At 39.2% G+C, this 57,671-nt stretch carries 58 protein-coding genes (2 of these 58 only partly in view); 18 read left to right on the top strand and 40 right to left on the bottom strand.

Annotated features, from left to right (window positions below):
* Position 1: a 1-nt sliver of a (2Fe-2S)-binding protein gene (locus DZB84_RS17280; protein WP_223254491.1), read on the bottom strand. 473 nt of this gene lie to the left of the window's left edge; a 1-nt sliver of its 474-nt coding sequence is all that appears in the window; its start codon straddles the left edge of the window (only 1 of its three bases is visible, at position 1); its stop codon lies off the left edge, out of view.
* Positions 1-836 carry the 5' portion of an FAD binding domain-containing protein gene (locus DZB84_RS17275; protein WP_116353529.1) on the bottom strand. Its footprint begins 13 nt before the window's first position, so 836 of the gene's 849 nt are visible here — the first part of the coding sequence; the start codon lies at positions 834-836; its stop codon lies off the left edge, out of view. Before DZB84_RS17275 ends, DZB84_RS17280 begins: the two co-directional genes overlap by 14 nt.
* On the bottom strand, positions 833-3,154 hold the full coding sequence (locus tag DZB84_RS17270; RefSeq protein WP_116353528.1) for a xanthine dehydrogenase family protein molybdopterin-binding subunit: 2,322 nt from the start codon (positions 3,152-3,154) through the stop codon (positions 833-835). Before DZB84_RS17270 ends, DZB84_RS17275 begins: the two co-directional genes overlap by 4 nt.
* A 173-nt stretch (positions 3,155-3,327) precedes the next feature.
* Complete coding sequence (locus DZB84_RS17265) at positions 3,328-3,813, bottom strand: FUSC family protein (RefSeq protein WP_116353527.1); 486 nt, start codon at positions 3,811-3,813, stop codon at positions 3,328-3,330.
* A gap of 739 nt (positions 3,814-4,552) precedes the next feature.
* Positions 4,553-4,996 (bottom strand): YueI family protein, encoded by a 444-nt coding sequence (locus tag DZB84_RS17260; protein ID WP_116353526.1) that lies wholly within the window; start codon positions 4,994-4,996, stop codon positions 4,553-4,555.
* Positions 4,997-5,201: 205 nt separating this feature from the next.
* A complete protein-coding gene (locus tag DZB84_RS17255) occupies positions 5,202-6,233 on the bottom strand; it encodes an alpha/beta fold hydrolase (protein WP_116353525.1) in 1,032 nt (343 codons plus the stop codon).
* Between the two features lie 144 nt (positions 6,234-6,377).
* Complete coding sequence (locus DZB84_RS17250) at positions 6,378-7,808, bottom strand: DEAD/DEAH box helicase (RefSeq protein WP_142759847.1); 1,431 nt, start codon at positions 7,806-7,808, stop codon at positions 6,378-6,380.
* Positions 7,809-7,995: 187 nt separating this feature from the next.
* On the opposite strand from DZB84_RS17250, the gene DZB84_RS17245 reads away from it, so the two are divergent.
* Complete coding sequence (locus DZB84_RS17245) at positions 7,996-9,189, top strand: MFS transporter (RefSeq protein ID WP_116353524.1); 1,194 nt, start codon at positions 7,996-7,998, stop codon at positions 9,187-9,189.
* Between the two features lie 51 nt (positions 9,190-9,240).
* Here DZB84_RS17245 and DZB84_RS17240 read toward each other — a convergent pair whose 3' ends face one another.
* Complete coding sequence (locus DZB84_RS17240; protein ID WP_116353523.1) at positions 9,241-9,618, bottom strand: hypothetical protein; 378 nt, start codon at positions 9,616-9,618, stop codon at positions 9,241-9,243.
* A 358-nt stretch (positions 9,619-9,976) separates the two neighbouring features.
* Positions 9,977-10,708: a Crp/Fnr family transcriptional regulator gene (locus tag DZB84_RS17235; protein ID WP_116353522.1), complete on the bottom strand. Its 732-nt coding sequence runs from the start codon at positions 10,706-10,708 to the stop codon at positions 9,977-9,979.
* A gap of 306 nt (positions 10,709-11,014) precedes the next feature.
* Between DZB84_RS17235 and DZB84_RS17230 the strand changes: the two genes are divergently transcribed.
* Positions 11,015-11,446, top strand: a complete 432-nt coding sequence (locus tag DZB84_RS17230) for a GAF domain-containing protein (protein ID WP_116353521.1) — start codon at positions 11,015-11,017, stop codon at positions 11,444-11,446.
* Positions 11,447-11,471: 25 nt separating this feature from the next.
* Here the strand turns inward: DZB84_RS17230 and DZB84_RS17225 are convergent, their stop codons facing one another.
* From DZB84_RS17225 to DZB84_RS17190, 8 genes are read right to left on the bottom strand one after another with little or no spacing between them, the layout of a single operon-like run.
* Positions 11,472-12,977 (bottom strand): nitrate/nitrite transporter, encoded by a 1,506-nt coding sequence (locus DZB84_RS17225; protein WP_116353520.1) that lies wholly within the window; start codon positions 12,975-12,977, stop codon positions 11,472-11,474.
* Positions 12,970-13,257, bottom strand: coding sequence for a hypothetical protein (locus DZB84_RS17220; RefSeq protein ID WP_116353519.1), 288 nt, complete (start codon positions 13,255-13,257; stop codon positions 12,970-12,972). The genes DZB84_RS17225 and DZB84_RS17220 overlap by 8 nt, the downstream gene beginning before the upstream one ends.
* The gene (locus tag DZB84_RS17215; RefSeq protein ID WP_116353518.1) at positions 13,244-13,555 is read right to left on the bottom strand and encodes a hypothetical protein; all 312 of its coding nucleotides are present in this window, start codon (positions 13,553-13,555) and stop codon (positions 13,244-13,246) included. The genes DZB84_RS17220 and DZB84_RS17215 overlap by 14 nt, the downstream gene beginning before the upstream one ends.
* A gap of 5 nt (positions 13,556-13,560) precedes the next feature.
* Complete coding sequence (locus DZB84_RS17210) at positions 13,561-13,746, bottom strand: hypothetical protein (RefSeq protein ID WP_116353517.1); 186 nt, start codon at positions 13,744-13,746, stop codon at positions 13,561-13,563.
* On the bottom strand, positions 13,736-14,263 hold the full coding sequence (locus tag DZB84_RS17205; RefSeq protein WP_116353516.1) for a QcrA and Rieske domain-containing protein: 528 nt from the start codon (positions 14,261-14,263) through the stop codon (positions 13,736-13,738). Before DZB84_RS17205 ends, DZB84_RS17210 begins: the two co-directional genes overlap by 11 nt.
* A 25-nt stretch (positions 14,264-14,288) precedes the next feature.
* Complete coding sequence (locus DZB84_RS17200; RefSeq protein ID WP_116353515.1) at positions 14,289-14,846, bottom strand: 4Fe-4S dicluster domain-containing protein; 558 nt, start codon at positions 14,844-14,846, stop codon at positions 14,289-14,291.
* Entirely contained in the window at positions 14,847-17,015 is a 2,169-nt protein-coding gene (locus DZB84_RS17195; protein ID WP_116353514.1) for a molybdopterin oxidoreductase family protein, read from the bottom strand. It lies immediately after the preceding gene.
* A complete protein-coding gene (locus DZB84_RS17190) occupies positions 17,002-18,087 on the bottom strand; it encodes a hypothetical protein (protein ID WP_116353513.1) in 1,086 nt (361 codons plus the stop codon). Before DZB84_RS17190 ends, DZB84_RS17195 begins: the two co-directional genes overlap by 14 nt.
* Before the next feature lie 357 nt (positions 18,088-18,444).
* Between DZB84_RS17190 and DZB84_RS17185 the strand changes: the two genes are divergently transcribed.
* The gene (locus DZB84_RS17185) at positions 18,445-19,098 is read left to right on the top strand and encodes a response regulator (RefSeq protein ID WP_116353512.1); all 654 of its coding nucleotides are present in this window, start codon (positions 18,445-18,447) and stop codon (positions 19,096-19,098) included.
* Positions 19,091-20,197 carry a PAS domain-containing sensor histidine kinase gene (locus DZB84_RS17180; protein WP_116353511.1) on the top strand — a complete coding sequence of 369 codons (1,107 nt, stop codon included), beginning with the start codon at positions 19,091-19,093 and terminating at the stop codon, positions 20,195-20,197. Before DZB84_RS17185 ends, DZB84_RS17180 begins: the two co-directional genes overlap by 8 nt.
* Before the next feature lie 30 nt (positions 20,198-20,227).
* Here DZB84_RS17180 and DZB84_RS17175 read toward each other — a convergent pair whose 3' ends face one another.
* Positions 20,228-21,097 carry a DMT family transporter gene (locus DZB84_RS17175; RefSeq protein ID WP_116353510.1) on the bottom strand — a complete coding sequence of 290 codons (870 nt, stop codon included), beginning with the start codon at positions 21,095-21,097 and terminating at the stop codon, positions 20,228-20,230.
* A gap of 144 nt (positions 21,098-21,241) precedes the next feature.
* Between DZB84_RS17175 and DZB84_RS17170 the strand changes: the two genes are divergently transcribed.
* Complete coding sequence (locus tag DZB84_RS17170) at positions 21,242-22,147, top strand: nuclease-related domain-containing protein (protein WP_116353509.1); 906 nt, start codon at positions 21,242-21,244, stop codon at positions 22,145-22,147.
* Positions 22,148-23,553: 1,406 nt separating this feature from the next.
* Here the strand turns inward: DZB84_RS17170 and fsa are convergent.
* Positions 23,554-24,219: a fructose-6-phosphate aldolase gene (gene fsa / locus DZB84_RS17165; RefSeq protein WP_116353508.1), complete on the bottom strand. Its 666-nt coding sequence runs from the start codon at positions 24,217-24,219 to the stop codon at positions 23,554-23,556.
* A gap of 105 nt (positions 24,220-24,324) precedes the next feature.
* Positions 24,325-26,334, bottom strand: coding sequence for a transketolase (gene tkt, locus DZB84_RS17160; protein WP_116353507.1), 2,010 nt, complete (start codon positions 26,332-26,334; stop codon positions 24,325-24,327).
* Between the two features lie 316 nt (positions 26,335-26,650).
* Here tkt and DZB84_RS17155 point away from each other — a divergent pair, with 316 nt between their 5' ends.
* On the top strand, positions 26,651-27,817 hold the full coding sequence (locus tag DZB84_RS17155; RefSeq protein ID WP_116353506.1) for an ROK family transcriptional regulator: 1,167 nt from the start codon (positions 26,651-26,653) through the stop codon (positions 27,815-27,817).
* 24 nt (positions 27,818-27,841) lie between these two features.
* Here the strand turns inward: DZB84_RS17155 and DZB84_RS17150 are convergent, their stop codons facing one another.
* The 7 genes from DZB84_RS17150 to DZB84_RS17120 all read right to left on the bottom strand — a co-directional run bounded on the left by DZB84_RS17150 (position 27,842) and on the right by DZB84_RS17120 (position 33,369).
* Positions 27,842-28,627, bottom strand: coding sequence for an ABC transporter permease subunit (locus tag DZB84_RS17150; protein ID WP_116353505.1), 786 nt, complete (start codon positions 28,625-28,627; stop codon positions 27,842-27,844).
* Between the two features lie 17 nt (positions 28,628-28,644).
* Positions 28,645-29,442, bottom strand: a complete 798-nt coding sequence (locus tag DZB84_RS17145; RefSeq protein WP_116353504.1) for an ABC transporter permease subunit — start codon at positions 29,440-29,442, stop codon at positions 28,645-28,647.
* A 6-nt stretch (positions 29,443-29,448) separates the two neighbouring features.
* A complete protein-coding gene (locus DZB84_RS17140) occupies positions 29,449-30,333 on the bottom strand; it encodes an ABC transporter ATP-binding protein (RefSeq protein ID WP_116353503.1) in 885 nt (294 codons plus the stop codon).
* Between the two features lie 163 nt (positions 30,334-30,496).
* Positions 30,497-31,033 (bottom strand): HD domain-containing protein, encoded by a 537-nt coding sequence (locus DZB84_RS17135; protein WP_116353502.1) that lies wholly within the window; start codon positions 31,031-31,033, stop codon positions 30,497-30,499.
* Positions 31,034-31,081: 48 nt separating this feature from the next.
* Positions 31,082-31,804, bottom strand: coding sequence for an amino acid ABC transporter ATP-binding protein (locus DZB84_RS17130; RefSeq protein ID WP_116353501.1), 723 nt, complete (start codon positions 31,802-31,804; stop codon positions 31,082-31,084).
* Complete coding sequence (locus DZB84_RS17125; RefSeq protein WP_116353500.1) at positions 31,801-32,457, bottom strand: amino acid ABC transporter permease; 657 nt, start codon at positions 32,455-32,457, stop codon at positions 31,801-31,803. Before DZB84_RS17125 ends, DZB84_RS17130 begins: the two co-directional genes overlap by 4 nt.
* Positions 32,458-32,535: 78 nt before the next feature.
* Positions 32,536-33,369 carry a basic amino acid ABC transporter substrate-binding protein gene (locus DZB84_RS17120; protein WP_116353499.1) on the bottom strand — a complete coding sequence of 278 codons (834 nt, stop codon included), beginning with the start codon at positions 33,367-33,369 and terminating at the stop codon, positions 32,536-32,538.
* Positions 33,370-33,612: 243 nt separating this feature from the next.
* On the opposite strand from DZB84_RS17120, the gene DZB84_RS17115 reads away from it, so the two are divergent.
* The 3 genes from DZB84_RS17115 to DZB84_RS17105 all read left to right on the top strand — a co-directional run bounded on the left by DZB84_RS17115 (position 33,613) and on the right by DZB84_RS17105 (position 35,862).
* Positions 33,613-34,530: an ABC transporter permease subunit gene (locus DZB84_RS17115; RefSeq protein WP_116353498.1), complete on the top strand. Its 918-nt coding sequence runs from the start codon at positions 33,613-33,615 to the stop codon at positions 34,528-34,530.
* A gap of 14 nt (positions 34,531-34,544) precedes the next feature.
* Positions 34,545-35,441 carry an ABC transporter permease gene (locus DZB84_RS17110; protein WP_116353497.1) on the top strand — a complete coding sequence of 299 codons (897 nt, stop codon included), beginning with the start codon at positions 34,545-34,547 and terminating at the stop codon, positions 35,439-35,441.
* Between the two features lie 76 nt (positions 35,442-35,517).
* Complete coding sequence (locus DZB84_RS17105) at positions 35,518-35,862, top strand: ASCH domain-containing protein (RefSeq protein WP_116353496.1); 345 nt, start codon at positions 35,518-35,520, stop codon at positions 35,860-35,862.
* A gap of 44 nt (positions 35,863-35,906) precedes the next feature.
* On the opposite strand, the gene DZB84_RS17100 is transcribed toward DZB84_RS17105, so the two are convergent.
* Positions 35,907-36,332, bottom strand: a complete 426-nt coding sequence (locus DZB84_RS17100) for a YbaN family protein (protein ID WP_116353495.1) — start codon at positions 36,330-36,332, stop codon at positions 35,907-35,909.
* A 185-nt stretch (positions 36,333-36,517) separates the two neighbouring features.
* Here DZB84_RS17100 and DZB84_RS17095 point away from each other — a divergent pair, with 185 nt between their 5' ends.
* Positions 36,518-36,973: a DUF2269 family protein gene (locus tag DZB84_RS17095; protein ID WP_116353494.1), complete on the top strand. Its 456-nt coding sequence runs from the start codon at positions 36,518-36,520 to the stop codon at positions 36,971-36,973.
* A 26-nt stretch (positions 36,974-36,999) separates the two neighbouring features.
* Here DZB84_RS17095 and DZB84_RS17090 read toward each other — a convergent pair whose 3' ends face one another.
* From DZB84_RS17090 to DZB84_RS17080, 3 genes are all read right to left on the bottom strand, one after another.
* Positions 37,000-37,278: a hypothetical protein gene (locus DZB84_RS17090; RefSeq protein ID WP_116353493.1), complete on the bottom strand. Its 279-nt coding sequence runs from the start codon at positions 37,276-37,278 to the stop codon at positions 37,000-37,002.
* 592 nt (positions 37,279-37,870) lie between these two features.
* A complete protein-coding gene (gene scpC / locus DZB84_RS17085) occupies positions 37,871-39,382 on the bottom strand; it encodes a succinyl-CoA:acetate CoA-transferase ScpC (protein ID WP_116353492.1) in 1,512 nt (503 codons plus the stop codon).
* A gap of 150 nt (positions 39,383-39,532) precedes the next feature.
* On the bottom strand, positions 39,533-40,177 hold the full coding sequence (locus DZB84_RS17080) for a LytTR family DNA-binding domain-containing protein (RefSeq protein ID WP_116353491.1): 645 nt from the start codon (positions 40,175-40,177) through the stop codon (positions 39,533-39,535).
* Between the two features lie 163 nt (positions 40,178-40,340).
* On the opposite strand from DZB84_RS17080, the gene DZB84_RS17075 reads away from it, so the two are divergent.
* Positions 40,341-40,817, top strand: coding sequence for a DinB family protein (locus DZB84_RS17075; RefSeq protein ID WP_116353490.1), 477 nt, complete (start codon positions 40,341-40,343; stop codon positions 40,815-40,817).
* A 274-nt stretch (positions 40,818-41,091) separates the two neighbouring features.
* On the opposite strand, the gene DZB84_RS17070 is transcribed toward DZB84_RS17075, so the two are convergent.
* On the bottom strand, positions 41,092-42,153 hold the full coding sequence (locus DZB84_RS17070; RefSeq protein WP_223254489.1) for an AbrB family transcriptional regulator: 1,062 nt from the start codon (positions 42,151-42,153) through the stop codon (positions 41,092-41,094).
* A 95-nt stretch (positions 42,154-42,248) separates the two neighbouring features.
* Here DZB84_RS17070 and DZB84_RS17065 point away from each other — a divergent pair, with 95 nt between their 5' ends.
* From DZB84_RS17065 to DZB84_RS17055, 3 genes are all read left to right on the top strand, one after another.
* Positions 42,249-42,668 carry an acyl-CoA thioesterase gene (locus tag DZB84_RS17065; RefSeq protein WP_116353489.1) on the top strand — a complete coding sequence of 140 codons (420 nt, stop codon included), beginning with the start codon at positions 42,249-42,251 and terminating at the stop codon, positions 42,666-42,668.
* 368 nt (positions 42,669-43,036) lie between these two features.
* Positions 43,037-44,185 (top strand): coiled-coil domain-containing protein, encoded by a 1,149-nt coding sequence (locus DZB84_RS17060; protein WP_116353488.1) that lies wholly within the window; start codon positions 43,037-43,039, stop codon positions 44,183-44,185.
* Positions 44,186-44,329: 144 nt separating this feature from the next.
* Positions 44,330-45,487 (top strand): MFS transporter, encoded by a 1,158-nt coding sequence (locus tag DZB84_RS17055; RefSeq protein ID WP_116353487.1) that lies wholly within the window; start codon positions 44,330-44,332, stop codon positions 45,485-45,487.
* 71 nt (positions 45,488-45,558) lie between these two features.
* Here DZB84_RS17055 and DZB84_RS17050 read toward each other — a convergent pair whose 3' ends face one another.
* Positions 45,559-46,488, bottom strand: a complete 930-nt coding sequence (locus DZB84_RS17050; protein WP_116353486.1) for an ATP-grasp domain-containing protein — start codon at positions 46,486-46,488, stop codon at positions 45,559-45,561.
* 196 nt (positions 46,489-46,684) lie between these two features.
* Between DZB84_RS17050 and DZB84_RS17045 the strand changes: the two genes are divergently transcribed.
* The gene (locus tag DZB84_RS17045) at positions 46,685-48,061 is read left to right on the top strand and encodes a Glu/Leu/Phe/Val family dehydrogenase (protein WP_411266274.1); all 1,377 of its coding nucleotides are present in this window, start codon (positions 46,685-46,687) and stop codon (positions 48,059-48,061) included.
* A gap of 144 nt (positions 48,062-48,205) precedes the next feature.
* Here DZB84_RS17045 and DZB84_RS17040 read toward each other — a convergent pair whose 3' ends face one another.
* Positions 48,206-49,909, bottom strand: a complete 1,704-nt coding sequence (locus tag DZB84_RS17040) for a DUF2207 domain-containing protein (RefSeq protein WP_189655287.1) — start codon at positions 49,907-49,909, stop codon at positions 48,206-48,208.
* Between the two features lie 95 nt (positions 49,910-50,004).
* Here DZB84_RS17040 and DZB84_RS17035 point away from each other — a divergent pair, with 95 nt between their 5' ends.
* The gene (locus DZB84_RS17035) at positions 50,005-50,793 is read left to right on the top strand and encodes an HAD family hydrolase (RefSeq protein ID WP_116353483.1); all 789 of its coding nucleotides are present in this window, start codon (positions 50,005-50,007) and stop codon (positions 50,791-50,793) included.
* 28 nt (positions 50,794-50,821) lie between these two features.
* On the opposite strand, the gene DZB84_RS17030 is transcribed toward DZB84_RS17035, so the two are convergent.
* Complete coding sequence (locus tag DZB84_RS17030) at positions 50,822-51,151, bottom strand: hypothetical protein (protein ID WP_116353482.1); 330 nt, start codon at positions 51,149-51,151, stop codon at positions 50,822-50,824.
* A gap of 393 nt (positions 51,152-51,544) precedes the next feature.
* Positions 51,545-52,057 carry a YbaK/EbsC family protein gene (locus tag DZB84_RS17025; RefSeq protein WP_116353481.1) on the bottom strand — a complete coding sequence of 171 codons (513 nt, stop codon included), beginning with the start codon at positions 52,055-52,057 and terminating at the stop codon, positions 51,545-51,547.
* Between the two features lie 285 nt (positions 52,058-52,342).
* Here DZB84_RS17025 and DZB84_RS17020 point away from each other — a divergent pair, with 285 nt between their 5' ends.
* A complete protein-coding gene (locus DZB84_RS17020) occupies positions 52,343-53,329 on the top strand; it encodes a GGDEF domain-containing protein (protein WP_116353480.1) in 987 nt (328 codons plus the stop codon).
* Positions 53,330-53,345: 16 nt separating this feature from the next.
* On the opposite strand, the gene DZB84_RS17015 is transcribed toward DZB84_RS17020, so the two are convergent.
* From DZB84_RS17015 to DZB84_RS17000, 4 genes are all read right to left on the bottom strand, one after another.
* Positions 53,346-54,218 (bottom strand): EAL domain-containing protein, encoded by an 873-nt coding sequence (locus DZB84_RS17015; RefSeq protein WP_116353479.1) that lies wholly within the window; start codon positions 54,216-54,218, stop codon positions 53,346-53,348.
* 131 nt (positions 54,219-54,349) lie between these two features.
* Positions 54,350-55,057, bottom strand: a complete 708-nt coding sequence (locus tag DZB84_RS17010) for a YwmB family TATA-box binding protein (protein WP_116353478.1) — start codon at positions 55,055-55,057, stop codon at positions 54,350-54,352.
* Between the two features lie 93 nt (positions 55,058-55,150).
* Positions 55,151-56,032 carry an ABC transporter permease gene (locus DZB84_RS17005; protein WP_189655286.1) on the bottom strand — a complete coding sequence of 294 codons (882 nt, stop codon included), beginning with the start codon at positions 56,030-56,032 and terminating at the stop codon, positions 55,151-55,153.
* Positions 56,029-56,976 (bottom strand): ABC transporter permease subunit, encoded by a 948-nt coding sequence (locus DZB84_RS17000; RefSeq protein WP_116353476.1) that lies wholly within the window; start codon positions 56,974-56,976, stop codon positions 56,029-56,031. Before DZB84_RS17000 ends, DZB84_RS17005 begins: the two co-directional genes overlap by 4 nt.
* A 155-nt stretch (positions 56,977-57,131) precedes the next feature.
* Between DZB84_RS17000 and DZB84_RS16995 the strand changes: the two genes are divergently transcribed.
* Positions 57,132-57,524, top strand: coding sequence for a cytosolic protein (locus tag DZB84_RS16995; protein ID WP_116353475.1), 393 nt, complete (start codon positions 57,132-57,134; stop codon positions 57,522-57,524).
* Positions 57,525-57,671: the final 147 nt, after the last annotated feature.

The raw sequence follows: 57,671 nt of genomic DNA, 5'->3' as shown, positions 1-57,671 counted from the left end.
TATTCCTCTCCTCCTAATGTTTTTAACACATCATATAGGATATTTTTCAATACAAAAATTCTGTAACGGGATGTGCCTTCTGTATCATTTAAGATAGGTACGTTTAAGCTGTTAATGGCAAGTTCAATTCTTTCTTCATAGGGTAGTTCTTTTTTGTTTAACGCATCTTCTATTTGATAGGAGCGAAAAGGAAAAGGAGAGAGACCACTAATCGCAACTCGAATGCGCTGTTCAAATTGAAGAGCAGCCACAGTCAATAAAGGATAACCTGTATTCCATTGGCGTCTCCTTTTTATAGTGAAAAAAGGAGTTTCTAAAAATTTGCGATTTGTTTTGATTTGCATAAGAAACTCGCCTCGTTTTAAAAGAAGCTGCTCGTTAAAGATTTCTGTAATAGGAACACTTTTTTCCCCTTGGTTACTTGCTATAATTAAGGTGCTATCTGTTAATAAAAACGGCAATACCGCCTCCCGATAAAAAATCTGTCCACATATATTTCCACCAACCGTAATCTTATTTCTCGCTGTACGGTCGGCAATCTCACTAGCTGTTTGACTCAATAATGGAAATAGGTTCTTCTCTTCAATAGTGGTTAACGTGAGAGCTGCACCAAATACAAGGAATTCCCCATTTAACTCGTGAACATTACATTCAAGGATATTTTTAATATCAATAACTGAACCAGTTCTTACTATATTTAATTTCCCTAGTGTAATAATTTCTGTTCCACCCGAATAATACATAGGAGATTTTCCCTCTTTATCTGACTCATTGAAAAAACTTACTGCTTCCTGATATGTTTGGGGTTTGTGGTACTCGAAATCATAGGATATCAAATCTGCGCCCCCTTATATCTCCAAATTAATTCAGGTGTCACTGGAAGTTCATTTAGTTCTACACCCGCTGCAAGAGTAAGACTATTAGCCAGTGCCGCAGGCATTCCTAGTAATCCGTGTTCCCCAACCCCTCTCGCCCCGTAAGGAGCATCTATCTGTGGTGTAGTCACAAAATCTACAAGATAGTCCGGATTCTCTCCGTAATGAATTGGTCTATAGGTCCGAAGCTGTGGGTTTGTGATTCTTCCTAAATGATCAAAAATGAAGGTTTCTCTCCCTGCATACGCTAAACCCATACTCATCGCTCCCATAACTTGACCGACTGCTGCTTTATGATTCAAGACAGTTCCAATGTCCACTACCGTTACGGCTTTTTTGAGTTGGTATGTAAAATCTCTTTTATCGTATTCTACTTCGACTGCATGGGCTGCCACAGTCCATTCTGGACCAGGTTGACCAGCGCCTGTATTTGGATCTAATTTTGTCATTCTTCTAATCACATAATTCCCGCGACCAATAATTTGACCACCAATTGTATTTCCATTTGGAAATTTATATCCGTAAACGACTTCTTTAAAATCCAAACTAACTTTTGGATCATCACGTAAAAACACTTTACCATTGGCTACTTCAAGGTCTTCCGTCGATGTCCTTAATACGCAAGCTGCAATGTCTTTTATTTGTCTAATCACATCTTCAGCCGCTTCTAACACCGCTCTCCCCCCCATAAAAGTGCCTCTACTGGCTACTGTCTTCCAATGCTCAGGGGTCGTTTGTGTGTCGATTTTCATTCTTACATGTATTTTATCAATGCTTAGTTTCAATCTTTCTGCAAGAATTTGAGCCAGAACGGTCTTTGTTCCTGTTCCAATTTCAACTACACCTGACATTAAATTAATACTTCCGTCTGGATTAAAAGTAAGGATAACACCGGAACTTGCATCCGTATCAATGGTAGATGTTTTCCAACTACATGCAATCCCCTTAACGCGAATCTTTCTTTCATTTACTTCTTCTATTTGTCCCTGGTCCCAGTTAATCAGTTCTTTTAAGCGATCAATACATGCTGGTAAATTTCCAACATTACTCCTGTTTAAAACAACCTGGGTCGGAGTTGTGTGTCCAGGTAGAATTGCATTTTTCTTCCGTAACTCAAGTGGATCCATCCCTAATTCTTTGGATAGTTTATCCATTGTTCGTTCAAACGCAAATAGTACCTCCGAATGACCAAACCCTCTAAATGGACTTCCATATGGGTGATTCGTGTATACGCATAATGAATTGCACCATACATTTTCGATATGATAGGGTCCTGTACAATCAACTCCGCCAGCACGGCTTACATCAATCGCTTTATCGGAATAAGCCCCACCATCGAAAAGATAAACCATTTCAGCCGCTTTAATACTTCCTTCCTTAGTACATCCAATCCTTACTTTCGCTTCTAAACCAACATGACATGGTGCAGTCGTTAAATCTTCCTTTCGTGTATATGTAAGTTGTACACGCCTTCCTCCGACTGCTTTCGAAGCAAGATAAGCAAGAATTTCCCATTGAACAGGGGCCTTTCCTCCATAGCCTCCTCCTACAAAAGGGGTTTCGACAACAATTTTTCCAACCTCTATATTAAAATAAATACTCAGTAATTTTTTCACCATAAATGGTGCTTGTGAGGAAGTCGTAATGTAAACATATCCATCAGGTTTGATTTCTGCTGTTGCACTTCTCGTTTCCATCGCTGCATGGCTAGATGGAGAAAACTTATACGTTCCCTCGACAATCACTTCCGATTGGTTCCAGCCAAGATTCATGTTCCCTTTCCGTATTTTTGTCGTATTGGATATATTGGAATTTGGTGTAGGATAAGCTGTTCCGATAATTTCATAATCAGCCAAGTTTGGGTGTATGATTGGAGAATCTTCTTTGAGGGCTTCTGATGGATGATTGATGACAGGTAGTAATTCATATTTTACATCAATCAACTCTGCTGCTTTTTTGGCAATTTTCGGGCGGTCCGCCACTACAAGAGCTACAGGTTCTCCATAGTATCGTACTGTCTCTACCGCAATTGGGGGACGATCCCTTATCTCTTCACCCGTTAGTGGAAAGTCCCTACGCCCAAGGATAATTGCTTTTACACCAGGGATATTTTTGGCTAACGTGTCATCTATTGACACGATTTTCGCATGTCCATATGGACTTGTTTTCATCTTTACATGAAGTGTTTGAACGGATTGTTCATCAGCTGTATACATTGCTCTTCCTGTCACCTTGTCAAAGGCTTCTTTTCGAATAACACTCTTCCCAATAATGTTCATTTTTCTCACCCCCAATTTTATCTTCTTTATAATATATGGGAGTGTCTTGTGAACTTTCCTTTTTTTCAATTTCGTTAAAATACGCCCGCATAGAAAAATAGAGGAGTGAATTGTCCTCTTTTTTTGGGGGTAACTATTTCGTAAGTTGTGGCGGTACTCCAACCTTATTCCGGTCAAGTTTTTCGTGAAAATATCCGGAACCAAACCAATTGAAGGATCCCAGCAACTAATACACCAACAAATGAGTCTCTCAACCTGTCTGTGGCGTAGCTCTTTGATAGATGTTCAAAAACAAAAACGAATAGGATTGTGAGTGATACCTGATGAAGGACCTTTTTGTCCAATTTTAAATAGATCGAGATGTAACACCCTAAAAGGATTAACACTCCCAAAACCCAACCCTCAACAGGTAAATGTTTGGCTATCAAAACCGTAACAAAAATTCCGATTATCGTTCCAATCATACGTTTTATCGAAAGTCCAATGGTTTTACCCATTGTAGATTGAATTGTTAAAATGACGGAAAGTGGAGCTAAATAAGGATGGTGGGAACCTAAAAGTTCGGCTAATTCCCAAGATATTATAGAGCCTATGGATAATTTCCACGCTAGGAAAGATAGATTATTATTAAAAGAATTGTTTTTCTGTAATTCCATCATAAGAAACCTCGTTTATGTTTACTTTTTTCTTGCAAGGCTTGATTGGCGGGAACAGACCATTGAACTTACCGGTATCTTGGGGGTTGCTCTCATAATAAAGCTTAACCTGTGTTTTATGTTTATATGCACGCGATTTGTGTCACTCCTCCATTCTAATAGGACATGAATTCTGTTAAATCATCCAAGCCGATAAATAGACGGAAACATTTCGCTTAATTCGTAACAATTAATAAAAAAAGCTTAAATAAGCGGAGAGATTTTCCGTCTATTGACTCGAAATATGCGAATATAGGGGATTTTGCTATGTATAATCGGAAAATCTCCCCTTAATTACCTCAAATCGAGCTACTTTTTGTATTTAACCGAATAATCTCCGCTTATTTTAATTTTGCTGGTTACTAGATTAAGGACAAGACATCTTATTTAAAAGGAATTGAGTTTCCCAAATAAACCTTTTTTGATGCATTACGCTGAACCATATCACAAGTTAGTTGGAAAAATGGTCATTAGATCCTAAAAAACGCAGAGGATGATAAAACCCCTGCGTTTTCCTTGTATTTATAAAAGTTTTGATTTAGCTTGATATTAATCGTGTGAATTTAATTTTTCACCTTCACAACCGAACTAAATAACACATTCATCCCTTGCTTTTTCTTGTACTTTAATAACTCTCAATTTAAATGATAGTTAGCCATTTCATTTGCTTGTGAATTTCAGTACCGAACCCGTTACCTATTTTTTAAAGCTTTTTTTTAAAAAGTGAAAAGAGTCCTTTTTTCTCGGTGTTTTTCGGTTGTGTCAAATCTGGTTTAACTTTATAACCGATATAGATGTCTTCTTTGTCAATCGCATGGTCAAACGCGAGTACAAGTCCGAGGTCTGAATTATAGTCCTTGTTTGTGACAATGGTGTACTCAATGTTATTTGCACTCGCCAGCTTCACATACTTGGACAAAAAGCGATAACTTACATGGCCATTCAAGTACATATGTACTTTTTTGTTCTTTTTACAAGCCTCTTCAATCTCCTTGTATACTTTATTCTCTCTGACCTGAGGCTGTGTAAGTGCAAATTCAACTCGTTCTCGAATGGTTCCAAGAAACTTTTTACGTTCTTCTGGCTTTATTTCCTTTGCTCCGTGTATGCCCTGTTGAAGATAATCATCCATGTTTGGCTTCGTCATACCCGGTCCTCCCCTTCATCGTTCATCTTAGTTATTCCCCATTATACCAATACCTTGCTCCTTTTATGAGTATTCCTGCCTGCATGTCTATGTTCAACATACAAACCAAAATGTAGAGACTACTGGGAGTGATTCTTTGAAAGTGATATCCAGGGGGTGATACTCCAAAAAATGGAGCATCCGAGGGATACTCCATTACTTAAAATTACTTCATTTCCAAATGTTGCAGTTCTTCAATTAAATATTGTTCATTTAATATTGTATCTTCTGGATGAAAGGCATGGGCTGATTTTTCTAACCAAACTATACGTTTCCCTTTTGGTGCATCAAGCCGATTTACAAACTCCTCTACTAGACTTCCATTTACATGAAAATCATGTCTTCCGTGAATAAAAGTAACTGGAATAGGAAGTTCGGAAACTGATTCCATAAAATTATTCTCAGCTAGCTCCTCAATGAAACGTTGTGAGTAAATAAGTTTAAATCCCTTATAATATGTGTGGTACACATCTTTAAGCGAATACTCATCCGATCTGACCATATCCATTGTAAGCGCTAGAAGACCAGGTGCATTTTCAGTTTGATAAACCAATGTATTAAAAATACGCTGCCACTTTCGAATTAGACTCCATTGGACAAAATTTTCTATGTAAGGGGGCTCACCTACATTTTCTAATTGACCCATTGCTTTCTTATTTCGACGTCTTTTCGCTTCTTCCTTCAGCCATGTCAAAGCGAGTCGATCATTTTCCGTCCAACTAATAATCTGTGAAATACCAATATACGAATAAAACTTTTCAGGATACAAAGATACTAAATTTAAACCAATCGTTGTACCCCAGGAATGTGCAGCTAGGAAAATTTTATCTTGCTTAAATCTATCCCGTAAATAGTCTGTTAGTTCATTCGCATCCGAAATAAATTGTCCTATCGTCATAGAATCTTGTCGAATTTCCTTCTGATAAGATTTACCCGTCCCCCTCTGATCCCAAAATACAACAACAAAGTTTTTCACAAGTTCTTTCGTATTTGTCACAATTGTATAGTCACGCCCCTTGGAGGAAACACCTGGAAGCGGCATAGACGGACCGCCATGAATAAACAATATAACAGGTTTCGACACATCAACCGCTTGAATTAAAATACATTGCTTAATGCCCCCAAGAGTAATTGTCTCAACGGATTGTATCCCACTAGAAGGAATCTCAAAATCAGGCTTTTTCGATAATATCCCCACACCATCCAACCTCTCAAACTATTGAATTTAAATACTATCTATTTCTACAAATACAGGAAATTTCCTTTTTTGCACGTTACTATGTATGGAAAAGAGGGACAGGTTCTGCCCCATCTAAAAAACAAATGGGTGACAGAACCTGTCTTATCTTGCAATATGTACCTTAAGCTGTTTTCCTTTTATGGTTGTACCCCTCATTGCCGCTAGAACAATGGATCCTTTCCCGTTTAGGATGTCTATATATGTTGCGTTTTCCTGAATGGTAATGATCCCAATATCTTCAGCAGTTACCCCAGGGATTTTTGCAATCGTTCCTACAAAGTCCACGGTTCGCAGTTTCTTTTTCTTTCCACCATTAAAGTAAAGCTTAACAATGTCTTTGTTGACTTGCTCTGCTTTATCTTGCTTAAGTCGTGGCTTAGTGTTCATCCTTTCTTCAAAGGCCGATTTTGCATGAGCGACCTCGGCATGACTTGGAGATTCGATTCTCTTAATTTCTTCGCCAATGTATTCTTCGATTTCCTTAACTAAGTTCTTTTCTCTATACGTTGCAAAAGTAATTGCTTTCCCAGTCTTACCCGCGCGACCTGTCCTACCGATTCGGTGAACATAACGTTCTTTATCTTGAGGAACATCAAAACTGATGACTAAAGAAATATTCTCAACATCTATCCCCCGAGCGGCAATATCAGTGGCCACTAAATAGCGAAATTTTCCTTTTTTAAAATCATCCATAACTTCAAAACGCTCTTCTTGGACCATGCTTCCATGTAGTTTATCACAGGAATAATGGGCTTTTTTCAGCTTTCGATATAAATCGTCCACACCCTGCTGCGTCCTGCAAAAGATTATACAGCTATCCGGATTCTCAACAATCGTAACAGCCTTTAATAAGGAAAACTTGTCTCCTTCCTCCGTATTTATTAAAAAATGATTAATAGTTGCTTTAGCTGACTCTTCTACATTGATATATGTTGGTGATTTCATATACCGGACCGAGAGTTTTTCAATATCTTCCGGTAAAGTTGCTGAAAATAACATCGTAACTCGATCTTCTGGTAGTGCTTTAATAATAGCCTCAACCTGCTCGATAAAACCCATATTCAGCATTTCATCCGCTTCATCAATGACGAGAAATTTTAGTTGATCCACAAACAGAGTTCCCTTTTGAAGGTGGTCTAACACCCTACCAGGTGTCCCAACCACAACATGTGTCTTTTGCTTTAGCTCTAGTTTTTGTCGCTCATAGGATTGTTTTCCGAATATGGCGGTAGCCTTTATTCGCTTAAACCGACCAATGTTGATAACATCATCCTTCACCTGTGCAGCAAGCTCTCTCGTCGGAGTTAAGATTAAAGCTTGGGGCTTGTTTTCTTCCCAATGTACTAATTCACAAATTGGAATCGCAAACGCTGCCGTCTTACCGCTTCCCGTTTGTGACTTTCCGACAATGTCCATTTTTTGCAAAGCAACAGGAATAACCTTTGCTTGAATTTCAGTCGGTGTTTTATAATGCAAACCCGAAAGTGCTTTTACGATTTCATCACTTAAATTAAAATTAGCAAAACTCTTCATCAGAACGACCTCGTTTTTTTCTTTTATTATACCCTTTTGTCTCATCATGCTTGTCTATTCGAATTTTGTCGAACTTTTGGTACATATTCTCTTTGACTTCTACTTGAAGTTGTAATAACTTAGTATAGTTATTGAAAAATAGATTGGAAAATTAATTACTTTATCATAAATAAAAAGAGGTGGATCGATGACGGCGGATCAACGAAAAAAAATGATCATTTTGATGATCAATATGTTTATTGCAATCGGGAGTTTTGGAATTATTATTCCCATTTTACCTGCTTATCTTGAATCGATTAATGAGGGTGGAAAAGCAGCTGGCCTCATGATTGCCATATTTGCAGGAGCACAATTTATTTTTTCACCAATCGCTGGAAAGTGGACGGATCAATATGGCCGTAGAAAAATGATTATTTACGGACTAACAGGTTTGACACTTTCCATGTTTATTTTTTATTTCGTGGATTCCATTTGGCTGCTGTATGCATCTCGAATTGTTGGTGGAATTGGTGCAGCCCTTCTCATACCAGCTATTTTCGCCTATGTAGCTGATATTACAACAATGGAACAGCGTGCAAAAGGGAATAGTTATATATCAGCTGCTATGTCACTTGGAATTGTTGTGGGACCTGGAATTGGTGGATTTTTAGCGGACTATGGGATAAAATTTCCGTTTTTAATCTCCGCATTAGTTTCGCTTGTGTCGGTTATTTTCTCCTTTGCGGTTCTAAAGGAAAGCCAACAAAAGGTAGAAGGCTTCATGCCTGTTGATGATGAAACCATGGCCAAAAAACTTGTACGTTCAGTACGTATGCCATTTTTCATTCCATTGATAATCACTCTTGTGATGAGCTTCGGTTTAATGGCATTTGAATCCGTTATTGGTCTGTTTGTCGATAACCAATACAATGCAACCCCACAGGATATCGCGTTAATGGTCACATCCACTGGTCTTGTTAGTGTAATTGTGCAATTATTTGTGGTGGATCGTATGGTCACTCGCTTTGGAGAAGGAAAAATCTTAAACATCTTTATTTCTGTAGCTGCGTTCGGCTTCCTTCTTTCAATTTTCGCGAACAGTTTTGAACTCTTTTTTGGAATCTCGCTTCTCATCTTCCTTGCGACTTCCATCCTACGTCCAGTGCTAAACACATTGATTTCTAAGCTTGCAGGTAACGAACAAGGATTTGCAATGGGGATGAACAATGCATACATGAGCATTGGAAATATATTAGGACCAACACTTGGTGGATTGTTATATGACGTCCAGATCATTTACCCATTTGTTTTAGGTCTATTACTTCTTATGTTCACGTTATTCATTACAATTCTTTGGCAAAAAAACTCAAAGACGAAAACTCGTGTAAAAGCATTGGTATAAAAAAGAGCGTATGGATTCGGAACTTGGTTGCCGAAGCTATACGCTTTTTTATTATCTATAGACATTCGTTCTCAGATTTTCTTTAAATGTGTGTATCAGTGAGAGTATTGATTGTTGAAGGTCATCAAGGTTGGATTCAAGGAATAACACATCATGCTCTCCCGCTTGCTCCGGGTCAAACTCGTCTTTGGAGTTAAGGACAAGCACGACCTTACTATCTGGGAGATGCTTCGATATAAAGGAGCCCACTTGATAAATATTGTAAATATAGGATTGAGGCAAAAAGACCAGGGACTCCTTGTACACTCGTAGCTTTTCGTAAAGCTTTGCCTCATGTGCAAGCCATTCTACCTGAAACTCACTATCTTCCAAACTTGCTTCAAAAATTCCGATCATTTTTTCGTTTTCTACTAATGAAAAAATACTCATGATAACACCTCAATTCTAACATTGATTAAAACCAAAACTCCCACTAATAAAAAAACTAATTGCGATTGTACCTAAAACTCTTCTTCATTTTCTTTTCCTCCCAATTTCGCCACTATTCGTTCTTTATACTGAACCACCATTAGTATATACCGAACAACTTATATTGAAAACACTTGAAATAGTCTGTTCGTTCTATATAATGACTTGTTTTCTCTTTAATTCTCTATTATTCTTTATTTTACTCAAAAATGTTCTTTAAAAAGAATATTTTATTTCGTTCTTAAAATGAAACACAAAAAGGTGACCTCTTGTAGGTCACCTTCTTCAATTGTGGGACAAGGAACCTGTCCCTATGTCCCTAATGCACTCCACCTGAATATTCGCAAATCTCGTATAGTCGATTCATGCGGTAAATGACGATTTTATGGTCATACATTTCAACGATTCCTTCTCGCTTCCAGCCATTTAATAGACGATTCACACTTTCACGAGTAGTGCCGATGAAATCACCTAAATCCTTGTTTGTTAACTCGATAGAGAGCAGAATTCCATCCTTGCATTTGACACCATGTGTTGTGGTTAATTTAATTAATGTCGATGCCAGCGCACCTTGTTTGTCAAGGAATAGGAAATCGTACAATTTGTTTTGCATAATACGCTGTGTCCAGCCAATCCAGCTCATAAATTCCACTGCAAAGTTGCCAAATTGGTATAATAAATTTTTTAAATCACTTATATGGATAATACCAATTTCCGTTTGCTCTTCTACATCAGCACGGTAATTGTAGTATAGTTTTTCAGTGAAACCGCCAAATTCACCAATTAGACTTCCTTTTTCTTTTATCGATAATAAGAAGTCCTTCCCACGTTCTGAGCATGCACGAAGCTTCACTCTTCCAGAAATAATATAGTACATTTTTTCTGCTTCCTCACCTTCCCAAAAAAGGTGAGTGCCTGCTGCTACCTGTCTAATACGCATTATGCTTTTAAATTTATTTAAGTTTTCTTCCGATAGAAATTGATCGATGCTTTCATTAACTGACTCTATGTGAGGAACCTCGTTATTTAATTCCTGTATAATCATTGCCATTTTGAATCCCCCCGCCACGACTTTATACTATAATCATACGGCCAATAGTGATAACAAGGTATCGGGGGAACTCCTGAACTTTCCTTCCAAATTCCCCTATTTATTTTCCAGTGATTTTCCCCTAGCCAAGCACACTCCTTACGAATTTCCCTTAAAACAGGTCTAAATATCATCTTTTAAAGCAATAAAGTTAAGGGAATTCCCTGAGATACAAAGACATGAAAAAGATTTACAATAGATAGGAAGACTAAATCTATTTTTCGTTGATATAAAGAAATCACCATCAGTAATCGAGGAGAGATTCTCATGGAAGCGATACAAGTGGAAATTGAACAAAAACTTCATGATTTGTGTATGAACACCTCAAGTGATTTCTCTGCGATTGCACATGTTGATCAAGGGAATCAGACAATCCGCTGGGAATATGCACATGGTTATACAAATAACCGTTTTAAAAACATGGTGATTCGGCCTGGCAAAGGGTTATCAGGCTCTGTTGTCCGTTTTGGCACAACCATGATTTTGGATATTGAAACTCCTGACCGGCAGCGTACTCGACTTCAATACCCGATCATGCTTGCTGAAAACCTGGTATCAGCAGTTGCTGTTCCTATCCATATGAATAACAAGGTTGGAGGAGTCCTTCTGATCGGCTCACGCACTGAAGTAAAATACACAACAGAACAAGTAGAGTTCGTAAAAAAGGCAGCAAGTGAAATTGCATTAATAAAAAAATGAATCCCGCGATAGGATTCATTTTTTTTTAACCTTCTTTAATTCGTTTTCCGGTCATATCACTAAGCATGCCCGCGTATTGTACGATATCCCCGGAGTCATTTTTAATCGCGCTGATTGTTAACCATTGTAAATAATTCGATCCGTCCTTGCGTTTATTCCAAATCTGGCCTTGCCAGAAGCCTTCTGTTTCAATCTTCTTCCAGAGCTCCTGATAAAATTCCTTTGTCTGTTTGCCAGATTTTAAGATATTTGGCGTCTTCCCAATAATTTCATCTTCAGAAAAACCTGTAATTGTAGTGAAAGCTGGATTTACAGAAATTATTTTCCCGTGTAAATCGGTAACCATAATTCCTTCAGCCGTATGGTCGATGACCTGTTTCGCTAGCTCCATTCTTCCATTATAGTACATCCATACCACAAGAATTAAGCTTGCTAGTGCTACCTCAGATAAGGCCATAAACCCAATTGCGTAATGACCATTCACATGGTAGAGAATTCCTAAGAGAATAGGTGGGAAAAATCCTCCTAGTCCACCGATTGCAGAAACAATCCCATTCACAATCCCCGCTTGCTTTTGGAAATACATCGGCACTAATTTAAAAATAACCCCATTTCCGATTCCCGCACAGAAAGCTATCGTTAAGCATCCGACTGTGTACCAGCCGATGGATGGTGCAAACGATAAAATCATCGCAGATACGGTATAGCATCCGAACACAAACATTAAAAGCTTTAGAGAGTGAAAACGGTCAGCTAGCCAACCACCGATTGGTCGCATGATAGTCGCAAGCACGATAAAACCTGCTGTTCTTAGACCCGCATCGATCTTATCTAAACTGAAATTCTCCACTAAGAAGTTTGGCAAATATACGGTAAAGGCCACGAAAGACCCGAATGTAAGAAAATAGAATAGGCTTAAAAGCCATAGCTTTTCATTTTTATAGACACCCTTGATTTGTTCCATCAATGGGGTTTGAACCTTAACTTCCTTTTTATCTCCTAATAAAAAGTTTGCCAAAATAAAGATTGCTAGAACAATTAAATAAAGCTGAACGGTTAATGACCAACCAATTTTGGTAGCAATTACAGGTGCTGCAAACGTGGAAATTGCAGTTCCAAGGTTCCCCGCACCATAAATTCCATTAACAAATCCGTGTTTTTCCTTTGGATAATATTTTGGTAGTGATGTTACACCTACTGAGAATACCGCTCCCCCGATTCCAAGGAAAAGTCCCCCAACTAAAAGATCTGTTACTGAATTAGCTATACTAATATAGTAAACTGGAAACAATAATAAGACAAAACTAAGTAAAAAAATCTTCCTTGCACCAAATTGGTTTGCATAATATCCAAGTGGAACTCGCAGAATTGATCCAAGGATGACAGGTACTGCTGTGACCAATGCTAATTGATTTGCTGGGATTGCAATATCCTCTTTCATAAATGGTAAAAGGGATGAAATAAGTACCCAGACCATAAAACCAACGATAAGGTTTAATGTTTGTAAGGGAAGTTGAATTTTTTTAACCACTATGACCACTTCCTTTTTTTACGACATAGGTTAATCCCGCTTGCTGATCAAAGGCAGACCATATGTCGTCGCTTATGGCTACCTCTGCTGTTAACGGCACAGCAAAAAACTGAAGTCGATCAAAGTAAATTCGAAGATGGGTTCCATCAGGACATAGCTCTGCTTTGATAATTTCCTTTTTCACAAATGGGGCTTTATCATCCCCGTCTTCATCCAAAATGGAGACTTCCACATTTTCCGAAATAAATGATTCCAAACTTTTGATTTCAGTTAACTCCACAGCTGCTGCACCCTCTCTTTGCAGGATAGATAAACATTTTATAGCCTTGAAGATAAGACCAAAAGCCTTCCTCGGCATGTGTTTCGATGTAATCGACCGCTTCATCCTCTGATTGCCATCTACTCATACCCTTTACCTCAGCAATCACAATTTCAATGCCTTCTTCCGTCTTTTCTTCCAAATACCACTTCAACCGTATACCCTTAAATAGATTTGTTAAGAGTTCATTGATTTCATCCGTAAAATTTCCGGTTGCCTCTCTTATAAAACAAAAATCAAGATAGGTTTCGCTGTTCATGTTTGTCACGCCTTTTTCAACTTTTTATAGACAACCCATGCGACCGGAAACAACACGATGTTTAGGCCGCAAAAGATGAGCGTATTTACATAGTTTTCATAAAAATATTGGTGTACCATTTTTTGTGTAAAAATAATATTCAAAAACAGGATGACAGAAAGGATAAGGACACCTTGATAACTACGCTTCATAACGTTTCACCCTCACTGCATAAACTGCTCCGTTCTCAACCTTTACTTGAATTTCAGGCAATGGACGTCGCGGTGGGCCTGCAGTTGGTGCACCCGTTTCTGCATCAAAAAATCCGTGGTGACAAGGACATACCATTTGCCCTTCCTCCTTCACCCAAAATACTGGGCAACGAAGATGGGTACAGGCATTTTGATATGCTACATATTTGTTGTCTGAAAGCCTAATTAATATTGCATCATCATGGTCACCAGGGAAGGTAAAATTCGTCGAATCCCCTACCGCTAGCTTACTTACATCGATAATTTTTTTATGGGTGTATTCTTTATCCCCAAGTCCCATCAATTCCTTTGCAGCCACTGCTCCCCATGGCAAAGACGAGATTGCAAACACTCCTGCAGCGCCAACTAACGTCTTCATGAAGCCACGGCGGTCAAGGCTTCTCTCATTATTGCGGTTAATATTATGCGTGTAATTATCCTCATTAAAAGGGATTCGATTGTTTTTATCAGACGGCATTCCCATCACTCCTTAGCCGATGTTTCTAAAATAACTTCTCAATGCCCTGTAAAATTCCAGGTAAACTAATCTTTACGTTTGTTTCGCCTTCAAGCGGCATGCTTGTAACCCATTTTCCATTGTCGAGGTTATGTTTCTGTTTTTTCGCTTCAATTTCTTCATCTGTCAGCCATTGAATCGTATTTGATGGACAAACACTGGCACACATTGGTGGAATTCCATCCTTTGAACGATCAATACAAAGGTCACATTTGTACATTAAGTTTTGCTCTTCATCGAATTTTGGAATTCCATATGGACAAGCAATTGTACAGTTTTGACAGCCGATGCATTTTTCAACAAGCGCAGATAGTACCGCACCTGACTCATGAATTTGAATCGCTTGTGCAGGACAGCTTCTTGCACATGCTGGGTTAACACAGTGAAGGCACATAAGAGGCATGGTCTGCCTATTTACAAGTGGGTTGACGTCATACACATAGTTTCTGTTACGTTGTTCATGCCCTCCACATTGTGTACAAGCCGCTAGACAAGAGCGGCACCCGATACAGTTTTCAAGTTCTAAATAAAGCCTCTTTTGCATTTACTGCACCTTCTTTACAACTAGTTTTTCAATCTGGGCAGCACATGCCTTGAACTCTGGCATTCTTGAGATTGGATCAAGCGCTGCAATTGTCAGTAGATTAATAGATTCCTCGTGACCGAAATGATATGGAACAAACACGGTATCTTTTCGGATGGCTTCTGTGATTTTTACTTTATAGATACTTTCACCCCTTCTTGTAAAAAGGCGAACTCGTTCTTCGTGTTGAATTTCGTATTTTGCTGCTGTTTCTGGATGAACCTCAACATATGGCTCCGGACACATATCGTGTAAGAATGGAATCCTTCTGGTTTGATTTCCGGATAGATAGTGGTATACAACACGTCCTGTTGTTAAGCGAAGCGGATATTTCTCATCCGGTTCTTCAGCCGGTGGACGGTATGGTAAAGCACATATCTTAGCCTTTCCATCTGGATGATAGAACTTTTTATCGAGGAACATATGTGGTGTCCCCTTGTCTTCTTCATCACGGCAAGGCCAGAATACCCCATCTTGCTTATCAATTTTATCCCATGTCGCCCCGTAGTAATCGGCATATCCACCCTTACTTGCAAGGCGGAATTCATCTGCAACATCTCTTGCTGTTTTTAAGTGTGAAAAATATTTTCCTCTTCCAAGGCGCTCAGCAAGCTCAACTTGCATTTGCCAGTCAGGCTTTGATTCACCAATTGGTTCTTGAGCTTTATTGATTTTAATGATGCGTCCTTCAAGATTCGTTACAGTTCCCTCATCCTCAGACCATGTCACAGATGGAAGTATAACATCTGCAAATTCTGCTGACTCTGATAGGTAAAAGTCCGCACACACCATGAAGTCTAGTGTTTTAAGAGCTTTTCTCACAAAGTTTAAGTTTGGTGCAGAGACTGCTGGATTTGAGCAAAGAAGATATAATCCACGAATGGTTTTTTGCTCCATTAATTCAAACATTTCATAGGCAGAAACACCTGGTTGTGGCATTTCTTCCGGTGTAATTCCCCACACTTGGCAAACCTCTTTTACGTGTTGTGGGTTTGTTAGTTTGCGGTAACCTGGTAATAGATCCGATTTTTGACCATGCTCACGTCCACCTTGCCCATTTCCTTGACCAGTGAATGTTGCAACACCTGATTTTGGTCGACCGATTTTACCAGTGACTAAGGCCATATTTGTATAGCCCGATACATTATCTACACCTTTATGCTGTTGCTCAATGCCACGAGCAAACATGACGACGGCGTTAGGTGCTTTTCCGTATATTTCTGCAGCACGAATGATTTTTTCAGGAGCCACTCCAGTGAGCTGACTCGTATATTCAGGTGTGAATTCCTTCACAAGTTCTTTCGTCTCATCAAAGCCATTCGTGTGTTTGGCGATAAATTCTTCATCCGTATATCCATTTTCAATGAGTAAATGTAAAATTCCGTTTGCTAACGCTAAGTCTGTTCCTGGTTTTAGATCAAGATGTACATCCGCTCTTCTTGCTAAAGGTGTTTCACGCGGATCAGCAACAATGATGTAGCCTCCTCTTTCCTGGACGTTCCAAACGCGGAACATGGAAGTCGGATGGCACTCTGCTGTGTTACTTCCGGCAATAAATAAACAATCCGTCTCATGAATGTCAGTCCATGGAAGTGTCGATCCACGGTCAACCCCAAAGGAACGAAGGAATCCACCGGCTGCACTCGACATACAGAAGCGTCCGTTGTAGTCAATGTAGCGAGTACCGAGTGCTACACGAGCAAACTTCCCTGTCAAATAACATTTTTCATTCGTCATGGATACGCCACTGAAGACGGATAATGAGTCCTTCCCATATTCCTCTTGCAGCTTCGTGAAATTTTTGACGATTAAATCGTATGCCTCTTCCCAGCTTGCCTCACGAAAGCCTTTCTTTGTCCCTTTTAATGAGGCATCATCACGAATGAGTGGTTTTAGGATGCGATCCTTATGATTAGTTTGCTGGTATGCCGTAACTCCTTTCGGACACATTTTTCCAACGGTTACTGGCCAGTCATAACGTGGTTCCACTCCCACAATTTTATTTGTAGTTGTATTGACTCTCAGGTTCATTCCGCACTGCATGCCGCAATAGCTACAATGTGTTTTAATTAATTTCTCATTTGGATGAATGACGTTCTCAATCTCTTTAAAAAATTTATCCCTTTGCATTCTGATTTGCCTCCTTGACTTTTACCTCGTGGGTCGGGAAGCCGGAAAATTGCGCAATCCGGTATTTTCTACGACATGGAAGGCACATTTCAGCTAAATGATGACCTTCTTTTGTTTTAAAATGAATATCGTTCACATCAAGTACATTGATGACATCTTGTGATTGTTCAACTGAAACAAAGCTCGTTCCACAAACCTTACATTGCTTCGTTTCTTTTTCGGCATAATGCTCACGATAGTTCCTTGCCAACACACTCATTGGGCGGAATGGAATATGAGCAAGTTTTCCAAATGGTAAGTAGATCAAAGTCATAATGACCGACCATTGGTGAATCACGGACATCACTGGCTGCCCTGCGCCATGCAAGAAAATGTTCATGAACGTTAAAAGTAAACCGGTAATACTCACGAACAAAAGCATATAAAGTGGCATCAAGTCATAGATGAATTTTTGTTCCGCTTTTGCTTGAAAGTTTTTCACTCGACGGTAAAGTGCCATGCAAACCCCAGAGATTACCATTACAGCCGTAATATTTAACGCGTTATAGGAAAGGTTTGCGATGATACCATCTGCAGGTACCGTCATGATTTGCATCCCCATTGCGATAATGTTGTAATAACCGTTGTCGTCCATTGTGAAGTACATCCAACCGAAGACTAGTGGAAATGTAACCAAACAAGAAAGGATACAACCCCAACCAATTAAAATGTGCTGAGTCCATCGGTAAATTCCCCTATTCCAGATGAAATTGTATGTACCTAAATGCTCAACTGATGTTTTAGGAGTTGATTTTCGAAATAAAAGTTTTACGCCTTTTTTAATGATGATCTTCGTAGGTGGTCTTTCCCCCCACGCAATGAAGCGATAAAAGAATCCGCCAATAAAAACAATCGTTCCAACCATATAGCCATATAGATTTAAATCAACATGTGTAAACATTCTTGTTCCGATAAATGATAATATGGCCAGCCCTACAATCGATAAAAACATGGACTTGGCAAACTTTGAAGCAAATGCATTATTATAAGCCGGTGACTGCTTCTTTTGAACTTCAGCAGTTCTTGCCTGCATATGAACTCCTCCTCAATTCGAATCAAATGCGCCTTGGCGTATTTGCGCCCAGATCGAGCTTGCTCGAAAAGCTCCATTAAAAAATCTGTGGCATCCGCCGTAGGCTTTAACTTTATTCAGTCATGGTTTGAACATCTTCTGATTTATTTGCTTTTATTACATTTAGCCCACCACTGTAGGAAATCTCTGCTGAATAAAGTTAACTTATACTCATTGTAGAAGAACTGTGATTTAAAACATATCAGGGAACCTCCCTATCTTTGATAGAAAAATCCCTTATTTGTAACAATTTCTTGAACTAAAAAAAGGGTCGCTTACGTGGTATAATAAGAATATTGTGAAATGGGGAGGATTATTGTGGTTAAACTACTGATTGTTGACGACCATGCTGTTGTCCGTTCAGGTCTCATGATGCTGTTGAACGGTAAAAATAATATAGAAGTCATTGGGGAAGCATCTGAAGGGGACGAGGCCATTCAAAAAGCAAAGGAATTAAACCCTGATGTAATACTCATGGACTTAAGCATGCCTCACGGAAAAGACGGATTAACTGCAACACAAGAACTTCATGAGCATATGCCAAATATAGCAATACTGATCTTAACGATGCACGATGATGAGGAATACTTATTTAGAGCGATTCACGCCGGAGCATCTGGTTATATTTTAAAAAATGCGCCACATGAAGATTTGCTCGGGGCAATTGAGTCTGTTTCCTCAGGCAATGCTTACTTAACACCTTCCGCAACAAAGGTCTTAATGAGCGGCTATTTAGATCGAGTCAAAAATGGAGACAACACGGATTCATTTGCTATCTTGTCTGAGCGTGAAAAAGAAGTACTTGAGTGGATTGCAAAGGGATATTCAAATAAAGAAATTGCAGAGCATCTTGTGATTAGTGTAAAAACTGTTGAATCCCACAAAAGTAATTTAATGGAAAAGCTAGGTTTGAAAACGAGACCTGAACTTGTGAAATATGCAATGAAGAAAGGATTGCTACATTTTGAATAAAATTGATCGACTTCAACATCAATCAGAAATTGGTGGTCCCAATGTCATTAGGCTCCTCGCTGACTTAGAGAAGCATATTGAGGATTCAAATTATCGTGAAGACGTTGAAAAATCATTGCGACACCTTGCAGATTTAACATTTGCACTGGACGAATCCTCGATAGTAGCAATTACGGATCGACAAGGAAAAATTCAATACATTAATAATAAGTTTTGTGAAATCTCGAAGTACTCGAAGGCGGAGTTAATAGGACAGGATCACCGAATCATTAATTCCGGTCACCATGACAAGGAATTTTGGAAGGAAATGTGGCGTACGATTGGATCTGGTCATGTCTGGAAGGGTGAAATTAAGAACAAAGCCAAGGACGGCTCCTATTATTGGGTCGATACGACAATTGTTCCCATTTTATCTGAAAATGGACGCCCTAATCAATATTTAGCTGTTCGTCACGAGGTCACTGCTTTAAAAGAAACCCAAGAAGAGTTAAAAAATATGATGACGCGGGTAATCAGTATCCAAGAAGAGGAACGGAAACGGTTTTCTCGAGAACTCCATGATGGAATTGGGCAAAGTATGTTTTCGTTGTTGATTCAGCTCGATCAACTGCTTAGTGAAAAGCCAGATGAACGTCTTGCACATTTACGACAGGATGTTTCTTTTATGATGGAGGATATTCGAAGCCTAGCCTGGGAACTTCGCCCTTCTGTTCTGGACGATTTAGGTGTTGTGCCTGCTTTACGAAAATATGTGGAAAACTATTCTCAGCACTATGGTATCCATGTTGATTTTGAATGCACACTAAAATCGCGTCTTGATATTCATAAGGAAACAACAATTTATCGTGTTGTCCAAGAGGCCTTAACGAATATCGCGAAATACGCAAATGTGTCGGATGCAGGTGTAAAAATTCATGAAAGCGAGACTGACGTTGTTGTCGAAGTAATAGACAACGGCCAGGGCTTTACTACCGATGAAAAAGGAAACGGTGTCGGTTTGTTTAGTATGGAAGAACGCGCGCGTGGCATCGGCGGAAGTATTACGTTGGAGTCTGAGGTTGGAAAAGGTACTAAGCTAGAACTTGTCGTTCCGAAATAACGTTTGAATGGCCTGCCCTAGGGCAGGCTTTTATGTAGACATTTTTCTTTGATAAGTAGATAATATCACACCCCCTACGATAAATAGGGATCCGATAATTTCCGCATCCGTTATTGGTTTTGCTAATAGTAAGAATCCCATTACCATTGCAACAAAAGGTTCCAAATTTGATAATATGGAAGCCTTCGACGCATCCACATAGCGAATATAGTTATTCCAGATCAGATTCGCAATACCATGTACAACAATAGCCGTTACGATTAACAATGCCCAATCAGAAAAATTTGAACTCATTCTAAGTGGAGAGTCTAAAAGAAAAACAAAAGGAATTGACACAAATAGGCCCACTATATTTGAATATAATGTGATGGCAAGTGGAGACATTCTGTTAGATAATCGTCTTGTCATGATAATCATGATCGCAAATGTGACCATGGTTAAAACAATCCATAAAAGTCCTCTATCAACATGAATGGAAGTAAATGTGCCTTTTGTTACAACAAAATAAATACCAGTAATCGCTACAACTGAGCCAATGAACATACGGATTGTTAATTTTTCTTTTAAAAAAATGGCTGCTAAGACGCCTGTTAAAATGGGAGTCGTTGCTAAAATTAATGCAGATGTGGTTGGATCAGCTGTTTGCAATCCTTTAAAAAAGGACCACTGGTTTATAAAAACACCCACTATCCCTAAAGTAACAATAGAAGCAAAGTCCGCTTTATTCATTTTAAGCTGTTTATTGAATGAAGATAATCCTATTAATAAAAGAACAATAAACAATAGTCTTAACATCGTTAGTAGGGTTGGTGAAAAGTGCAAAACTAACATTTTTCCAAATATAAAATTACTTCCCCAAACCACTACACAAAAAGTAAGCCACGAATAGGCTTTTAACATCTTAAACACCTTCCACTGAATACACTACTTAGATAATTTATTGTGCCTCGATATAATTGATTTCAACCAATGGTTGTGATTTTTCTTTGAATTTACTAAATCTTCAAATATAATGAGCTTAACTACTAAAAAAGGATGTGGACTATGATTTATAAACACCGTACTAAGTCCGATGAATTAACTATTTTTGAATTTTTAAACAAGCGAACAGAGTTATCCAGTAAGGACAAGCAGTATTATTTAAATCTAAAAAAGGGGTTCGAAGGAGAACTATTATTCGATTCGATGACAGAAAACCTTCAATGTGACTGCTTAATTTTAAATGATCTGTTACTCGAAGTGAATAATACAACCTTCCAAATTGATACCCTTATATTGATTGATAGCAAAATCCACACTTATGAGGTTAAGTATTTTGAAGGAGACTACTATTATGATTCGACTAAATTATTTAAGAAACCTAAACATGAAGTAATCAATCCCATAATCCAGCTGAATCGAAGTGAATCTTTACTAAGTCAATTGCTTCGCAACCACGGATGTCACCTTCCAATTGAGGCTTCAGTTCTTTTTAACCACCCTACTTTTACCCTTTACCAAGCACCCCTAAATTTACAAGCCATATTACCAACGCAGCTCAATAATTACTTGAGGGCATTAGATACAACCCCCTCAAAAATAAATGAAAAACAGAAAAGGATTGCTGCTCTGTTAGTTTCCTTACATATCACCAAGTCTCCTTTTTCTAAGGTTCCTAGTTATCAATACGAACAGCTTCGCAAAGGAATAACTTGTCAAGTGTGCGATTCATTTTCCATCGTTATTGAAGGGCGAAAATGTAAATGTGAAAAGTGCGGGCACAAAGAGTTGGTTGCTGACGCTGTATTAAGAACCGTTCACGAATTTACGATACTCTTTCCGAACCAAAAGATTACGACTAATGTTGTTTTTGAGTGGTGTGGAGTTGTACCAACAAAAAAGTGGATTCGGCAGATTCTAGCGAGAAATTTTAAAATTGTTGGGGTTCACCAGTGGGCTTATTTTGAATAAAATTAATTTGTGACTAAACTAAATGTTGACTTTGAATTGTTGGTCCTTCATCCAATTGGATGAAGGACTCTCCGCGTGGGGCACCGGCTCCATTCGGGACTTCATCACACCGATGAAGGACTCTACGCATGGGGACCAGTTCCGTTCGGGACTTCATCTCACCCATGAAGGACATTCCGAATGGGCGCAGGATCCGTTCGGGACTTCATCACATCCATGAAGGACTCACGCATGGGCACCAGCTCCGTTCGGGACTTCATCTCACCCATGAAGGACTCTACGCATGGGCACCAGCTCCGTTCGGGACTTCATCACTCCGATGAAGGACTCTACGCATGGGGACCAGTTCCGTTCTGGACTTCATCACACCGATGAAGGACTCTACGCATGGGCACCGGCTCCGTTCGAGACTTCATCACACCAATGAAGGACTCTATGCATGGGCGCGGGCTCCGTTCGGGACTTCATCTCACCCATGAAGGATTCTACGCAGGGGCGCGGGCTCCGTTCGGGACTTCATCTCACCGATGAAGGACTCTACGCATGGGCACCGGCTCCGTTCGGGACTTCATCACACCGATGTAGGATTCTACGCATGGGCGCGGGCTCCGTTCGGGACTTCATCACACCCATGAAGGACTCTACGCATGGGACGGGCTCCGTTCGGGACTTCATCACTCCGATGAAGGACTCTACGCATGGGGACTAGCTCCGTTCGAGACTTCATCACACCGATGAAGGACTCTACGCATGGGCGCGGGCTCCGTTCGAGACTTCATCACACCGATGAAGGACTCTACGCATGGGCGCGGGCTCCGTTCGGGACTTCATCACACCGATGAAGGACATTCCGAATGGGCACCGGCTCCGTTCGGGACTTCATCTCACCCATGAAGGACTCTCAGCACGGGTACCAGCCTCGTTCGAGACTTCATCACACCCATGAAGGACTCTACGCATGGGCACCGGCTCCGTTCGGGACTTCATCACACCGATGAAGGACTCTACGCATGGGGACCAGTTCCGTTCGGGACTTCATCACACCGATGAAGGACTCTACACATGGGGACCAGTTCCGTTCGGGACTTCATCACACCGATGAAGGATTCTCAGCACGGGCACCAGCCTCGTTCGAGACTTCATCACACCCATGAAGGACTCTCCGCATGGGCACCAGCTCCGTTCGGGACTTCATCTCACCCATGAAGGACTCTCCGCATGGGCACAGAATCCGTTCGGGACTTCATCACACCGATGAAGGACTCTCCGCATAGTACAGGCTCCGTTCGGGACTTCATCCATACCGCTGTTCTATTCCAAGCCACCTATCCCCCTCAAACTCCACAAAAAACCCCGATCCGCATCAAACCATAGCGAATCGGGGTTTCCAAACTTAACAAATCCAATTATTTAACAGCTTTTACCCAGTCAGCTGCGAACTTTTCTAAACCTTGGTCTGTAAGTGGGTGCTTAGTAAGTTGCTCAATTACAGAGTATGGAATCGTTGCGATATGAGCACCAGCTAATGCTACGCGAGTAACGTGGTCTGGGTGTCTTACAGATGCAGCGATGATTTGAGCATCTAAGTTGTGAACACGGAAGAGCTCAGCAATTTTTGCTACAAGTTGTACCCCATCTTCAGAAATGTCGTCTAGACGACCTAAGAATGGAGATACATATGTTGCACCAGCGCGAGCTGCTAATAGAGCTTGGTTCATTGTGAAAATTAATGTAACGTTTGTTTTAACGCCTTTTTTAGATAGGTAACGAGTTGCTTCTAATCCAGCAACAGTCATTGGAACTTTGATTGTGATGTTTTTGTCGCCACCGTTGATTTTTAGAAGCTCTTCTGCTTCTGCAATCATGTCTTCAGCAGTTTCAGCGCTTGGAGAAACTTCTGCAGATACGCTTTCTACTTCTGGCACAGCTTGAAGAATTTCAGCGATGCGGTCTTCGAATTTAACGCCTTCTTTTACAACAAGTGATGGGTTCGTAGTAACACCAGATAGTACACCCATTTTATACGCTTTTTTAATATCATCTAGGTTAGCTGTATCGATAAAAAATTTCATTTCTTTTTCCCTCCAGTAACTTTATTGTATCACAGATATTTTAAGCACATTTGACTCACCTATTCGCGAAAGGAGAGTCAAATGCAGTTAGTAAAAACTACTATATTAAAGAACTTCTTTAAAGTTCTTAACAACGTTCTCTACTGTAAAGCCATACTCAGCAAGAACTTTATCTGCAGGTGCAGATGCTCCAAATGTGTTAATAGCAAGAACTTTACCTTCGTCGCCAACGAATTCTTTCCATCCAAGTGGAGAAGCCATTTCGATACCAAGACGAGCCTTCACAGATTTTGGAAGAACACTTTCTTTGTACTCAGCAGACTGCTTTTCGAAGCGATCCCAGCTTGGCATACTTACTACAGATACGAAGATACCCTCTTTTTCTAATTCTTTTTGTGCTGCAATTGCTAATGAAACTTCAGAACCTGTTGCAAGTAATAGACCCGCAACTTCTCCGTTTGCTTCAGAAACAACGTAAGCACCTTTTTTAACACCTTCATATACAGCTTCTTGATCAAGCTCTAAAGTTGGTAAACCTTGACGAGTTAATACAAGTGCTGTAGGTGTGTCAGTACTTTCAATCGCTAAACGCCATGCTGCTGCAGTTTCTTTTGCGTCAGCTGGACGTAAGATTGAAAGACCTGGCATTGCACGTAATGCAGCTAATTGTTCAACTGGCTCATGTGTTGGGCCGTCTTCTCCAACTGCAATTGAATCATGTGTAAATACATAAGTTACAGGTAGCTTCATGAGAGCTGCAAGACGAATAGCTGGACGTAGGTAATCAGAGAATACGAAGAATGTAGCTCCGAATACTTTTACTCCGCCATGAAGTGCCATACCGTTGAGTGCAGCACCCATTGCAAATTCTCTTACTCCGAACCAGATGTTACGAGCAGCAAAGCTGTCGATTGCATAGTTCTTTTCAGAAGTGATTAACGTTTTGTTTGAACCGGCTAAGTCTGCTGAACCACCGATTAATTGTGGAATCGCAGTAGCAGCTGCATTTAATGCTTTACCTGAAGCGTCACGAGTTGCAACTGAAGATCCAGCCTCAAAGTTAGGAAGTGAAGCTTCCCAGTTTTCAGGTAGTTCGCCATTTAATGCCATTTCAAATTGCTTCGCTAATTCAGGGTATTCTTTTTTATATTCTGCAAATACTTCATTCCATACACTTTCTTTTTGTTTGCCAGCTTCTACAAATTGGCTGTAGTGCTCTCTTACTTCTTCTGGAACGAAGAATGGCTCTTCATAAGTCCAGCCGTATGCTGCCTTCGTTAAAGCAACTTCATCTTTACCTAGTGGAGCACCGTGTGATGCAGATTTTCCTCCTTTATTAGGAGAACCGAAACCGATTGTTGTCTTAACTTCAATTAACGTTGGACGGTTTAAATCCGCTTTTGCTTCTTGTAAAGCTTTTTGAATTTCATCCATATCATTTCCGTTTTCAACACGGATTACTTGCCATCCGTATGCTTTAAAACGATCTTCAACACTTTCAGAGAAAGAAAGGTTTAAATCACCATCTAATGAAATGTCGTTAGAATCGTACATTACGACAAGACGTCCTAATTTTAAATGACCAGCAAGTGAAGCTGCTTCTGCAGAAACACCTTCCATAAGGTCACCGTCACCACAAATGGCATATGTAAAGTGGTTAACGATATCATAATTGTCTTTGTTATAAGTTTCAGCAAGATGTCTTTCAGCCATTGCCATACCAACAGCCATTGCAATACCTTGTCCTAGTGGACCTGTAGTTGCTTCAACACCAGGAGTATGTCCAAACTCAGGATGTCCTGGAGTTCTGCTTCCCCATTGACGGAAGTTCTTTAAGTCTTCCATTGTTACATCATAACCAAATAAATGTAATAAACTATATAAAAGCATGGAACCATGTCCAGCTGATAAAACAAAGCGATCGCGGTTGAACCAGTTTGGATTTTCAGGGTTGTGATTCATTTCTTTTGCCCATAGAGTGTAAGCCATCGGTGCAGCGCCCATTGGCATACCTGGATGTCCAGAATTTGCTTTCTCTACACCATCGATGGATAGCGTACGAATCGTGTTAATTGCTAATAAGTCTAGTTCTTTGTTATTTAAAGCTGTCTTCATTTAACCACACTCCTAAACTATTAAAATAATAATTCTATATTGTTATACCCTACCTAAAAAATCCAATCTTTTCAATCTTAAAAATAAGATGTATAATTAATTCGTTCACTAAACAAATTATAACATTAATAATGTACCACCCTTATCTTTATTCGTCAATTATCTAAGTAGAAACAATTAATTCAAATCTAACTTTTGTTTCGTGAAAGCGCCATCAAAATAATTGCACATATTGCTTTCAATTATGTGTAACTTAATGATGAAATCTTCTTTTAGAACGAAATTAGTTGTACTTACTAGCAAATGGGGGATTTGTATGATTACCGGAGATGCAGCATATATAAAAAAAATAAATCGCTCGCTTATTCTAGAAAAAATAGTCGAAGAAGGTATGATCTCAAGGGCTGACATTTCCAAAGCTACAGCACTTACTAGGGCGACAGTCTCTGCACAGGTTGCCGACTTACTTGATGAAGGCTTAATCATCGAAACGCAGCTTGAGCATAATAGTGTTGGAAGAAAGCCCATTATGCTTTCTTTAAATGCGAATGCAGGCTACGCACTTGGAATTGATGTGGATTACGGACAAATCTCCTTTACCATCTCAGACCTGCTCGGAAAGCCTATTTATGAAAAAACTACGGATTGCACTAGTCTTGACTATGACTACATTCTGCAAATTTTAATTGAACAAATTAATTTATTGGATAAAGAGTTCAATGATAACCGTTACGGCATTATCGGTGTCGTCATTGCCATTCATGGACTTGTTGGAAAGGATGAAAAAATTCATTTCGTGCCTCGCTTCCAGTGGCGGTCCGTCGATTTGAAGGCAGACCTTGAAAAAGCGTGTAGCCTCAACATTCAAATTGAAAACAACGCGAATATGTCTGCTTTTGCCGAAAGGGTCTTTCACCATCATGAAACCAATAGCCTCCTGTGTACCACGATTTATTCTGGAATTGGGCTTGGAATGATTGTGGACAATCATTTTTTTAGGGGAAATGATGGCTTCGCTGGTGAAATCGGTCATATGATTATCGTCCCACATGGGAGACCCTGTCCTTGTGGCAATGAAGGCTGTTGGGAACAATATGCCTCAGAATCTGTCTTCCTAGACCACATAAAAGCTGAAAAAGAACTTTCTTCTTTTTCATACGATGATTTGCAAAGACTAGTTGAAGAAGGTGACGAGGACATCAGTGAACGTCTTGAGCAATTTATCTACTACCTTTCGATTGGTTTAAATAACATGATTAATATGTACAACCCGGATACAATTGTTCTTGATGGTGAAATCCTGCGTCTTTTCCCGGACTCCATCAAAAAAATAGAAGAACACCTAAACTCTTCTATTATTCATTATCGCCAATTATCGGTCTCAACCTTTGGAAAGAAAGCCGTACAAATGGGTGCGTGCGCCCTAGCTATTAAGCGCTTTTTAGGCGTACCGATGATCAATCTTACTTATAAAGATGCGTAAAAGGAGCTTAAAAAAGCTCCTTTTTTATACGTTCAAATCTCTCTTTTTATAAAAAATAAACGTAACTACGGTGAGAATGGCGATTAAGCTAAGGGAAATAATCACAAACACCGCTTCAAACCCATCCCCGGTCAACATATCTTTCGCAGCAAAATACTTAAATGGCACGATGTATGTAAGGTTTTCCAGTTTTTCACTTAAATCAATCACAATCGACAAAATAAAGGTCAACAGTAAGATCCCCGTTGCAATCGGTGCTGCACTCCTCGGATTGCGAATAATAGACGCTAGTGCAGAGCCAATCATTAAAAATAAAACCTGTAAAATGAACATTCCACCCATCAACATGAATATGTCCGGAATTTCATTATGCATTTCGAATATAACGATCGTCGCAACAGTTGTAACAACATTCAAAACGACAAGATTAACAAATCCGGCCACAAGTTTCATCGTAATGACCTTTGTTCGAGTAATAGGTTTTACAAAAAGAAATTCAAAGGTTTTGTCTCGCTCCTCTTTTGCAATGATTGACGCACCCATCATTGCCCCGTGGATTGTAGCCATCAATAGCAAATATAAATATAATATTGAAAAATACCCAATCGGCGTCGATACATCTAGCGTCCCAGTCCCCATAAGCGCCTGTAACGCTTTTGGCATCGACTCAATCAGTTCATTCAAGGATTGACCTGACGAAGAAAGGCTCGAGTACTCCGTCTTGCCCATTAAAATAAGCAGGACAATGCCAACGCTCCAAATAATAAGGGACTTACGGTACGCCTTCAATTCCCTTAAGAATACATTCATCGTAAAAACCTCCCCCCTCAAACAGAATGAATATCCTTTTTCGTATAGTGGAAAAAGCTTGCAATGGTCGCCATTAACACGATTCCTAATCCTACTAATAAAAACACTCCCTCATAACTTGAGTGCTTCATTATATAGGAGGAATCAAAATATTTAAAAGGAGACAAATACCGTTTAAATCCTTCTCCACCTGTTGAACTAAGCATCCCAATAATAAAAAATGCAAAAACCGTCGCCAACGAAACCGAGAGAACCGATTTGATCTTAGGAAGGAATACCGACAGGAAAATTCCAATCCCTAAAAAAATAACTTGCAATAAAAACAAGGATAGGGAAATTAGAAAAAATGCTTTTATACTATAGTCATCCGTCGCAACCACATCTACCACAAGCCATGCGGCAACTATATATACAAGGCTTGTAAACAAAATGGATGTGAATGCTGCTATCATTTTTGCTGTTAAAATGGCTTTTCGAGTAATTGGCTTTGTTAGCAAGAAATCAGCTGTCTTCTCTCTTACTTCCTTCGAGACGATTGCCGTACCAAAATTCATTGCTTGGATCGCCCCGCATAGACTGATATACACAAATACATAGGAGTAGAATCCAAGAACCGACCCAAAGGTTTCGACCTGGAGTCCTAATGCTTGTTTCATTGCGTCAGGAAAACCATCTAACACCTTTTGATACTCCTCAATGTCCTTTGCAATCGTCGGAAACATGGACATGAACAATGCCATCACCCCGACTAGTGACAATGTCCAAATGATGGTCGTTTTTCGATAGGCCCTTACTTCATGAAAAAAGACATTCATAACGGTTTAGGCCTCCTTCTCGTAATAATGCATGAAGATCTCTTCGAGGTCTGGCTCCGTAACAGATAAGTTGGTAATCTCGATTCCAGCGATTTTCTCCATCACTGTATTGATATCACCCTTGAACAGGAAGCTTACTTCCTTGTTATTCACTTCTAAATTATTCACACCAAGAATGGAGAAATAACTCTTATCTATTGGATGTGCCGTTTCAACTGTAAATCTCTTAAAATTGTTATCTTTTAATGTACTTATCTTCTCAACCGTTATAATTTTTCCTTCTTTAATAATAGCCACTCGATCGCAAAGACGTTGAACCTCACTCAAAATATGAGAGGAGAAAAGAATCGTCACGCCTTTTTTATTTTCCTCCTCAAGCAAGTCAAAAAAGCGCTGTTGCATCAGAGGGTCGAGTCCACTCGTCGGTTCATCTAGAATAACAAGCTTTGGTTCGTGTAGCAGTCCCTGAACGATTCCGACCTTTTTCTTGTTTCCTAGAGATAAATCATCAATTTTACGATTAAGGTCAAGCTCCATAATTTCAGCCAACTCATTCATTCGCTTCGTACAATCTTTTTTATAAAAGCTGGCAGAATACTTGAGCAAATCCTTCACTTTCATATTGTCATAGTAAAAAACTTCTGATGGTAAATAGCCTATTTCCTTTTTAATTTCAGATGAGAAATTGATTGAATCCTTTCCAAAAATTTTAGCACTCCCACTTGTTGGATAAATGAGTGATAGCATGGTGCGGATCGTTGTCGATTTACCAGCGCCATTCGGTCCGATAAATCCGAAAATCTCCCCTTCTTCAACATGAAAGCTAATATCCTCGATACCGCGAGCTTTTCCATACATCTTTGTTAGGTTCTGAAGTTCGATCACATTCATTACTGACCCTCCCTTAGTTTGGGCTTTCTATTTCCATTATAGAGGAAATTGCACCTTATTAATGTTAAAGTTACACATTTTGGAGGTGCTCGGAAATTAGAATACCGGACAAACACATCTTTTCGGCCCATATAAAAAAGCCCCAAAGATACCCTTTGAGACATTAACTAAACAATGTATCGACTTCTTTTTTTAGTTCTTCTACTAATGGAAAAGTTGAGGCATGTCCAAGGCTTTCGACGATGTTTCGGTAATACCATTCTTGTTTTTCCTTACCGCGACTAAACCTTTGCCAAACTTGATCGCCCTTTTCTTGGTAATCGTGGATAATGGACCGGATATTATGAAGTTTATCCGCACATACGACGGTTCGAGTGTCTTCTGAAGCCGTCCGCAGGAATGAAATAGTATGCTCTTTTCTTGCTTCCCAAGGTAGAGATTTATCGGGCTCTGAACAACCTTCCACAAGTGTTGCAACCTCGTCACCGAAATCGTCTCTTATATCTTCTAAAGTAAGCTCAGTATCCTCTACTGTATCGTGTAGGATTCCAGCCGCTATCAGCTCCTCACGTGCATTTACTTTCATTAAAATCAGACCGACACTAAGCGGATGTGTGATGTATGGAATATTGGTGAGCTTTCGATATTGCCCATCATGTGCCTTACTTGCAACCACAATCGCTTTTTCAATCATGTCCATTTTTTAGCCTCCCAATCAAAGAAATACCTGACACACCATGTGCCAGGGTTAAAGTATTTTACTTAAAAATGCTTTTGTACGAACATGCTGAGGATTTTCGAACAGTTCTTTTGGTTTGTTTTCCTCCACGATATGGCCATCGTCCATAAAGAGGACACGGTCACCAACTTCACGCGCAAAACCCATTTCGTGGGTTACAACGACCATGGTCATTCCCTCTCGCGCCAACTGCTTCATAACCTCCAAAACCTCTCCAACCATTTCCGGATCAAGAGCAGAGGTCGGTTCATCAAAAAGCATAATTTTCGGCTCCATTGCAAGTGCTCTTGCAATCGCCACACGTTGCTTTTGTCCGCCGGACAAGGAATCTGGATAGGCATCTGCTTTTTCAGCAAGACCTACCTTTTTTAAAAGTTCCATCCCTTTATTATATGCTTTTTCATTGGAGACCTTTTTTACCTTCAACGGAGAAAGCATGATGTTTTCCATCACCGTTTTATGAGGGAAAAGATTAAACTGCTGAAACACCATTCCGACGTCTGTTCTTATTTGATTGATGTTTGTTTTTTTATCCGTGATATCGATTCCCTCAATATAGACATGCCCTTCATTGATGGTTTCTAATAAATTTATACAGCGTAAAAAGGTTGATTTTCCAGAGCCTGAGGGTCCAATGACTACGACAACTTCCTGGGGTTCGATTTCGACTGAGATTCCTTTGAGCACCTCATTTTTCCCAAACGATTTCTTTATATTGTTTATTTTTATCATTCAGTTTTCAACCTCTTTTCTAGATAGTTTAATAGAATTGTCAATGAAAGAGTGAGAATTAAATAAATGAAGGCTGCCATCAAGTATGGCTCCCACACGCGGGCATGCTGTCCCATCATCATCCTTCCCCAATGCATGATTTCTGGAGTCGCTACTACTGAAAGAAGGGATGAATCTTTTATGAGAATCACAAATTCATTTCCTAATGGAGGAATCATCCGCTTAAAGGCTTGCGGGATTATGACGTATCTCATAGCTTGCGCATGTGTCATACCTAAAGATCGTGCGGCTTCCATTTGTCCACGGTCAAGGGACTGAATGCCTGCTCTAAAAATTTCTGCTATGTATGCGGACGCATTTAAAGTAAGTGCGATCACACCTGCAACAATTCCGTTTGTTCCTCCTAAAAATAATGGAACAACTCCGAAGTGAACTAAAAAGATTTGAACGAGAAGTGGTGTCCCTCGGAAGAACGTCACATAACAAACAAATGGAAACGCCACCCATTTATTTCGAATCATTTTTCCAAGCCCAATAAATAAGCCTAGGATTGTCCCAAGCAAAATTCCAGCAATTGATAAACCGATGGTCACTAATGTCCCTTGCCCAAAATAGGGAAGGTAGTCAATGAGAATATCAAACTTAAAATCCATGCTGCGTCCCCCTGTATGATTAAATTATAAAGTCAAAAATTGCGTAACACGTTGTGTCGTTACGCAATTTTGTTCTCCTTATTTTGAGGCTTCTTGTTCTGCCTTAAGAGCTTCTAAATCTGGCTCTGTACCAAACCATTCTTTATAAATTTCTGTGTATTTTCCGCTTTCGATAACTGCTTCAATTGCCTTATCAAAATCGGCTTTTAAGTCGTCACTGCCCTTAGGGAACATCATTCCATAAAACTCCGCATCAAACGTATCTTTGTCTCCAACAACCTTTAGGTTTTTGTCTGGGTTTTGCGCGGCATAGTATTCAATAACACCGTTATCGGCTACAACCGCATCCGCACCGCCGCTATCAAGCTCAAGGATGGCTAGGTTATTATTTTCAAAAGCTTTAATATCAGGGTGCTTTTCACCTAATACCTTTTCAACCGCAAAATGACCAGTTGTAGAAGCTTGAACCGCTACCTTTTTCCCCTTTAGATCTTCAGCCGTTTTGATGTCGCTATCTTCTGGAATCATGATTTTGTTTGTTGATAAGAAGAAAGGTATCGTAAATAGATATTCCTTTTCACGGTCTTCAGTAATTGAAATGGATGATATCGCCATGTCATAGGACCCTTTGTTTAATTCAACGAAAATGGGATCCCAACCAGTATGTTTGATATCGAGTTCGTAACCTGCTTCCTCAGCTACAGCTTTTAGAACATCGATTTCAAAACCAACAATTTTGTCCCCCTCCATGAACTCGAATGGAGCATAGGCCGCATCTGTCATGACCTTAAGTGTTTTTTTACCTGCGTCTTCTCCATCTTTTTCTCCGCCTGTCCCACTCGTATCACTCGTTCCACAGGCTGCTAAGAATAGAAAAGCAAGCAGAATTGAAAAAACCGTTACTTTTTTCACGTATGTAACCCCTTTCTATTTTTACAAAATTTAAACAATTCATTTTTTTACTATATTAGCACATTGATAGTCTAAAAGAAACATTGAATTGACAATTCCCCACTATCTACGCCTTACTCCTTATATTTTATGAACCTCAATCAGGACGTTAGAACTAAACCAATCGACAAAAATCGGGTGACATGGGCTTGAATTTCGAATATATTTAGAATAGTAGGTATTTTCGAAAAGAGAGGTGTTATTGTGGGGGTTGTCAAGGAGTTCGGGAAGATTTTTGCGATCTATTTGTGTGTGTTCTTATGTGTATTTTTATTTGTTCTTTTCCCTCGCGAACCTAGCATTGAAATGGATGGTAAGGCGATGACAGTTGTGTATTCCTATCATTTTAATTTGAAGGAATATGCTACAAATGTAGGTACGTTTTTAAAGAATGTATATGAGAATAAGAGTCTTGGAGGCACGAAGTTTGCGACTTTATCAGCCGAGGATGAAATCGCGAAATTTTTCCCAAGAAGCCTCAAGATTATCTTGATTGGATATATTCTTAGCATTGTGTTCGGGGTATTAAAGGGGATACTGGATTACCGGTTTACGAATACGAAAAAAAGCTTTCTAGGAAGTGGCGCCACCTGGTTTTTATCGGGGGTACCTGACTTTTTTATCACCATCTGTTTAAGCTATTTTATTCTATTATATATTCCTGATTTTAGCATCATGGGTACCGAGGCCTGGTGGAAGTTTATTGCACCTAGTATTCTTATCTCCATTGCGCCAATGCTGTATGTTGCGAGAATAACATCTGTTTCCCTGCTTACCCAGGATCGGGAACCATATATTCAGGTAGCCTTCGCTAAAGGCTTTACAAAAAATAGAGTTCTCCTTAACCATATGATGAGATCATGTTTCATCACGGTTTCAAGTCATCTGCAATCGATTATGGTATTTGTTCTATCAAACTTATTGGTTGTCGAATATTTACTAGGTTATCAGGGCGCTGCTTATCGGTTATTTACTGCAATTGGCTACACAAATTTTATCCCACCAGGTGGCGGGGCCGATGAACGTGGTTTAATCATTGGGATTTGTATAAGCTTTCTTATGATGGTGATGGTTGCCCATATTATTAGTCAAGTCATCAAAATGAGATTGGATCCGAAATAAGGGGGTGTCCTAAGTTGAATCGAAATTGGTTTTTAATCACTGGCTTAATTATGTTGGGTATCTTACTTCTTGTTACGTTTGCGGGACCTCATTTGCCATATGTAAAAGAAGGTATTGAAGAAGGAAGAATTCGTTTCTTAGATGGTGGAAAGAACTTGCTTAAAGCACCATTTACCCCTGAACAGCAGCCTCCTTTTGGGTCAGACCATGAAGGAAGAGACTTGTTAAGTGTTTTAATTGTTGGCGCAAAGGACACGTTGAAAATCATAATAGGAATTGTTGTCCTACGCTACCTAATTGCGATCCCGCTTGGGTTACTCGCTACCAGAAAAAACAATCCGATTTCCTGGATTGTTACAACTTGGAATAATGTCTTTTCAAGTATTCCAATCATTTTTTCTGCGTTGCTTTTATTAGCCATACCAGCACTTGTTATGAACGATAACAGGTTATGGTGGTCAGTTTTACTTTTAGCATTAATTGAGGTTGGAAAAGTAAGTCATATCATTCGTGAGGAAACACAACGAATTGTAAGAAAACCTTATATTGAGGCTGGAATTACCGTAGGAATCTCCCCGCTTAGACTTGCTTTAGGGAATATTTTACCGAATACATATCCAGCAATTATGGTTAATTTCTTCATTGATATCGGAAGAACCTGCTTATTAATTGCGCAGCTTGGCATTTTTGGCGTGTTCCTTTCCCAAGTGTTTGTTCAAACGAATTATGGTGTTGGGGAAATGATTAACACAAGTCTAAATTGGCCAACCTTACTCGGGCAAGCTAAAAAAGACATGCTCAGTTCCATTTGGATCCCATTTTGGACATGTATAGCAATCTCCTTTACAATGTTTACATTCACCATTTTAGGGGAAGGCTTAAGAAGGTATTTTGACCGAAAGACAGCCTAATTGACACACTGTTATAATGAAAGGTGAATGGTAAGAAAATCATTCGTTCATAACGTGAATCGAAAGGAGCTAGGAAATGACTACACCTAATAACGAACTACCAGCTAAAACATGTTCGATTGAACGCCTTGTCACAATGGAATCAGACATCAAAAAGGTTCTTGAGGGTAAAAAAACAGCTACACGTAGAAATGGCAGATATGCAGATGTTGGGGAAATTATGACCCTTGAAGGTCAATCATTTAGAATTGACCACGTATACGAGCAATCCCTTGGAGAGCTCACAGATGAGGACGCAAAAAGAGAAGGCTTCAATACGGTTGATGAATATAAAGAATCGATTCTATCATACCATCCGGGGATGCCATGGCTCCCTCAGATGAAAGTGTGGGTCCATGAGTTTAGCAAGCTAGAGGATTAACAAAAAACCCTTGTCATCGCTATGATTGACAAGGGTTTTAACGTTTATTTATGGCTTGTTTTTTCAACAAGTCCCTGTTCATGTATCGCACTTATTTCTGGTGCCACAGTTTTTATTTTTGTGATGAAGTAGTAGTATTTATAAATAACAACCGCGACTAACAGTAGTTTTACAGCAATGCTATCAAGAATTATAAATGGAACTGCAATCATCGCATCTGCGGTTAATAGAATCGTTAACTTCTGTCGTAGCGTCATTTCACGTCGCTTCACAAAGCCTTCTAAATACTTTTTATATAAGCTAGTGCTTTTAAACCAACGATCAAAACGGTCCGATCCCTTTACAAAAAAGAAGGAAGCAAGCAGTAACAGGGGCGTTGTTGGGATGAGTGGCAGCACAATGCCTACTGCTCCAAGACCCAAAAAAAGAAAACCTAAGACAATATATAAAAATTTCTTGATTTTGTTCATCAATATTGCCCCCCTTTCTTTACTTTCTAAAACCTTTTCTATTATATCACGTATTTCTTACTGGAAACCCACTGTCACAAAATAGTAAGATAATGATTGGAGAATTGTGAGGTACATCACTTGTTTTTTTTAGTAAAGTGCTATCATTAGTAGTGAAATATGTTGTGAATGGGGGTTTCCATCGAGTGGATGTCATTTATCAAGTACTTGTTTTCATACATATTTTTTCAGCCATCCTTGGAATGGGACCTGGCTTTATTTTAACAACCGTTGTGAAGTCGGGAGACACAATGACTGAACTTCGACATTCTTACGCAATCAGACATAAACTCCATATTTTTGTCATGATTGGAGGTATTCTCCTGCTTGTGACCGGTCTTTTAATGGGGGCAATCAATCCGTATTTATTTAAAATGGGGTGGTACGTAACAAGTTTACTGCTCTTTCTTGTTGCGTTGGCAATGGGGCCATTTGCTCTTACGCCTAAATCAAAACCAGTAAAAGCGTTATTGGAATCACATCAAGGGGAAGACATTCCTGCAGAATACTATCCTTTGGCAAAGGCTTTATTTAGAGTGGAGCATATTGAGAACACAATCTTTTTGATTGTCATAGCGTTAATGATTTTGAAGCCTTTTTAAAAAATTATTACTAAATCCCCATCCATTCACGGGTGGGGATTTTCTTCGATTGTTTGTTTCTTTTTAAATGGGAATGATACTTCTTGTGTGAGTAGGCTAATGATCATGACGACTCCAACAAGTAAGGATATGAAGATCCAAAAATTGATCCCGAAACCAACAAGCTTATAGGCACCTTCATAGTAGTTTACGTCCGGGCGATTGATATTGGATGATATGATTGCAGCCGTAATGTGTTTTGTGGCATATAAAAAGGCCGACACCGCGATGAAAAAGCAGCCAACAAATGCCTTGATTTGCTTCATTTTACCCCTCTTCCCTATTCACTTTTTGTTAATCGTATCATGATTGCAAGTGGTGGGACATATTACTTTTGACCTAGATTATTGGGGGATGGAGAGCTAGAGATGTTTTGGGTGGCTGGATCCTAGGCTTATCGGACCTCGACTTAAGGGGCTTATCATGACCGAATTCTTTTCATTGTTACTATGAAGAGGAAAAGGTGCGTGGAAGCCGCGACAAATCCTTTTCGGCCGGTTGATGAAAGGGAAATGAAGCATGAAACTCCTGCCCAATCCTCTTCATCGGGTCAATGAACGGGAATCGATGCGGGAAACCTGCTCCTAATCCTTTTCATCTCGTCAATGAATGGGAATCGATGCAGGAAACTCCTGCCTAATCCTCTTCATCACGCCAATGAACGGGAATCGATGCGGGAAACCTCCTCCTAATCCTCTTCATCACGTCAATGAACGGGAATTGAAGCAAGGAATCACTGCCTAATCCTCTTCATCGCTTCATTGAAAAGGAATCAAAACAAAGTTCTCATACCCAATCCCTTTCATCGCCCACCAAAAAAGCCGCATAAAGAATTTCTTCTTTATACGGCTACTAATTTCACGCTTCCACTAATTCCTTTTGCAACATAGTGCCTGTTTGGGCAAAGTTTGTGTGCCACGAGAATGCTTTTTCTAGCACGTGAGGTGTTTGCCCCCCTCTTGTTAGAGCTTCTTCATAGTATTCACGTAGCTGCTGTTTGTACATTGGATGTGCACAGTTTTCGATGAGCAATTCTACACGTTCTCTTGGTGCAAGGCCCCGTAAATCTGCATATCCTTGCTCTGTAACGATGACATCTACATCATGCTCTGTATGGTCGACATGGGAAACGAATGGAACAATACTTGAAATCTTTCCGCCTTTGGCAATAGACTTCGTCACAAAAATCGCTAGGCGAGCGTTTCGAGCAAAGTCACCAGACCCACCAATTCCGTTCATCATCTTTGTACCAAGCACATGTGTTGAATTCACGTTTCCGTAAATATCAAGTTCTAACGCCGTGTTAATGGAAATTAATCCGAGACGGCGAATGATTTCAGGATGATTTGAAATCTCCTGAGGTCTCATGATCAATCGGTCACGATATTTGTCAAAGTTCGAAAATACCTTTTTCATTTTCTCTTCTGATAGAGTGATTGAACAGCAGGAAGCAAAGTTTACTTTGCCGGCATCCATTAAGTCAAATACCGCATCCTGTAGTACCTCAGAATAGACCTCTAAATCCGTAAACTCCGAATCAAGCATACCGTGAAGAACCGCGTTTGCTACAGAGCCAATACCAGATTGTAAAGGTGCAAGCTTCTCAGTTAAACGTCCTGCTTCAACTTCTTTACGTAAAAATGTTAATAGATGCTGTGCCATTATTTCTGTTTCTTCATCAGGTGGTACGATTGTTGAAGGTGAATCAGTTTGCTCTGTAAACACAATTCCTTTTATTTTTTCAACATCCACTTTAATTCCAAGTAAGCCAATTCGGTCGTCTGACTTTGTTAAAGGAATCGGCTCTCTCTCTCCTTGCTTACCAGGTGCATATAAATCATGAACTCCCTCGAGCTCTGGTGTTTGCGCAAGATTGATTTCAATGATAATTGATTTAGCATGCTGAGCAAAAGTTAATGAGTTTCCGATCGAAGTTGTTGGAATGATTAAACCATCTTCTTTTACCGCAACCGCTTCCAAAATTGCGATATCGACATCCATCACATCTGAACGTATTAATTCTGATGTATGTGATAAGTGTTGGTCTACAAATAAGAAGTCCCCTTGGTTAATTCCCTTCCTCATTGTTGGATCAGCCTGGAACGGTAAACGCTTACCTAAAATTCCTGCTTCTGCAAATAATTTATCAACATCAGAGCCTAATGATGCTCCTGTATAAACATTGACTTTTAATGGTTCGGTCTCAGCACGTTTCACAAGCGCAAATGGAACCGCTTTCACATCACCCGCACGTGTAAAGCCACTAAGTCCTAACGTCATACCGTCCTCGATCCATTCTGCCGCTTCTTCCGGTGTAACAACACGGTCATGCAGACGGGCATCCTTAATGCGATCTAGTTTGTTATTCATTTCTCCCATCCCCTTTATGAAATTGAATATTAAGATAATTTTACATGGAATCGCTATATGATTAGGGATTTCTGGAGTAAAGAACAATAAAATCCGATAAAAAAGAAGAACAAATCCCTAAAGCAGCAGATTTGTTCTTTTTCTAGAAAATTAGAACCCTAATAGTTTTCGAAAATAGCTAGAATAGTTTTGACTAACTGGAACTCGTGCTCCATTGTTCATTTCTAGGACGAACGTCGAATGGGTATCAGGGTGAATTTCTTTTATTTGATTGACATTCACGATAAACGACCGGTGGCATCGGATAAAAGAGTCCTTTGGCAACGTATATTCGAATTCCTGTAAGGAGTACTTATGTGTTCCGGAGAAGTCGTTTGTGTATACATGGGTCTTCTTATCCTTCGCCTCCAGATACAGACATTCAGAAAATGGAATGGGAATCCAGCCATCTTGAGATTTCACGGTCACAACCGATTTTCCATCTGTTAAGGCTGGGTAGATTGCTGTGACACATCCCTCTAACTCATTACCGTGAAAAAAAGGTACAGCCATTCCATGATAAGGTATACCAAATACATCCCGATTAATAAATTCGGAAGCCTTTTGTTTGGAGGTAATCGCTTTATAGGCGATAGTCCCCTCTTTTACCTTATCACCTGGTTTTATTTTAAGATCAATACGTTTACTTGGTCGATAATAGACATATTCCTTTGTATTTGAAACCGCTATCGAAATTTCGTCTGAGAACAATTCCCCAATCACGTCTAAGAGTGAGCCAATTGTTATATCCTTCACCTTCAACATCCTTTGTCGTATAAATCTAGTATTTTATTCTATTTTACAGGTAATTGAAGGATTAAACATCATCTTTACAAAAATTCATGTCAATGCGTTTAAAATGGTTTTTACATGTGCATGAAGTATAATGGTAGTAACCATATTTTTAGGAGGAATACATATGTACCATACAATTGACGAATTTGTTCAAGATTGGCAATACGAAGGCGGAGCAACACAAAAAATTTTAGATGCTTTAACCGATGAATCCTTGTCTCAAGCGGTTGCACCTGGACACCGTACATTAGGTGAACTAGCATGGCATGTTGTGACTTCACTCCATCATATTATTTCATTAACTGGACTCCAGTTTGAAGGTGCAAACGGTGAGGCAGTCCCAGCTTCTGCAAAAGAAATTGCTGATGGCTATCGAAAAACGAATGAAAATTTTATTTCTGCATTGAAAGATCAATGGAATGACGAAAGCTTAAAAGAAGTAGCGGATATCTTTGGTCAACAAATGCCAAAAGGGGCAACGCTAAAAATGGTGAATACCCACCAAATTCACCACCGTGGACAAATGACAATCCTTATGCGTCAAGCAGAATTGAAGGTTCCTGGTGTTTACGGTCCTTCAAAAGAGGAATGGGGAGCTTAATTTATTCGCATGAAAGGAGCCATTTTGATATGGCTCCTTTTTTGCTTTCATACACTATTTTAGTTGACATAATATTTTTTAATCAAACGTTTGTTTAGCGTCCTGTCCCTTGGTACACATGGGTTTCAATTTTCAATCAAGCGTTTGTTTGAATTTTTGCTTACAAAACAATAGAGTTGAAGCGTTTTTTAATCAAACGCTTGTTTAAAGTGCCCCCCTTGATCTGTAAAGGATACATACTTCAATTAAACGTTTGTTTGAATCCCTGTTTTCATCATGCGGCAGCTTTTTCCTTCCTAGTAAACATCCATTTTAAAAAGCTTGGAACAAGTAATATGATGAATAATAGACGGATGAGTTGTAGTGAACTTACGACAGCTGGATCTGCTCCTATTGCTGTAGCCGTTAACACCATCTCTACTAACCCACCTGGCGCCAAACTTAGAAGTGCTGTTGGTAAATCCAAGTCTGAGAAAATAGCAAAGACATAACCTAATCCAAATGATATTGCTAGCAAAAACACTGTAAGTACAAAATAAACTCCACAATATTTTCCACCAATCTTTAAATCTCTCAAATTGATATTATTCCCCATCCTCATCCCAACCGTAATTTGGGCAAGAATCAAAAACCATGGTGGGATACTTGGCAGACCTACTCCTGCGACACCAAGGATCGCCGTAACTGCAAGTGGGCCAATGACATAAGCAGCTGGCAACTTATCTCGAAGGAACCACCCTACCAATAGCGCTAATCCAAACCATACATATGCGTAGAACGGAACACTGCTGATATTTTTTGTTACCTCAAATGCATTTCCTGCACCCGCAATGAACCAGTGGGTTACAATAAACGGAACCATAAACACGACCGTTAGCAAGCGCACCGTTTGAAATATGGTCACCATTGCTGAATTTGCTATTAACGAATGGCTTGCCGCTACCATCTCTGAAAGTCCCCCAGGAATCGATCCGAAAACGCTTGTCATCGGGTCAATTTTAATAAAACGGGTCACAAAAATACTATTTAGAACGCTAACTGTTAATAGCAAAATGGTCGTGAATAAAAACGGGATGATATAAGGATATACGATAATAAAGGTTTCCTTTGTAAAGGATAATCCAAAGTAGATTCCTAATGTTGCAAGTCCAAGGTTATATAATCTCGTTGATACAACCATTTTTTGATGAGTAATCGCTTTGTATAAAATCATGAACGTCATTGGTCCGAGTATCCATGGGATTGGAAAATGTAATAAATAGAACAACATGCCTCCAACACTCGCAACTATATAAGACTGTAAAATCCCCTTCATTTGTGTAAAATTCATTTTCATGTACGACCTTTCTATATTATCAGTCTTTTACTATCCATTATGCAGGAAAAGAACCTGCTTTGCAGAATATACTCTTTAAAAAGGAGGTATCCCACATGGAACATTTTAAATTCTCACATACCATTCGCGTCCGATATTCTGAAATCGATGGACAAAAAATTGTATTTAATGCGCATTATCTTACATATATCGATATCGGCTTTACTGAGTACATGCGTGAAATACTAAGTCCAGATTGGCTCACAAATCCTCAATCATCCCATTTTGAGCCGGTCCTTGTTAAAAGCACGATTGAGTACAAAAAACCAGCCTTGCTCGATGACTTACTAAAGGTGTATGTTCGTGTTAAAAAAGTAGGAAGTTCTAGCCTTACCCTCGAAACCATTATTAAACGCGATGACGATATTCTAGTCGAATCCGAAACGGTACAGGTAAATTACAACAATGTTACAAAAAAGGCAGCACCTATTCCTAATCACTTAAAAAATAGAATCAAAGAGTTTGAAGGGATATAGGCCTGAATTCAAGACGCTAATTGATCCATACTTTTCAATCTAATCTTTTTTAGCGTCTTATCCCACCCCTTTTTTGCCCCCTTAATGCCATTCTATAGTAGGAATGATGACCCTCTCACCCGACCAAAGTAGGAGAATTCCACTGCAATCTATCAGATGAAATTACGTTTATTACAAATTTATTTCGACATTAAAAGTGAGGTTCCTTTATTACAATCCTTTATTCTATTGGGTTTTGAAACATTACAATTTTAACAAAATGTAACAATTTCGCGACAAATGGAGAAATTCATAGAAATATATGATAATATGGGATAGTAAAAACTACGTAATAGACTAAGTAGATTAGTAAGAAAGTAGGAATAATTTTGAAAAAGACACTCGTAACCTTAAGCGCCACTTTAATGATAAGTGCCTTTTCTCCATATGTGATACAAACTAGTGCAAATACGATAAGTACACTTCAAAGTGATCTTTCTGAAACACAAACTGCTTTGAAAGAATTAAACGCACAAATTGCAAAAGTTGACCAAGCAATTGAAGATAACCGTAAAATGATCGCTCAAACTGAAGAGGAAATCAAAAAGTCTGAAGCACAAGTACATACTCTTCAAGCTGAGATTGACCAACTCGAAAAAGAAATTGAAGCACGTAATGAGATTCTTAAAGAGCGTGCTCGCATGATGCAGGAATCTGGTGGAACAATCAGCTACCTAGATGTCATTTTTGGTGCTCAAAACTTCTCAGATTTTATTAATCGTGTTAGTGCAGTCTCTACCATTATGCAGGCTGATCAAAAAATAATCGACGAACAAGCGGAAGCTATCAATCTAGTAAAAGAAAAACAAGATACCATTCAAGAAACGTTAACTTCTTTAAATAGTAAGAAAGAAGAATTGGTAGCCATGCAGGGTCAAATTGAAGACCAAAAAGCTCAAAACGATGCATTAAAGGCTTCCTTGCAATCAAAAGAACAAAAAACATTAGCTGATATCGAAGACCTTCGTGCAAGTATGATTGCAGCTACACCTGCTGTTACTACTACATCAACTAATTCGACATCAACATCATCATCTACACCAACTGCATCTGCTCCTGCAGTACCAACTTCAACACCAAAGGTAACAGGATCAATCAGTACCGTCATTAACGCGGGATATAAATACATCGGTAACTCCGTATATGTATTTGGTGGTGGAAGAAGTGCTTATGACATTGCAAACGGTCGTTTTGACTGTTCAGGCTTTGTACACTGGGCATTCTCACAAGCTGGAGTAAGTGTTGGTGCTAGCACGGATTCACTGAAAAACCAAGGTACAGCCGTTTCAGTCAGCGACATGAAACCTGGTGACCTAGTATTCTTTAATACGTATAAAACGGATGGTCACGTTGGAATTTACATCGGTGGGGGTAAATTTATTGGATCTCAATCCTCTACAGGTGTTGCTATTGCTGATATGACTTCTGGATATTGGAAAAATACTTTTAACGGTCGTGTAAAACGTATAATGAACTAATTAAAATTAGACCGAATAAAGCATCTTCATTTTGAAGGTGCTTTTTTTGTTAACTTTTTTATAACTTCCCCCTTCAACGACTCGCAAATTGTTGTCATTTAATTTATTATAGGAAGGTAAGCTATCATACTGGAGTGACATAATTTGGATACAAAAAAAGCGTTACCGATTCTTTTTGCCGTTATGTTTTTGGTTTATGTCGGGTTCGGAATCATTATTCCTGTTATCCCCTTTTATGCAGAAGACCTTGGTGCTTCACCAACTGAATTAGGTCTACTCATGGCTGTCTATTCCTTAATGCAATTCTTGTTTGCACCCATGTGGGGAAGAATTTCAGACCGGATTGGACGTAAGCCAGTTATCATGATTGGTATTTTTGGCCTTGCCGTTTCATTCTTTTTAATGGCCTTATCTACAGAGCTATGGATGTTGTTTGCAGCTAGAATCATCGGGGGCTTCCTTTCAGCCGCAAATATGCCAACCGTCATGGCGTATGCTGCCGATATTACCTCTGATGAAGACCGTGGAAAAGGAATGGGCGTCATTGGTGCATCGATTGGTCTTGGATTTATTTTTGGACCAGCGATTGGTGGCATTTTTTCTAAAACGGACTTACAAATGCCTTTTTATATAGCCGGAACCTTATCTTTAATAACTTTCTTCCTAGTGATGTTCGTTCTTAAAGAATCATTGCCAAAAGAGGAAAGGCACGAAACAGAGAGAAAAAGAACGAGTCTCTTAAAAGCAGTCAACGGCCCGGAATCTGTTCTGTTTTTTCTTTCACTCTTTATCACATTATCTCTGTCTGGTCTTGAGGCCACCTTTGCCTATTTTGCCGCGGAAAAAGCTGGCTTAGGGACAACTGAACTCGGTTATATTTTTATGATTATGGGGCTCGCCGGAGCGATCGTACAAGGTGGGCTAGTTGGAAGATTGACCAAGCGTTTCGGTGAAGGCTTTGTCATCCAAATCGGGATATTCGTGTCTGCAATAGGTTTCTTCCTTATTTTATTCACGAAAAACTTCCTGACCGCCGCAATATTCCTGACAGTCTTCGGAGTTGGAAATGGCGTTATTCGCCCTGCAGTATCCGCTTTATTAACGAAACGTTCCAAGACTGGTCATGGAAGTGTTACGGGATTATTGTCTTCCTTCGATTCACTTGGAAGAATTCTCGGACCAATTCTAGGTGGCTTGCTCTACTCAGTCTCAGTTGGTTTACCTTATATCTCAGGTATATTCCTATCAGCCATCGCGTATATTTTATTTAAAATTTATACGGTAAAAGCAAACAAAGGGTAGCATTAGAGCTACCCTTTGTTTCTCTTTAATTGAAAAATAACAAAGAACCAGTGGAACCGTCCCTGTGTTACTTACAGAGCTTCTCCGAGAAATTTTGCAAGTTCTAGCATTCCGTATTTGCCTGCTTTGGCTTCGGCATCGGAGTTGTAGTTTGTGTTTGTGTTAACGTCATAGGTGAATACTTCACCGGCGGCATTTTTTATAAATTCAATTCCAGCTACATCGATTTTTACAGCTTTTAGAAAAGCTTCATACCGCTTTATTAATTCTTGGTCAACGTCTTCTGTTATTTCAAACTTAGGACGAACTTCTACCTCTTCCCCAATTGGGCAAAACAGATCACCAATTTGACAAGCATCTGCCGGGCAAAGCTCAAACCCTTCAGAAGTATCAACCCGTACAGAATACACGTATTTTCCACCAACAAACTCTGCTCTTGTAATATAGGATTCTGGTGATTGGATATACTCCTGAATGAGTGTAATTCCATCAACCGGCTCTTCGAATCCGGGACTGTTCACGTATGCTTTCAATGATTCCACAGTTTGAAATAATTGAACGCCAAGCCCCTTTCCTGCTCGATTATGTTTTGTGATAAATGGTGTAGTTCCTAGTCTTTCTGCTGCTTCAATAATTTGTTCACGGCCGACTGCCCCGATTGTTTTCGGAGTGCGAATCCCATTTGCTTCAAGCGCTGTGTATTGTTTTATTTTACTAAGCTCTAAACGCAATGCATTACTTCCATTAAAAACCGTACGACCATGGTATTCAAGCCAGTCTAATATCCCCCCGGTTAACTCGGGAGCGAATCGGTGGTCCCTTGTGTGTGAGGAGGCACTCATTCGATTGTAGAACACTCCCTCGGGTGGCTCGGACGTCAAATCAATAATGCCCTTATCAAGATGCCAAGCCTCGTATGGAAGCTGCAACTCATCTAATCGTTTTGTTAAATGAACAGTCCACTCATCATTTTCATGGATAATATATATTTTTTTAGACATAGTTCGGCCTCCCAAATCCCTATTAATCTGATATGTATTATCATATTTGAATAAATAAAGAAGTGCAAACAAAAAGAACTTGGGACGGGGGGACAGGTCCATCGTCCCATCAGCGGTAAACATATGATAGGACACAGAACTTGTTCACATGTTACAATTTAATTGGAAACACTTTCAAGCATAAGGAGGAATGGAATTGAATAAAACAAAGCAAATCGTCCAAAAGTCTTTAGATGCATTAATGAAAGATGACACGTTTATTCCAGAGTTAACAGGAAAAACCCGGGAGCAAACTTTTACCTCACTAGCCTCCATACTTTCAACTCCAAATCATGTACATAAGTCCTTTTTAAGAATCCCGTTAGAAAAAGGCCAGGTGGTTCGAATTCCAGCCTATCGCGTACAGCATAATAATGCTTTAGGTCCTTATAAGGGCGGAATCCGTTTCCACGAAACAGTCAATGAGGATGAAGTAATCAATCTTGCATCCCTGATGACATTAAAAAATGCACTCCATGATGTTCCTTTTGGTGGCGGAAAAGGCGGACTTGTGGTCAATCCTAGAACGCTATCCGAAAAAGAACTTCATTTGATTTGTCAGAAGTATGTTCGTTACTTTGCCGACAGTCTTGGTCCAGATAAAGATATCCCTGCACCAGATGTGGGTTCAGGCGAACGTGAGATGGACTGGATGATGGCCGAATATAAAAGTATCCGACCCGGTACACCATATCGTGGTAGTTTTACCGGAAAGAGCGTTGTCAACGGTGGTTCTTTAGGAAGACGGGAAGCAACCGGGAAAGGTGTCTATTTTACCTTTCGTTATCTGTTTCACGATTTTCTCCAGAACCAAAAAAATCTTCTTACTAAAACCGATAGCATCTATGCAAAAGTAGTTGCAAAAGTTGAAAATAAGCCAATGACTCTGGCTGTTCAAGGCTTTGGAAATGTTGGTTCAGTTGCGGCTTTAGAAGCGTATCAATGTTCTTATCTTCAAAATAAAGTTGTCGCAGTTAGTGACCGAAATGTTACTTTATTTAACGAGGACGGTTTAAATATTCCGGGCCTCATTAAATTCACAAAAGGCAACAAGGGTGATCTTCCTGTATCAGGCGAGGAGTTGACGATTGCTGGAGTAAAGGCAGACATACTAGACAGAGAAGCCATCCTTTACCTGGACGTGGACTGTCTTATCCTAGCTGCGTTAGAGGATCAAATTCGCACGGACAATATGGAACAAATTAAAGCACCGATCATTGTAGAGGGTGCGAATGCTCCTATTACAAGTGATGCAGACGACTATTTAAGTACAAAAGGTGTCCTCATTATCCCAGACATCCTTGCAAATGCAGGTGGGGTAATCGTGTCCTATTTAGAATGGTTACAAGGCCGCGAAACCCAATTTTATTCAGAGGAAGAAGTTTTTAGTCAACTGTTTAAGAAAATGAAAGGAACATTGGATTCTATTTTACCGGCATTCTTCGGCGATTCCTTCACATTACGACAAAATTGTTATATTCAATCTGTCATGAGACTTTCAACTGTATTGTATCGTCAGGGAAAATTGTATTAATGATAGTTAAAGCGGAAGCCTGCTCGGCTTCCGTTTTTAATTTGCTTATGAAGGTTTTTCCGATGCTATCAGTTTTGCTATATGTCCTTCATCTGGCATACATACAGGGGTGATTAGACACCAGTTCTCCCCCATCTCTATCAACTAAAAAGCCCCTGATCCGCCTCCGCCACCACCTGTTCCGCCGCCACTACTGCTACTTGAACTGCTGCCGGTTCCAATGGAATCATTCGCAGATTCAAATTGAGCCGAGGCGTTTGGACCTACGTACCCGAAAGAATAAACTGAATACGGGTAAAAACCTCCACTTTCGTAACGATAAGGTTTGTTAAGAGCGAATATCAGATCTTCATTTTGCTTCATCATCCCTTTGTCTCCCGTACCAAGCCCGTAGATATAGGCGCGCATCTGGTCATCCTCTGACCACTTTTTCCATTCATCAGGTGATAAAGCCTTATAGCTATCTTTAAACATTAGCCATTCATGCAATATCCTAAGTCCCTCGCTATTTTTTGGGCGGTAGGCTATCAAGTAAATAATGACTCCGCCAAACAAGACCAATGTTAAGACAAACCATGAAAATAACTCATACATTGGGAACAAGAATAGAAATGGAACTAGCACAATGCTTAATAGCCCTAGGAATAATTTGAATTTTGACTTATCCTCATAGAGAAAGTGTTCCTTCACCTCATTACGAACAGCCTCTCCCCATTTCATTTGGAAACTTGAGTATTTTCCGGAGTTCTTTTTGTTTTTTGAGTAGGTCTGGAGGTCTGAAAAGTCAAACACACCATTTTGACCTATTTTTTCAAATAACCACTCCATTAAGATCTCCTCATGTGGCAAAGCCGCGTCCTGATCCATGAGCTGAAACTTTTCATCAGAAACCTGCCTTACCTTCTTCTTCCTAACCAAATCCAATAACGCTGCGGCCATTGATTGCCCTTGTGGTAGATAGTTATGATTTGTAAAGACTATGGTTGCCGGTAAACTCATCACCTGCTTTGGAGGTGCACCCGCATGTGCCATTTCCCTTTTTACTGCTGCAAGTTTTGCTCTTCCTTCAAGGCGATTTCGAACAATTATCACTATAAAGAGTAAAGCAAAAATCGGAACTAACACAATTGCAACCTTTGAAAGAGTTTCTTTCGTCTCAGCCCTTTCCTGTGCTTTTATCAGCAGTTCATTCTTATCATTTAAAATTTCCTCTTTCATCGGCTTATCAGCAGTAACATAATTCGCCCCCGAGAATAATTCAACATCATAGGCAACGCGAATATCCCCATTTGTTTCACTTGGAACCTCTCCAAAATGAAACACGACCGAGCCATCAGATTGAACCGATTCCGTTTGAAAAGCCTCATCATAACCAAATGCGATCACATCGCTCGTTGATTGAGGTGGGTGAACGGTAATGACTAGATTCTCATAGGTTGATTCATTCCTATTGTCAAAAAACGGCCAATAAAATTGTGCTACATCTTTATAAATTTCTACCCCACTCATAATCGTGTAGGTGAGTGTGACAGTAATTGTCTCATCCTTCCCCTTACGATGAATTTTATAAAGGTCGTCTTCCTTTTCAACTCGCAACTCTTTCCCATTTTCAGATGCGGAAAAGTCCTTTATCGAACTCCCCTTTTTCGGAATAACGGTTCGGGTAATCCCGTTAAATTCACCATCGAATTCGTATGTATGGGCTTCGGTTACTTGAACAGTCCCATCATCTTGCAGAAATGCGTCCATTTTCACATCATTGATCCAATAATCGACCGCAAGTCCTTGAATCGGAAAAATAAAAATAAATACGACTAAAAAAATGAGGCCACCAATCTTTGCTCGCATGTCCGTCCCTCCTTCATACCTACTTATACGAATAAACACGCTAACAGGTTTCAAACTAACCAACATGGTATACTATTACAAAAAGGAGAAAATAAATGCCTGATATAAAAATTGTTTTTCTTGATATAGATGGAACGATTTTACGCCCCGACGATACAATCGAACAATCAACAAAAAATGCAGTTGCTCAGCTTAAAGCTAAAGGGATTGAGGTATTTCTTGCAACCGGCAGACCCCTTCATGAAATTACTGATATTGGTGATGAACTTTCGATTTCATCCTACATCGCCTACAACGGGGCGTTTGCCGTGCATAATGAGGAGACACTCTTTAACGAACCTCTTCCACCTAGCTTAGTTGACAACCTATTAAAAACGTCAAAGGAAAATAACTTTGATATTGTCCTGTACTCTAAAAATAAAAATATTTTCACTAGCATGGAATCAGAGATAGTAAAAGAGTTCATCAAGACTTTCCATCTAAAAAAGAATGCATTGTATGATAACATGAACAAAGAAGACATTTTGGGTTCAACCATTATCACTACTCAGGAACATGCAGAAGTGAAGTTCAAACATATCCCTGAAATTCATCTTTCTTCTGTAAATGTGGAAGGTATGAAAAACTGCCGTGATGTGATTCGTGAGAAGGTCAACAAAGGGGTTGCGGTTAAAGCCGTATTGGCTGCCCTCCAGCTTTCACCTGAACATGCAGCAGCATTTGGAGATGGCATGAATGATAAAGAAATGCTATCAGCAGTAGGTTCCGGATTTGCAATGGGGAACGCTAATCCTGATTTGTTTTCCTATGCCAAATATAAAACAACAGACGTTGAGAATTCCGGTGTATTCAGCGGATTAAAATCGATAGGACTAGTGGAATAAGTAAAAGAGCTTGCATTCAAGCTCTTTTTCATTTTGTAATCGTATGGGATGCGATGATATCTCCATCATCAATCACATCAAAAATTTCAAAAAATCGATAAGTAGGCTTTTCACTCGTATATTTTTGTAACACTTCTTCTAATTTAGGAGAGATTACCTTATGGGCGGCCTCAGCATCTTCCTTCGTATCCCAATAATTTACTACTCTATATTCACCAGAGGAATCATCAAAAAAATAGACATTCCCTCTAAATCCCATTAAGCTTCTACTTTCTTTATCCAATTCTTTTGTTAGCCTCTCTGCGATTAGTCTCTGTCCAGTTCCTAATGTATATTGAACCAACCTTGCATGAAACATCTGAAACCCTCCTATATTTTTTATTCTATCTGGGCTTACATAGCAGAATATGTTAGGTGGGTTAGATTTGTTCCAATCAAACTTTGCATGTGCTCGGTATTCAATTCAAGCTTTCCAAGGAAACGGATTGGGACACATAGGCGGTTGAGCGAGATGATGGGGATTTCTTAAGATCTACAGACACGATTTCCTCTTCATAGCCTTGATGAAAAGGAACTCTCAAGGTCTACAGACACGGTTTCCTCTTCATAGCCTCGATGAAGAGGATTTCCAAGGTCCTACCTAACCGTTTTCCTCTTCATAACCTCGCCGAAGATTATTTCTCAGGATCCAGGGGCTAGTTCATTGCCCTGTAACATATGGTGGGACGACGGACCTGTCCCTCAGACCCACTTATTCGTTATGTACCGCTACCTTATCCTTGGCATCTTCCGTTTGCCATCCTTTGCACACGTCTACCCATTCCTTTGCTTCCGCATACTGGAATAACTCATCACATGTTAATTCAATTGCTGAGTTGATGCTGCCACACGCAGGAAACACGGTTGTAAAACGCTTCAAAGACTCATCTAGATACACGTCAAGTTCATTTGCAAGTCCAAACGGGCATACGCCGCCAATTACATGTCCAGTTTGCTCGACCACTTCGTCGGCGGATAGCATTCTAGCCTTAAACCCAAAGGTATGACGGAACTTTTTATTATCAATCTTTGCATCACCCGCTGCGACGACTAAGATGGCTGTATCTCCCTCTCCGCGAAAAGATAAGGTTTTCGCAATCCTCTCAGGAGCAACACCGATTGTTTCAGCAGCCTGATCAACTGTTGCACTGACTGTTTCGAACTCCATAACATCCTTTTCACGGTTCCATTTTTTAAAATGCTCTTTTACACTCTCAAGTGACATTATGTTCATCCTTTCTTCGAAGTTTATTCATTCTATTAATTTAACACAAGATTTAAAAAAGTCATAAAAAAGTACTCATACCTTCGCTTGTAAACAAGCCCGTACAAACTTTATTTTTATTAACAACTATTTGAAAATTAATACACTATTTACAAAACATTAACGTTGTTACATTAAATTATTAATAGGAGACTGATAATCTAATTATAGGTAATTGGTATTATTTCTCTATTCCTATTAAAATTAGCAACTAGAAAAATAATAGTATAGGAGATGGACTGTTAAATGGACATTGTGATTGGAGAAATTGCGAAAGAAAGCTTCATAGTGTCTCCTTCAACAAAATGTGAGGAAGTTTATACGATATTCGAAAAAGAGACTGCTATCGAGGGAATCGTTGTTTGCTCGGATCAAAAACCGGTAGGGCTGGTAATGAAAACTCACTTTTTTCAAAGGCTCTCCATCAAATATGGATTTGACCTCTTTATGAAACGAACGATTGATTTAGTCATGGATCAAGAAATTTTAATAGTAGATTATCATTTATCTTTAACAGAAGTAAGTTCTCTGGCAATGAATCGAAAATTGGAGCATTTATATGATGTCGTCATTGTTACAAAGGGAAACGCCTTATTTGGAACCGTTAGTATTCGTGAACTCATTATGAAACTTGCGGAAATTCAGATTAGAAATGCACGCTATTCTAACCCATTAACCGGATTACCCGGTAACAATGTGATCAAAGAAACATTAATAGAGGTCCTAACCTATAAAAGATTTAGTGTGTTATATATCGATATTGATTCCTTTAAAGCCTTCAACGATACATACGGATTTTCAAAGGGTGACGAATTAATCAAAGAAACAGCAATGATTCTTACCGATGTCGTCATGACCACTGAAAATGAGCCCTCCTTTATTGGACATATTGGTGGAGACGATTTCATTGCAACTATACCACATCATCACTATCAATCCATTTGCGAAAGTATTATTGCACAATTTGCTGACTCACTAAAGATTTTCTATACACAGGATGATCTTAGCAAGGGATATGTATCTGGCGTAAGTAGGCAAGGTGTCTTCGAAAAGTTACCATTGGCAAGTATCTCAATTGCAGTCATTCAAAACAGCAAGCGGCCCATTACATCCCTCGAACAATTAAGCTTGGAATCAGCAAAAGTAAAAAGCTACTGCAAAACAACAAAAAATAGCATCTATCTTACCTTAGACGATTATGAACAACAAACAAAAGAGAAGACTCTTTTTTAAACAAGGGTCTTCTCTTTTATAAAGTTAACGCTAATTGATGATGCTTATTTACTTGAGGCATGCTTCCTTGTTGCAGTTCTGGCATTGGTCTGCCAAGTGCATACCCCTGTCCAAAATGGACGCCCAGATTTTGCAAAAACTCAAGTTCATCATCAGTTTCAATGCCTTCCGCAATAATTTTCGTTCCTACCTGCATTGCATATTTTACCAATAGTCTTACTAAATGCTGGTTTTCACGGTGACAGTGAATATTGCGTATAAGTGACTTATCAAGCTTAATAAATTCAGGCTTAAGGTATACAAGGGTCTGTAAGCTGTTATATCCAGTCCCCGCATCATCAACCGCGATTCGAAAGCCTTGCTGTCGATAATGCTCAATCAATTCTTTAAATTGATGATAATTTTTGACCGATTGTTTTTCTGTTAACTCAAGTACAATTTGATTTGGGGATAGATTATGCTTTTCAAGTAATTCCATCGTGATTCCACTCCGCCAACATGGGTCTGCCAATACCTGAGTTTGGATATTAAGAAACACAAGTGGATTCCTAGATTCATTTTGTTTTTTTATCTGTTCAGCAAATCGTTCAATAGAAAGATTGCGTAAGAACTGTTCTACCATAACCACATAAGAGCTTTCTCCTACATAGTCATAAAAGGTTTCGGTTGTTGGAAAATGCACGGTACTTTCAGGTCTGTTCAATACTTCAAAGCCTTCAGTAGAGCCTTCCTTAAGTGAGAGGATAGGTTGAAACATGGTTGTTACTTTTGACTTATGCATGAGAACTTTAAGTTCTTCTTCCCGTTTGTATTCTTGGTATAATGTGGCCCTTTTGTTTTTTAAAAAAGCAAGAAAGTGTATAAAGTTGCGTAAATGATTTGTCTCCATGGGCTCCTACCTTTGTACATAATTAACAATGATGTCTATTTTTATTATAAAGTCTGCACTTTCATTGGAACGATAAGATTATGTAAAGTTTTCGTAAAGAAAAAAGGACTTGGAATTCCAAGCCCTCAATTTTAATATTCCGTTGTAATAATCGGTGTTCCAATTGTCACATCGATTTCTTCATTCTCTATGTCCGCTCTTAGACCAACCTGCAGGTTAATTTTTTCTTGTTTCGCCGTCATTAACTCCGATTCAAAAACTTTCGAATAGGCTGATACAGAAACAAATGCATCTTCCTGAAGCTGCTCAACCACTTTTGCCTGTGCATCTTCAACGATTTTTTCCGCAACCAAGGTTAATTTGTTTTTTGAAGACATTACACCTGATATGGAATAAAAAGTTTTGCTGTCCTCGAAGGTTTCGCTAACCCAGTTTATTTGCTCTGGAGTGAGCTTTTTGCCTTTTACTTCTTTGGTAACTGCAATTTCGTATTTTCCACCTAATTTATACGCTTTTAGTTTAATCGACTCAATGATTCCGTGTTCATTCTCTTTCTTCCCTTGCCATACATAATGGCTATTGTCTTCTTTAAGAACATTTTTCCAGCTATATGAATCATGAATGCTCATGAATTGGTCAATTTGATGTTGCATATCCTTTAGATCATTTGCTTGTCCGACCTTGCCTCGTGATAAAGCCATCCAAGATGAAATTTCAACGTTATTTTTGTCCGCAACTTCTTTTATATCTCCAAGATCATTTCCTTGAGTAGCTTCATTATTTGAAAAAAAACCAGCTAGTATTCCAAATGATAGGATTAATGCAATTGTCATCTTCATCCGTCTCTCACCTCTTTAAGAAGGATAGCCAAGGTTTTTCATATCTATACCTCAAAACTATCATTCTTGTAAAATACGGATGAACCCCCTCATTTATTTCTTATTTGTTTTCTTGACTAGCCCGTTTCCAATTAAATAAAACGATAGAACTGTGATGGAAATTAAGAAAATAGCACTGAATGGAATGATTTTCACACCCCACATGTCATTTAGAATGGTCGAAAGTACCAATGGCCAGGAATCCGAAGTGTTTACGGCATAAATGGCACCTGATGCATCATTTTCGAATGCCACACTAATAAAAATCCCAACAATCCCAAGCTGGGCAATGAGAAACAAAGTACGTCCTAACTCATTTGCAATCAGTGTTATGAGTTGAGGTTTCATATTTGGGTAGAAATAACGTTGTGATAAACGAAACGGAGAACCGCCCGCAACAACGCCCGCTTCATAATAAGGCTTAGCGGCAATATCACTCACATATTTAAAAATGACATCTCCTACTCTACCAACCTCAATTAATGCCAAAACAAGGATAAACCAAAACGGTCGGTTCGGTGAGTATAAAAAGAAAGGGATCCCTACAATCATGACAAGCAGCAAAATAGAGGGAATATATGAAAATAGCTGATGCCAAACCTGTAATACCATTTTAAGAAGGCGTGAATAAAAGGCTCCCATCCCCAAAAATGCCCCAAGCAGCATCCGGATGATTACTACGCTAAAAATAATAAGAAGTGTTTCTCTGGTCCCAATGACAAGTCTACTTAACAAATCAACACCTTTTCGGTCACTTCCTAACAGGAATTCCTTCGATGGTGAAAACGGTGGTGTTACCATTGTTCCATCTTCATATTTTAGGTATAAATGCTCCGTTAAATCTTCATCAACAAACGGAAGATAAGGTCCAAAAATAGCGATCATTATGATAAAACTTAAAATAATTGTTCCAATTGTAAGAGATGGATTCTTCATGCTTCTTTTCCTTTCGGTGATACCAAATGACTTAGCCATAGAAAAAACAAATTCGATAGCAGGATGATGAGGGTAAACACTAACACAAATCCCACTGCACTATTGGTATTCATATGAAAACTAGTTCCTTCTACAAACCTTCTTGGGGCTGCGATTGCCTTGTAAAAATAAAAGGCAGCTCCACGATAGTTTGTAAGAAATTCGACTATAAATAAATTGGATAGGACATATAAAGTCATCGTATTGCTATTTACGTTGATTTTCTGTAATGCGTTTTTCAACATATGTAACGTTATCGTTTTAAAGCGAGAAATCCCTTTTGACTTTGCTGTTCTTATGTAATCCTTCGTTTCCTCTTCAAAAAGACTCGTAAATGTAATATTAGCGATTAGAAATAAAGGATACAGGGCTAAAAATAGAATACACACAATGACGTTTTCGAGCTTTTCATGTCCATATAAATCTATATGTGGGAATAATCCAATTTCATATAAAAACATAAGTAAGAGCTGGAGCCCAATCATAAAGAAGAGGTCTGGAACGGATAACATAAACCACGTCATGCCACTCCCCACGCCAGTCTTTTTGTTTTTTAGTAAATAATCTATAACCCCTTTTATGATTCCTAAAAAAAAACCAATGAATATAGCTGGAATGATAAGTAAAAGACTTCTTCCTGACGTTTTTAACACATGAGACTCAACTGTATCTCCATCAGAATAAAAACCTAAACCATGATTTTCTTTTAGAAATGCAAAAAAGTCTTTTATATTGCCAACATGTTGCTCCACACTATAGTCATATACAATTTTATGTATATCTCCATATTTACTAGTTTCAAATATGACATCTCGTGGAATAAAGATAATGATTAAAAGCAAAACGGTTGAAATACACCACAATCCGAGTTGCTTAAATACCTTGTTTAAAAGTGAAGTTTTCATAGATTTTTTCGTTCCTTTTACAAAAATTAGAAATATACATAAAGTCTACTAAATTACGAATAGTTTAACAACTATATTGAAATAATTTTTTACCTATTTGATTTTGTTTGCTTTTTTCTGTACATTCTATAGATGATACCAAGGAGGTGTAATCAATGAAGTCAATTTCTGTTTCGTTTCATAAGGAAGATGCAGTTGAAGCAATGAAAGTCGATATTCTTGAAGAAGAGGATTTTAATCGAGTAACAGAAGGTGGTACACGACACCTATTTGAGCTAGATACGAATATTGGTTTTTTTGTCTTTTTCGATGGTGAAGATGCCGAAGGGAACATCCATTACCTTGCTCTCCAATATGAAGAAGAAAGTGAAGATCCATCCTACTGTTTTGAATTCGAGCTTAAGGATTTTTATGAATTTATGGCATTGTATCTCAATGACCTCGAGTTCTCAGATGAAGAATCAGAGGGCGAAGAGCAAGAATATGGACCAATCCATCACCTTGCCCACCTGCTTTACCATATCGTGGAAGACGCAAAACAAGCGTAGGAACATGAGGGACCACAACGTTGATGTGCACCCCAAAAGTTAGACGAATAATTCTAACTTTTGGGGTGTTTTTTGTGGTCAAATATGATGAAGGATTTAAGCAAAATGTAGTTGACGCTTATTTAGCAGGTGAAGGTGGATATGCTT

Source organism: Bacillus sp. HNG (assembly GCF_003400205.1).
In the GTDB taxonomy this organism is placed as follows: Bacteria; Bacillota; Bacilli; order Bacillales; family Bacillaceae_L; genus Ferdinandcohnia.
Note: the sequence above shows the minus strand (reverse complement) of the source record. Positions and strands in the feature narration are given on the sequence as shown.

Excerpts from the sequence above, each read along its gene's own strand:
- DZB84_RS17270 (WP_116353528.1), bottom strand. The coding sequence starts at position 3,154 with ATGAACATTATTGGGAAGAGTGTTATTCGAAAAGAAGCCTTTGACAAG.
- DZB84_RS17265 (WP_116353527.1), bottom strand. The coding sequence starts at position 3,813 with ATGATGGAATTACAGAAAAACAATTCTTTTAATAATAATCTATCTTTC.
- DZB84_RS17260 (WP_116353526.1), bottom strand. The coding sequence starts at position 4,996 with ATGACGAAGCCAAACATGGATGATTATCTTCAACAGGGCATACACGGA.
- DZB84_RS17250 (WP_142759847.1), bottom strand. The coding sequence starts at position 7,808 with ATGAAGAGTTTTGCTAATTTTAATTTAAGTGATGAAATCGTAAAAGCA.
- DZB84_RS17245 (WP_116353524.1), top strand. The coding sequence starts at position 7,996 with ATGACGGCGGATCAACGAAAAAAAATGATCATTTTGATGATCAATATG.
- DZB84_RS17240 (WP_116353523.1), bottom strand. The coding sequence starts at position 9,618 with ATGAGTATTTTTTCATTAGTAGAAAACGAAAAAATGATCGGAATTTTT.
- DZB84_RS17235 (WP_116353522.1), bottom strand. The coding sequence starts at position 10,708 with ATGGCAATGATTATACAGGAATTAAATAACGAGGTTCCTCACATAGAG.
- DZB84_RS17230 (WP_116353521.1), top strand. The coding sequence starts at position 11,015 with ATGGAAGCGATACAAGTGGAAATTGAACAAAAACTTCATGATTTGTGT.
- DZB84_RS17215 (WP_116353518.1), bottom strand. The coding sequence starts at position 13,555 with ATGAACAGCGAAACCTATCTTGATTTTTGTTTTATAAGAGAGGCAACC.
- DZB84_RS17210 (WP_116353517.1), bottom strand. The coding sequence starts at position 13,746 with ATGAAGCGTAGTTATCAAGGTGTCCTTATCCTTTCTGTCATCCTGTTT.
- DZB84_RS17205 (WP_116353516.1), bottom strand. The coding sequence starts at position 14,263 with ATGCCGTCTGATAAAAACAATCGAATCCCTTTTAATGAGGATAATTAC.
- DZB84_RS17200 (WP_116353515.1), bottom strand. The coding sequence starts at position 14,846 with ATGCAAAAGAGGCTTTATTTAGAACTTGAAAACTGTATCGGGTGCCGC.
- DZB84_RS17195 (WP_116353514.1), bottom strand. The coding sequence starts at position 17,015 with ATGCAAAGGGATAAATTTTTTAAAGAGATTGAGAACGTCATTCATCCA.
- DZB84_RS17190 (WP_116353513.1), bottom strand. The coding sequence starts at position 18,087 with ATGCAGGCAAGAACTGCTGAAGTTCAAAAGAAGCAGTCACCGGCTTAT.
- DZB84_RS17175 (WP_116353510.1), bottom strand. The coding sequence starts at position 21,097 with ATGTTAAAAGCCTATTCGTGGCTTACTTTTTGTGTAGTGGTTTGGGGA.
- DZB84_RS17170 (WP_116353509.1), top strand. The coding sequence starts at position 21,242 with ATGATTTATAAACACCGTACTAAGTCCGATGAATTAACTATTTTTGAA.
- fsa (WP_116353508.1), bottom strand. The coding sequence starts at position 24,219 with ATGAAATTTTTTATCGATACAGCTAACCTAGATGATATTAAAAAAGCG.
- tkt (WP_116353507.1), bottom strand. The coding sequence starts at position 26,334 with ATGAAGACAGCTTTAAATAACAAAGAACTAGACTTATTAGCAATTAAC.
- DZB84_RS17155 (WP_116353506.1), top strand. The coding sequence starts at position 26,651 with ATGATTACCGGAGATGCAGCATATATAAAAAAAATAAATCGCTCGCTT.
- DZB84_RS17150 (WP_116353505.1), bottom strand. The coding sequence starts at position 28,627 with ATGAATGTATTCTTAAGGGAATTGAAGGCGTACCGTAAGTCCCTTATT.
- DZB84_RS17145 (WP_116353504.1), bottom strand. The coding sequence starts at position 29,442 with ATGAATGTCTTTTTTCATGAAGTAAGGGCCTATCGAAAAACGACCATC.
- DZB84_RS17140 (WP_116353503.1), bottom strand. The coding sequence starts at position 30,333 with ATGAATGTGATCGAACTTCAGAACCTAACAAAGATGTATGGAAAAGCT.
- DZB84_RS17135 (WP_116353502.1), bottom strand. The coding sequence starts at position 31,033 with ATGGACATGATTGAAAAAGCGATTGTGGTTGCAAGTAAGGCACATGAT.
- DZB84_RS17130 (WP_116353501.1), bottom strand. The coding sequence starts at position 31,804 with ATGATAAAAATAAACAATATAAAGAAATCGTTTGGGAAAAATGAGGTG.
- DZB84_RS17125 (WP_116353500.1), bottom strand. The coding sequence starts at position 32,457 with ATGGATTTTAAGTTTGATATTCTCATTGACTACCTTCCCTATTTTGGG.
- DZB84_RS17105 (WP_116353496.1), top strand. The coding sequence starts at position 35,518 with ATGACTACACCTAATAACGAACTACCAGCTAAAACATGTTCGATTGAA.
- DZB84_RS17100 (WP_116353495.1), bottom strand. The coding sequence starts at position 36,332 with ATGAACAAAATCAAGAAATTTTTATATATTGTCTTAGGTTTTCTTTTT.
- DZB84_RS17090 (WP_116353493.1), bottom strand. The coding sequence starts at position 37,278 with ATGAAGCAAATCAAGGCATTTGTTGGCTGCTTTTTCATCGCGGTGTCG.
- scpC (WP_116353492.1), bottom strand. The coding sequence starts at position 39,382 with ATGAATAACAAACTAGATCGCATTAAGGATGCCCGTCTGCATGACCGT.
- DZB84_RS17075 (WP_116353490.1), top strand. The coding sequence starts at position 40,341 with ATGTACCATACAATTGACGAATTTGTTCAAGATTGGCAATACGAAGGC.
- DZB84_RS17070 (WP_223254489.1), bottom strand. The coding sequence starts at position 42,153 with ATGAAAATGAATTTTACACAAATGAAGGGGATTTTACAGTCTTATATA.
- DZB84_RS17065 (WP_116353489.1), top strand. The coding sequence starts at position 42,249 with ATGGAACATTTTAAATTCTCACATACCATTCGCGTCCGATATTCTGAA.
- DZB84_RS17050 (WP_116353486.1), bottom strand. The coding sequence starts at position 46,488 with ATGTCTAAAAAAATATATATTATCCATGAAAATGATGAGTGGACTGTT.
- DZB84_RS17040 (WP_189655287.1), bottom strand. The coding sequence starts at position 49,909 with ATGCGAGCAAAGATTGGTGGCCTCATTTTTTTAGTCGTATTTATTTTT.
- DZB84_RS17035 (WP_116353483.1), top strand. The coding sequence starts at position 50,005 with ATGCCTGATATAAAAATTGTTTTTCTTGATATAGATGGAACGATTTTA.
- DZB84_RS17030 (WP_116353482.1), bottom strand. The coding sequence starts at position 51,151 with ATGTTTCATGCAAGGTTGGTTCAATATACATTAGGAACTGGACAGAGA.
- DZB84_RS17025 (WP_116353481.1), bottom strand. The coding sequence starts at position 52,057 with ATGTCACTTGAGAGTGTAAAAGAGCATTTTAAAAAATGGAACCGTGAA.
- DZB84_RS17020 (WP_116353480.1), top strand. The coding sequence starts at position 52,343 with ATGGACATTGTGATTGGAGAAATTGCGAAAGAAAGCTTCATAGTGTCT.
- DZB84_RS17015 (WP_116353479.1), bottom strand. The coding sequence starts at position 54,218 with ATGGAGACAAATCATTTACGCAACTTTATACACTTTCTTGCTTTTTTA.
- DZB84_RS17010 (WP_116353478.1), bottom strand. The coding sequence starts at position 55,057 with ATGAAGATGACAATTGCATTAATCCTATCATTTGGAATACTAGCTGGT.
- DZB84_RS17005 (WP_189655286.1), bottom strand. The coding sequence starts at position 56,032 with ATGAAGAATCCATCTCTTACAATTGGAACAATTATTTTAAGTTTTATC.
- DZB84_RS17000 (WP_116353476.1), bottom strand. The coding sequence starts at position 56,976 with ATGAAAACTTCACTTTTAAACAAGGTATTTAAGCAACTCGGATTGTGG.
- DZB84_RS16995 (WP_116353475.1), top strand. The coding sequence starts at position 57,132 with ATGAAGTCAATTTCTGTTTCGTTTCATAAGGAAGATGCAGTTGAAGCA.